This is a genomic window from Blastococcus sp. SYSU DS1024, from assembly GCF_054050795.1.
On sequence record NZ_JBJHAA010000005.1, the window covers coordinates 169381 to 226230 of the forward strand.

Here is a 56850-nt window from a genome sequence, read left to right on the forward strand (position 1 = left end):
ACGCTCGACCGTCGCCCACATGCGGCGCCTGGCCCGCGGATCGAGCCCGGTGGTCAGCTCGTCGAGGATGGCGACGCGCGGCCGTCCCACGAGCGCGAGGGCGATGGAGAGCCGCTGCTGCTGGCCGCCGGAGAGCTTCTCGAAGCGGACCCGCCGCTGCTCGGTCAGGCCGACGAGCTCGAGCAGTTCCCCGGCCGGCCGCGGCTCCGGGTAGAAGCTGCGGTACAGGCCGAGGAGTTCGGTGACGGTCAGCGCGTGGTGCAGGTAGGCCTGCTGCAGCTGGACGCCGAGCACCTGGCGGACTCTCGCGCGGTCGCGCTGCGGATCCAGGCCGAGCACGCCGACCCGCCCCCGGTCGGGCTTCCGCAGGCCGGCGATCAGCTCGACCGTGGTGGTCTTCCCCGCGCCGTTGGTACCGAGGATGCCGAACACCTCGCCCGGTTCCACGCGCAGGCTCACGTCGTCGACAGCGATCGTGCCGCCGTACCGCTTGTGCAGGCCGTCGGCCTGCAGCGCGGGGTTCGTGCTGCTCATGGTGACGACGCTAGGGAGAGCGGGGGCCCGGGACAGGTGCCGGAAGTCAGGACACCGGTCCATGACTTCTGGCACCCCCGCCGGGCGTCGTCGGAAACCTAGGGTGGCGCCATGCGACGCCTCGGCCCGGACGAGTGGTCCGGTCTGGCGATGCTCGTGGTCGCGGTCGTGGTGGCCGGCCCCGTCCTCCTGGGCGCGGCCGATCCCACGATCCCGCGCGGCCTCTGGATCGCGGTCTTCGCGGTGCTGATCGGCGCCCTGCTCGTGGCCGCCGCCGGTGCGGGCTCGTCCCGCCGTGCCCATGCGGCCTTCGCGTTGGCGGTGTCGTCGTCCTGGGCGGTGCTGCTGACCGCGCCAGGTCTGGGGCTGCTGCCGGTGCTGCTGGTCGTCGTCGCGGCGGTGAGCGTCTACGTCGTCCCGCTCCGGGTGGGGCTGCTCGTCGTGGCGCTCAACACGGCTGTCATCGCCCTCGCGTCGGCGCGGCAGACGGGCGACGTCCCCCAGACGCTGATCATCACGGGTTTCTACCTTCTGATCCAGCTGGCGAGCGTGCTCAGCTCGGTCGCCGTCGTCCGGGAGCAGCGGATGCGGCGGGAGCTGACCGAGGCGCACGTCGACCTGCGGGCCGCGACGGTCCTCCTGTCCGAGTCGGCGCGCACCGCCGAGCGGCTGCGGATATCGCGCGACCTGCACGACCTCATCGGCCACCAGCTGACCGTCCTCACGCTGGAACTGGAGGCGGCGCACCACCGCGAGGGGGAGCAGGCCCGGGTGCACGTCGCACGGGCTAACCGGGTCGCGCGCGACCTGCTGACCGACGTGCGCACCACCGTCGGGGAGTTGCGGGGCGGGCCGCCGGACCTGGCCGGGGCGCTGCGTCAGGTCGTGCGCGACCTGCCCGGCCTGGACGTGACCATCTCCGTCGCGCCGGAGGTCCGGGTGGACGAGGCCCAGACCGTCGCCCTCGTGCGGGCCGTGCAGGAGATCGTCACGAACACGATCCGGCACGCCGGTGCCCGGACGCTGACGATCGACGTCGTCGCGGACCGGTCCGGGGTGGTGCTGACCGCCGTCGACGACGGCACCGGGGCCCGCGAGCCCGTGCCCGGCAACGGCCTGCGCGGGCTGGTCGAGCGGTTCGAGGCGCTCGGCGGCGACGTGAGCTTCGGGGGAGACCAGGGGTTCCGGGTGACGGCCCGGGTGCCGATGTCGTGACCCGGGTCGTGGTGGTCGACGACCAGGCGCTCGTGCGCCAGGGCATCGGCAGCCTGCTGGAGGTCGCCGGCTTCGACGTGGTCGGTGAGGCCGGTGACGGGCAGGCGGCGCTGGACGTGGTCACCGCGGCGGCGCCCGACGTGGTCCTGCTCGACCTCCGGATGCCCCGGTACGACGGCATCTGGACCCTCGGGCAGCTCGCCGGCCGCGGCATCGACATCCCGGTGCTCGTGCTGACGACCTTCGACGACGACACGCTGGTCCTCGCCGCGCTGCGCGGCGGGGCGCGGGGCTACCTGCTCAAGGACGTGACGCTGGAGCAGCTGACCCACGCGGTGCGCACCCTGGCGGACGGGGGCACGCTCATCGCCCCGTCCATCACCGACCGGCTGCTGAGGGCGATCCGCTCGGGCCCGTCACCGGTCGGCGCCGACGCCGCACCGGTGCAGGACCTCACCGAGCGCGAGCTGGAGGTGCTGCGGCTGGTGGCGGAGGGGTACAGCAACCGCACGATCTCCGAGGCGCTGTTCCTCGCCGAGGGCACGGTGAAGAACCACGTCTCCACCATCCTGCTCAAGCTCGGTGCTCGCGACCGGACCAACGCCGTGCTGCGAGCGCTCCACGAGGGCATCCTGCGGTAGCGGCCTCCGCAGCGGCGACGCGTCCGAGGCCCAGGTCACCAGAAGCCCCGCGGCCGGCGACCGAGAGGACTTCGTCGTTCCGGGTCGGTCGTCGGCGCGCTTGCCGCGAAGCGAGTGCGCCCAGGTCCCACCGCAAGGCCGCGGTCTGAGGCCCGGGAGGCTGCGCTCCCGGGCCTCCGCTCGCTCAGGGGCCGGCGAAGACGCCGTCGCCGAGGGCCTCGGTGCGACCGGGGGCGGGTTCGGCGTAGCGACCGGCCTCGTGGCGGGCGACGACGAAGTGGTGCACCTCGTCGGGTCCGTCGGCCAGGCGGAGGGTGCGCTGGCTGGTGTACATGTCGGCCAGCGGCGTCCACTGCGACACCCCGGTGGCGCCGTGGATCTGGATGGCCTGGTCGATGATCTGGCACACCTTCTCCGGCACCATCGCCTTCACCGCCGAGACGTAGACGCGGGCCTGGGCGTTGCCGAGCACGTCCATCGCCTTGGCGGCCTTCAGCACCATGAGCCGGCAGGCATCGAGCTCGATGCGCGCCCGCGACACCGTCTCCATGTTCTTGCCGAGGTTCAGGATGGGCTTGCCGAACGCCTCCCGGAACTTGCCCCGGCGGATCATCAGTTCGAGCGCCTTCTCGCCCTGGCCGATGGCGCGCATGCAGTGGTGGATGCGCCCGGGCCCCAGGCGCACCTGGCTGATCTCGAAGCCGCGGCCCTCGCCGAGGAGCATGTTGGAGGCGGGCACGCGCACGTCGGTGAACCGGATGTGCATGTGGCCGTGGGGGGCGTCGTCGCGGCCGAACACGCGCATCGGGCCGAGCACCTCGACGCCGGGGGTGTCCATCGGCACCAGGATCTGCGACTGCTGCGCATGCACCGGCGCGTCGGGATTCGTCTGGCACATGACGATCATGATCTTGCAGCGAGGGTCTCCGGCCCCGGAGATGTAGTACTTCTCGCCGTTGAGGACGTACTCGTCTCCGTCGCGCACCGCCTGGAGCCGGACGTTCTTGGCGTCGGAGCTGGCCACGTCGGGCTCGGTCATGGCGTAGGCCGAACGGATCTCGCCGTTGAGGAGGGGCGCGAGCCACTGGGCCTTCTGCTCGGGGGTCCCGACGCGCTCGAGCACCTCCATGTTGCCGGTGTCGGGGGCCGAGCAGTTGAGCGTCTCGGAGCCGAGCGGGTACTTGCCGAGCTCGACGGCGATGTAGGCGTAGTCGAGGTTGGTCAGGCCGCCGACCTCGGAGTTGGGCAGGAAGAAGTTCCACAGCCCGGCCGCCTTGGCCTTGTCCTTGGCCGCCTCGAGCGCCTCGAGCTGACCCGGGGCGTACGTCCACGGGTCGGCGCGTCCCTCGCCGAGCCGGAAGTACTCCTCCTGCATCGGCGCGACGACGTCCTCGAGGAACCGGACGACGCGGTCGAAGAGCGGCCGAGCCTCCTCGCTCATGCGCAGGTCGAACAGCTCCGTTGGCTCAGCGGTCTGCATCAAGTGCCTCTCTCAGCTGGAACGTGCGGCGGCCGGGGGATCCTCAGCGGGAGCGCCGCGAGAAGCGCAGCGACGTCAGGTTCCCGGCAGAACGGGACCCCGAGCGTGGCATAGCGGGTGGTCGCCGCTCGAACCGGTCGAACTCCTCGAGCGAGGGAGGTTCCTCCACCGACGCCTGCCGCGCCTACGCCGGCGTGGCAGCCAGGCGATTCGCAGGCCTGAGATGCTGCAGCGGGGGAGTCCAGGCAGTTCGACGACCCCTACCTCGCCACGTGGGAGGCGTGGGAGATCGAGGACTGGCTCCGGGTGGCCGCAGGCGGGCGTCCCGGTGGTCGAGGCTCCCAGCGAGGACTCGGAGGAGCTGCTCGTCTTCACCGGAGTCAACCTCGGGTTCAGCATCGGCGCGAGAGGGCGAGACCCTCGTTGTGCGTGTGCACCTGTCCCTCGAATCGGTGCGGGTCGGTCCGGGGTCAGGGGAGGAGGCGCCCTATGACTTCAACGGCTACAGCGTGCCGATCCGGGTGAGGCACGGCCAGTTGCTCGCCGCCGCACAGGCGTGGGACGAGGACAACGGGCCGTCCCCCGAGCGATGGACGCTCGGCGCCAGCCAGGGTCGGCGGGACCCTCCACGAACGACCACAGGGCGCCCACGCCGTGGCGCCCTGTACGCGCAGCACTGGCGTGAGCCAGTGATCGTGTGTCCGAGGGCGACTCGCTGCATGCGCACACGGTTCCAACCCGTTGGCTGAGGTCGTCACTCGCCCGGAACCAGGCTGTCACGGGCGAGGTCGAGGACCTCCGCCACGGCCAGTCGGCTCCCCGCGGCGAACAGCTCGTCGAACCGTGCAGGACCAGTCGCCGCGCGCACTGCGTCCGCCAGGTCGCCGTCCCCGCGCATCGACGCGTACACCTGCAGTCCCGCGCGACGGCGCAGGCCGTCGGTCGCACCGGCGAGCAGCCCGGCCCGCTCGTCGGCCCCGTCGGCGAGGGACAGCGCGGATGTCCCTGCCAGCGCCAGGCAGAGGCAGTGCGTGCTGTGCCCGGACTCGCTGAGGTCGAGTGCCTCGCCGAGGAGAGCGCGGGCCTCGTCGAGATCGCCTCGGCCCATCGCGAGTCCGGCCAGGACCACCCTCGAGACGGCAGCCAACCAGGGAGTGTCGAAGCGACCCGCCAGATGCTGCGCCTCGGTGGCGTGGCGCAGGGCGTCGTCGGAATCGCCGAGGGCGGCCTCCACGGATCCGGCGGTGACGAACGCCAACCCTGTCCACATCGGCTCGTCGAGACTGCGCAGCCGGTCGAGGGCGGTGCGCAACCCCCTCCGGGCGCCGTCCAGGTCGCGGACGAGTGCCGCGGCCCAGGAGAGGAGCAGTCGCGACACGGCGTCCAGGTACGGGTCCTCGACCTCGCCGAGCAGCGCGGCCAGCCGCTCGCCGGTCGCCCGGACGGCCGTCGCGTCGCCGACCTCCAGGGCGGAGACCAGGGCCGTGCTCAGCAGCTCCGCCCGCGAGGCTGCAGGCAGGGCGTCCTCGGTCGGCAGCAGCTCGGCCACCCAGGAGCGAGCCTCGCCGATGATCATGTCCCCGAGGCCCAGGAACGGCCAGAGGACCCGGAACGGCGACAGCACCCGGAACAGGCGGGGGAGCGGTGCCGGATCGTGGGCGAGGTGCCAGCGCACCGCGGTCACGATGTTGTCGCTCTCCCGGACGAGGATCTCGGCGCACGCCCGCTGGCGGAAGCCGCGCAGCGGCCGATCGGCGCTCTCGGCGAGCGCGCGGTAGTGCTCGGCGTGGCGGCGACGCACCTCGTCGACGTCGGACCGCGCCGCCAGCCGTTCGGCGACGAAGGCGCGCACGGGGTGCAGCATCCGGGGGCGCGGCCCCGTGGGCCTCGCAGCGACGTGGATGAGGCTGTGGCGGGCCAGGCTCTCGGTCAGGTCCAGCGCCCGGTCCTCGTCGAGGTCGGCCACGTGGGCGGCGGCCGCCAGGCTCCAGCCGTCGGCGAACACCGCCAGCACCTCGAGCAGCGACCGCTCGGCGTCGTCGAGCATGCCGATGCTCCACTCCACCGCCGCCCTGAGGGTGCGCTGCCGCTCCGGGTGATCGGGCGTGCCCGTACCCAGCGTGTCGAGGGAACGGGAGAGCCGGCTCAGCACGGTGCCCGGATCGAGGAGCTGCACGCGGGCGGCGGCCAGTTCGATGGCCAGCGGCAGGCCCTCCAGACGGCGGCAGATCTCCACCACGGCGTGGGCGCCATCCGCTGTCAGCTCGAAGTCGGGCCGTACCGCCCGGGCGCGCTCCAGGAACAGCCGCACCGCGGGGTTCTCCGCGACGTCCGGCAGGTCCGAGGTCTCCGGGACCGGCAGCGGGGGAACCGGGTACGCCTGCTCGGCCTGCAGCCCCAGGACGGTCCGGCTGGTCGCGAGCACCGCGAGGCCGGGGCACCGGGTCAGCAGCTCGGCCAGTTCCGGGCCGGCCGCGACCAGGCGCTCGAGGTTGTCGAGGACGAGCAGCCACCGGTCGTTCCCGAGGAGGTCGGCCAGGGCGGGCACCGGCGAGGTCGCACCGGCGAGGTCGGCGCCCAGTGCCCAGCCGATGCGCCCCACGACGGCGGCGGGGTCGATCAGCTCCGCGAGCGGGACGAAGACGGTGCCGGCGTGGAACCGTTCGCGCAGCCGCTCGGCGGTGGCCAGCGCCAGGCGGGTCTTGCCGATCCCGCCCGGTCCGGTGAGGGTGACCCACCGTCGGCCGGGACGTGAGAGCAGGTCCGCGACGTCCTCGACGGCCTGTTGCCGGCCGACGAGCGATGTCGTGCTCACCGGGAGGGGGGCGGGGGCCAGGACGGACCGGGGGACGGCACGTTCTGACGGAGTGGCCGGCGCAGCGGGTAGCGCCGCCGCTGCGGTGAACCGCTCGCTCAGCAGCTGGGCGAGGTCGTCACGGACCAGCCGGCCCAGTTCGGCGGGGGTCCGGAACCGACGGTAGGTCGCCTCCTGCTGGATCCGGCGGACCAGCTGGTGCAGGCGCGGATCGCGGTCGGGAGCGGGTGCCTTCAGGTACAGCAGCCGCGGCATCCCCCGGGAGAGGTCGAACTCCTCCTCCAGACCGGAGACGTCCAGGCCCGGGACGAGCTGGCCGTACCGCTCCCAGTAGATGCCGAGGAAGACGTCGCTCTGCGCCAGGTAGGCCCGGTACACCTCGCCGGGCGGGCGCACGTGCGCGCCCGCCTCGAACATCACGGAGGTGAGTCGCAGCGCAGCGATGGCGCGGGAGACGGCTCGGCGCTCGGCCGCCAGCTCGCCCAGGGTCGAGCTCACGAAGACGCGGAGCCGCTGGTCTGGTGTCCGGATGCCCGGCATGGGGCAGGCCTCTCGTGGAACGTGGAACGTGGAACGTGGATCAGGGACGGGCAGCGACCATCAGCGCGGCGCGACGCGGAAGACCGGCCAGCCGATCTCCGTCCGCCAGGCCGACGGATCGGCCGTGTCGCGCGGGCCGACCAGGTAGGTCTCCCGCACCGGCCCGGCCACCGCCAGAGCGTTGGCCACCACCCAGGCGCCCAGTTCGCCGTAGGTGACGTCGATGTCGTCGTGCTCCCCGACGTGGGTGGTGACGGCCAGCTCGACGGCCGGCAGGGTCACCGGGTGCACCCGGCCCTGGCGCGGGGGGTGAGCGGTCGGCAGGTACACGAGCACGTGCCCGCGGCCGCGCTCGAACAGGGCGTTGTCGCACAGCGTGCCCGGGGCGCCGGTCGGTCCCTCGACCGCCGCGTCGAGCTCGGCCATGGCCCCCGCGTACCAGGCGAGGACCTCGTCGTGCGCCACCTCGTCCTCCACGGCCGCCACCGTCGTGGCCGCGACCGAGCGCAGCTCCACCTGCAGCGGGGCCGGCTCCGGACGCAGCAGCCGGCGCAGCGAGGCGACCGCTGCCCGCGTGCGCTCGAGTTCGGACTCCAGCCGCAGCAGGTGGTCGGCGACGAGGCCGGCGCGGGTGTGCGGGTCCGGGGAGCGCAGGATCCGCTGGACGTCGGGAAGCGGGACGTCGAGCTCGCGCAGGCGGTGGATGACCTGTGCGGTCGGGATCTGCTCCGCGGTGTAGTACCGGTAGCCGCTCGCGGGGTCCACCGTCGCCGGTTCCAGCAGGCCTGCGTCGTGGTACCGGCGCAGGGTGCGCACGCTCAGGTGGGTCAGCCGGGAGAACTCGCCGATCGCAAGCACGGGTGCACTCTGCACCCTCTCCCGGGGGGAGAGCCCAGCGCTTGACCCTCCCGTGCCGGGAGGCCGCACGGTCGGGGCATGACCGAGACGACCAGCATCCGGCCCGATCAGCTCCCCGCCACGATCCGCGGTTACCTCGCTGCGCACGAGTCCCGCGACGCGGACACCGCGCTGCGCGCCTTCACGCCCACCGCGGTGGTCGTCGACGAGGGCAGGACCTACCGCGGGACCGAGGAGATCCAGCGCTTCCTCTCCAGGGCCGGAGCGGAGTTCACGTACACCACCGCGCTCGTCGGTGCCCAGCGCGTCGACGAGGCGCACTGGATCGCCGTCAACCACCTGGAGGGCGACTTCCCGGGGGGCGTCGTCGATCTCCGCTACCGCTTCACGATGGACGGCGACCGCATCGCCGAACTCGTCATCGCGCCGTGACGACCGGGTCGGGGCAGTCACGCCTCCGGCGCCCCGGTCCCCGTAGAACGTCCCGATGTCGTCGTCGGTGGCCGTGCTCATGGTGGGGCCTCCTCGATTCCGTCGGCGTCCGCGGACCGGAGGAGTCCGTCGGACGAGGTGAGGGGGACGATGCTCGACGAGGGCGGGCCGGCTCCGCATCCGTCATGTGACCGGGCTCGGTGCGCTTTCCGGTCAGCCCGCCGGTGAGGAGCGCGCGGCTGGACCAGCCACGGCTGAGGCGTCTACCGGGGCGGTCCTCGCCTCGCGAGCGGGGGGCGCAGGCCGACGACCGGTCATCCGACGGATGTGCGCGCCCCGGCGCGCGGCGAGCGTTCCCGACATGACCTCGCACCGGGACGACCCGACCACGATCTCGCAGCGCAGGGAGCCGGCCTCGCTCATCGCCGTCCGCCAGCTGGCCGCGGAGCGACGGCAGCTCCGCGACGGCGACGACCGCCTCCTGTCGGCCGCCCGTGTCCGGGCCGCCCGACGGCGGCACCCGGTCGGGCGGGACGGGGCGGGGCGGTGACCCACCGGGAGTGACCTCTCGCTTCGTGAGCAGGTCCTCTCCGGGGACACCGCGGTGCGCCAGGCCCGGCCCAGCGCGGCCCGGGCGGTGACGTGCTACCGGGTGGGCGCTCGGCGCACGGCGCAGACCGGTCTCCCGCCGGCGCTCGATGACCGAGACCGGTCGAGCGCGCGTTCGCAGGCATCGACACGTCGGCGACAGCCGCCGCGCGCATGTCGTGGGCGTATGCGGAATCGGAGACGCCGTGGCAACGACCGGCCGACTGCACTGGGGTCCGTCCACCCGCACCGAGTCCGCGCCGGTCAGCCCGGCGCAGAGGAGTTCGACGATGACGACCACCCACCACCGTCCACCTGCCGGCGGAGCGGGCGCGACGCCCCGGGCGCCGGTTCCGGGCCGACCGAGGGGCCGCCGTCCAGGCCTGCCGGTGCTCGTGGCCGCCGCGGTGGTCCTCGCCGTCGTGGGCGTTACGCTCGGTCCGGCCGAGGCCGTCGCTGGTGCCCGCCGGACCGTGCTGGCCGGCGTCGAAGCACTGCTCGCACCCTGGCTGGACACCGTTCCCCGGCGCCCGGTCGAGGTGCTGGCGAACGTGCTGCTGTTCGTCCCGGTGGGTGCGCTCGCCGCGTGGGTCCTCCGGCGCTCGGGGCCGCTGCTGCCGCTGGTCCTCGGGGCCGCGGCGTCGGCGCTCCTCGAGCTGGCGCAGATCACGCTGCCCGGACGCATCCCCGACGTGGTGGACGTCGCCGCCAACGCGGTCGGCACGGCGTTGGGAGTCGCGCTCGTCCGGGTGCACCTGGCGGCCCGGTCGCGACGTGCGCAGCGACGGCCCCGGCGCGGGCTGCGCGTCGCGCTGGGCTGCGTCTCCGTGCTCGTGGCAGGGACCACCGGGTGCTCGGCAGCCCCATCGGACGGGTCCGCCGACGCGCCGGCACCGGGTGCGCCGACACCGGGCGGGGGAGCCCCGACCGTCGCCGACGGGCTGGTCCCCGAGGGCGAGCAGCTCTCCCCGTTCGCCGACGTCCCGGCGATCACCGGCCTGGACGACGAGCTGCGCACGGCCGTCCAGGACGCCGCCCGGGACGCGGCCGCCGACGGGGTGGACCTCCACGTGTCCAGTGGATGGCGCAGCGCCGCCTACCAGCGGTGGCTCTTCGAGGCGGCGGTCGCCCGGTACGGCAGCCCGGAGGCAGCCCGGGCGTACGTCCTGGGCCCGGACGAGTCCGAGCACGTTACAGGCCGAGCGGTCGACATCGGCCCGACGGACGCGATGAGCTGGCTGGCTCAGCACGGGGCGGACTACGGCCTCTGCCAGACGTACGCCAACGAGCTGTGGCACTTCGAGCTCGCCGTCGAGCGCGGCGGCGAGTGCCCCGCGCCGGCACCCGACGCCAGCGGCGCCTGATCGGTGCCGCCCGCCCACGAGCCGGCCAGCGTGGTCGCGGCCCGGCAGCTCGCCGCCGAGGCGCGTGATCGCCGCGGCACGTTCCCCCGTCCACGTGGGAATCTCTCGCATACACCGCCGATACGTTGCGCTCCCTACGCTGCTCTCGTGCGGGTGCTGATCGCGGAGGACGAGCCCTACCTGGCCGACGCCATCCGGGACGGCCTGCGGCTGGAGGCCATCGCCGCCGACGTGGTGCTCGACGGGGACAGCGCGCTCGAGAGCCTGGCCGTCAACAGCTACGACGTGGTCGTGCTCGACCGCGACCTGCCAGGGACCTCCGGGGACGAGGTCGCCCGGCGGATCGTCGCCGACGGCCACCGGAGCAGGATCCTCATGTTGACTGCTGCCGACCGGCTCGAGGAGAAGGTCCGCGGCTTCGAGCTGGGCGCGGACGACTACCTCACCAAGCCCTTCGCGATGCGTGAGCTCGTGGTGCGCCTGCGCGCGCTGGGCCGTCGCCCGGTCGACGGCGCCCCGCCGGTGCTGGAGTTCGCCGGCCTGACCCTCGATCCCTTCCGCAGGGAGGTCTACCGCGACGGCCGCTACGTGGGCCTGACCCGCAAGCAGTTCGCGGTGCTGGAGGTGCTGATGACCGCGCGGGGCGGGGTGGTCAGCGCCGAGTCGCTGCTGGAGCGGGCGTGGGACGAGAACGCCGATCCGTTCACCAACGCCGTCCGCATCACCATCTCCTCCCTGCGCAAGCGCCTCGGCGACCCGTGGGTCATCCACACCGTGCCGGGCAGCGGCTACCGGGTGGGCGCACCGACGGACGGCGACGACGGCTCGACCGGCTCCGGCCGCCGGTGAGCGCCCGGCTGCGGCTGACCCTCAGCTACGCCGGCTTCCTGCTCGTCGCCGGACTGGCGCTGGTGGCGGTGCTGGTCTCGGTCATCTGGTTCGTGCCCGAGGGCAACCTCACCGGGGCGGGCGGCTTCGTCCCGGACCGCAACGACCTGCTGGCCGCGCTGTGGCCACGGGCGCTCGCGGGGCTCGGCGTGCTGCTGCTGATCGGGCTGGTCGGGGGCTGGTTCCTCGCCGGCCGGATGCTCCGCCCGCTGCACCTGATCCACGCCGTCGCACGGCAGGTCGCGGCCGGCTCGCTGGAGCACCGGGTGCACCTGCGGGGCCCCCGCGACGAGTTCCGCGAACTGGCCGACACCTTCGACACGATGCTCGACCGGCTCCGGGCCGCCGTGGAGGAGCACCGCCGCTTCGCCGCCAACGCCTCGCACGAGCTGCGCACGCCGTACGCCGTGGAACGCGCGATGCTCGACGTGGCGCTCGCCGACCCGGCGGGCGTGGACGTCGAGCGGCTGCTGCGCCGGCTCGACGCGACCAACCGCCGCGGCATGGAGACCGTGGAGGCGCTGCTCTCGCTCGCCGCCCTCGACCAGGGGCGGAACCCGCCACGCACCCCCGTCGACCTCGCCGAGGTCACCGCCGACGTCCTCGCGGACGTGACCACGTTGGCCCAGCCGGCCGGGATCGCCGTCGAGGCGCAGCTGGGGGAGGGGGACCTGGACGGTGTCCAGGGCCTGGTCCGGCAGTTGGTGGCCAACCTGGTGCTCAACGGGGTGCGCCACAACAGCGGCCCGGGCGGGCGCGTCGAGGTCAGCACCGGCACGGCCGCCGACGGCCGGGCCGAGCTGCTGGTGGTCAACACCGGCCCGGTCGTCCCGCCGCAGCTGCTGGCCACCTTGACCGAGCCCTTCGTGCGCGGCGAGGGTCGGACATCCGCCGGCACCTCCGGGGGCGACCACCCCGTACCTCCGGGCAGCGGGCTCGGGCTGGCCATCGTGGCCCGGGTCGCCGAGCTCCACGGGGCGGACCTGGCTCTGGCCGCGCCGCCGGACGGTGGCCTGCGGGTGCGCGTGGCGTTTCCCGCCCCCGGGACCTGACGGACCGGCGCCGTGCACCCTCTCCCGGGGGGAGAGTTCGAGTCTTGACCGTCCCCCGTCGGGAGACCGCACCGTCGGTGCATGGCCGAACCCGACAGCACCCCGCCCGATCAGCTCCCGGCCACGATCCGCGGTCACCTCGCCGCGCACGACGCCCGCGACGTGGACAGCGCGCTGCCCGCCTCCTCGCCCACCGCCGTGGTCGTCGACGACGGCACGACCTACCGCGGGACCGAGGAGATCCGCGGCTTCCTGTCCAGGGCCGGAGCCGGGGCCACGTACGCGAGCACCCTCGTCGGCGCGGAGCGCGCCGGCGCCGCGCACCGGTCGCCACCAAGGACCTGGAGGGCGACTTCCCCGGTGGCGTCGTCGACCTCCGCTACCGCTTCGTGGTGGACGGCGACCTCATCACGGAGCTGGTGATCGCACCCTGACGACCGGCTCGGGCCTGCCCCACCGTCGACGACGGCGTCCCGGAGACGGGGGTGGACGTCGTCGCGGAAGAGGTCGCGACCGAGACGGGGGCCGTCGCGGGAATCGGCACGGGCAGAGCCTTCTGCGGCCCGGGCGGTCCACACCGCGTGAGCGGAGGAGGGCGGAGATCAGCATTGCCCGCCCACGGCACGGCGTGCATAGATCGCATGTGCAGGGCCGGGAACGCACGGGGGTGAGCGGATCGTGATCGGACGGACCGAGCAGCTGGCCGTGCTGACGGCGATGCTGGACTCGGTGTTCGCCGGAGGCCGGGCCGCCGTCGTCTCGGGCGAGGCCGGTATCGGCAAGACCACCCTCGTGGCGGCGCTGTCGGCGCAGGCCCGCCACGCCGGCTTCCGCGAGCTTCGCTGCACCGGGGTGCAGAGCGAGGCGACGGCCGGGTTCGCCGGCCTGCACGAACTGCTCCGCCCGGTGCTCGACGCCGTCGCGGCACTGCCGGCGCGCCAGCGGGCCGCCCTGCGCTCCGCCTTCGGGGAGTCCGACGGACCCGCGGACCGACTGCTCATCCACCTCGCCGTCCTGGGCCTGCTGGAGGAGGTCGCGCACCGGCAGCGGCTGCTCGTGGTGGTGGAGGACCTGCAGTGGCTGGACAGGTCCAGCGGCGAGGCCCTCGAGTTCGTCGCCCGCCGGCTCAGCAACGCCCCGATCCTGATGGTGGCGACGGTTCGCGCCGAGTCCGGCGAACCCACCCCGCTGCCCTCCACCCAGGTCACGCGGCTGCACCTGGGCCCCCTCGACGAGGAGGAGGCCGCCCTGTTGCTGGCCGGTCTCCCGCACCGGCTCGGCGAGCAGGACCGGCGGCGGATCCTCACCGAGGCCGCCGGGAACCCGCTGGCCGTGCGCGAGTTCGCCGCCGCCGTGAGCGCCCGGGACGGCGGTCCGGCCCCGGCGGGCCCGCTGCCGACCACCGCGCGCCTCGAGCGGGCCCTCCTCGCCGGGGTCGACGCCCTGCCCGAGGCCAGCCGTCGGTTCCTGCTCCTCGCCGCGGTCGCGGACGTCGAGACGCTGCCCGAGCTCGTGGCCGCCGGGCGCCTGCTCGACCTGACGCCCGAGGACCTGGCACCGGCTGAGGAGGCCGGCGCTGTCACGCTGGTGGGGGAGCGCGTGCGCTTCCGCCATCCGCTGCTCCGCTCGGCCGTCCGTGGCGCGGCGACCTGGTCCGACCGCGCGGCGGCCCACGCAGCACTGGCGGCGGCGACGCCGGACCCGGGCCGCGCGGCCTGGCACCGCGCGGCGCTCGCCTTCGCGCCGGACGAGACGATCGCCGCCGAGCTGGAGGCGGCGGCTCGGCGGTCCCTGCAGCGGGGGGCGCGGCCCGACGCCGTCGTCACGCTGCGCCGCGCCGCGGCGCTCTCGGCGGAGACCGAGGCCCGGGCACGTCGGCTGATCGCGGCGGCCGTCGCCGCCCGCCAGGGCGGCAGGGCGTGCGACGCCGTCCAGCTGCTGGAGGAGGCGCTGCCCCTCGCGACCACCGCGGACGTCGTCGCCACGGTCGCCTCCACCGAGGTGATGCTCGGCGTCACGGCGGGCACGCCCGTCCGCACCGCCGGCGAAGCCGTTGCGCTGGCGGAGGGGCTGGCGGGCAGCAGCGGCGACGAGCACCCGAGGCAGCGAGCGCAGGTGCTGGTCGGGGCCGCGGCGTGGGCCTGGGTCCAGGGGGTGGACGAGCCGGCGAGGAGCGGGCTCGCCGACGCCCTGAGCGCGGTCGACCCGGAAGGTCGGGACCCCATGGTCGCCATCGGGCTGGCCCTCGTGGACCCCGCCGCCCACGCGGCCCGCGCCCGCGCGGCGCTGCCCGGGCTCACCGGCTTCGTCTCCGACTACGCCTACACCGACCGCACCGAGAACCACCCCGGTAGCAGCGAGCTGGTGCTCGCGGCCGCGCGCATGGCCGAGGCGATCCAGGACCTCGCGGCGGCCTCCAGCCTGTGGGACCTCGGCGCCATGTTCTTCCGCGGCGGCACGGGCGTGCTCAGCGACGAGGCGCAGGTCTTCACCGGGCGCGGTGCTCTCCGGCTGGCGAGCGGCCGACTCGCCGAAGGGCTCGCCGACTCGGCGCACGGAGAACAGCTGGCCAGGGAACTCGACCTGCCGGTCCTGGCCGGCCTCGCGGCGGCCGCCGCCGCGCGGGGGCACGCCTGGTCGGGTGCGGACGAGGCAGCGGCCCGCGCCGGCGCCCGCGCCCTCGAGCTCTCGGGCGAGCAGCCCTCGGCGCTGGTCCGCGCGCTGGTCGCCTGGGCGGCCGGGCTGGGAGCCCTCGGCCGCCGCCGGTACGAAGAGGCGCTGCCGGCGCTGCGCGACGTGTCGGTCCACCCCAGCACCGCGCTGCTGGCCGTGGGGGACCTGACCGAGGCCGCCGTCCGTTCCGGTGCCGCCGCGACGGTCGAACCGGTCGTCGCCGACGCCGAGCGCGTCGCCGCGGCGCTGCGCTCGACGCACCTCCAGGCCCTGGTGCACCGCAGCCGTGCCCTGCTGGCTCCCGGCGCGGAGGCCGTGGAGTGCTTCGAGGCCGCCGTCGAGACCGGTCAGCGGGCGGGCTCGCCGCTGGAACTCGCCCGGAGCCGGCTGGCGTGGGGCGAGTGGCTCCGCCGGCACGGTCAGGTGGTGACGGCTCGCGGGCACCTCGCGGAGGCGCTGCACGTGTTCGACACCGAGGGCGCGGTGCCCTGGGCGGAGCTGGCGGCCGCGGAGCTGCGCGCGGCGGGGGTGGTCCCCAGCCGCAGCACGCCCTCGGTCAGGATCGACCCGGCCCAGGTGCTCACGCCGCAGGAACTCCAGATCGCCCGCCTGGCCGCCAGCGGTCTGACCAACAAGGGGATCGCCGACCGGGTCTACCTCTCGCACCGGACGATCGGGGCGCACCTCTACCGCATCTACCCGAAGGTGGGGGTCACCAGCCGGGCCCAGCTCCGCGACGTCCTGGGTCCGGTCGGAGACTGATCCCGCCCCCGGCCGGCGGGAGCGGTCATCGTACGGATGCGGCACCCGGCCGGTGCTCCCTAGCGTCGGTGCCGCATCCGTCGAGACCGCAGGGGGAGGGCGCCGTGGACGACCGTGAGCCCGCCTGGGTGCTCGCCATGCGCCAGCTGGCCACCGAGGCGAGGCAGCGCCGCGAGGACGGCGTCCGAGCCGGGTTCCGCCTCGGCGCCGCGACGAGCCGCCCCGCCGTGAGCCGGCCGGCCCCGCCCCCGGACGACGACCATGGCTGATCTCGTCGAGCTGCTCCTCGCAGCGCACGGCGGGCTGGACCACTGGCTGGTGGCCGAACGGATCACCGGGCGGCAGCGGACCGGCGGGCGCCTGGGGGCCGTGAAAGGGCAGCCGGACATGCTGGCCGACGTCGAGGTGTCCGTGGAGCTGCACCGCGAGCGAACCTCGTACACGCCCTTCCCGGGGCCGGGGCAGCGCACGATCGTCACCCCGGGCCGGGTCCACGTCGAGAGCGAGGGCGGCCGGACGCTCGAGTCCCTGCCGGACCCGCGGGCGTCGTTCACCGGCCACGGGTTCACGACGCCGTGGACGGCGCTGCAGCAGGCCTACGTCGGCGGGTACGCGATGTGGACCTGGCTCACGGAGCCGTGGCACCTGACCTCCCCCGGGGTGCGCACGGAGGAGATCGATCCGTGGACCGAGGGCGGTAGGCGGCTGCGCCGGTTGCTGGTCACCTATCCGGTCACCATGGCCACGCACAGCCGCGAGCAGGTGCTGCACGTCGACGGCGACGGGCTGATCCGTCGCCGGGACTACAGCATCGACGTGGCCGGCGGCCTGCCCGGCGCCGACGTCGTGTGCGGGCACCGCGAGTACTCCGGGTTGGTCATCCCGACCCGGCGGGTCGTGCACGGCAGGGACGCCGCGGACCGCGCGGTGCCCGGTCCGGTCCTCGTCTCGGTGGACCTGGACGACGTCACCGTCACCTGAGCGGCGGCGCCGCCGGTCCTCGACCGCCCGGCTGTGCCCGCAGGGCGTCGCGCAGCTGGGCCCGGTGGGCGATGCCCAGCTTCGGGAAGACTCGGGCCAGGTGGGTCGCCACGGTGCGGGGGGAGAGGGCGGTCCGCGCGGCGATCTCGCGGTTGGTCAGCCCCTCGGCCGCCAGCTCGGCGATCCGCCGCTCCTGCGTGGTGAGCCCGGTCGGGGGTGCCCCTCGGCGCGGCGCCGCGTCGGGTGTGCCGCCGGCAGCCCGCAGCTCGGCCGCAGCAGCGTCGGCCCAGGGGCTCGCGCCGGCGGAGGTCAGCACCTCCAGCGCGGCGGCGAGCTGCTCCCGCGCGGCCGCGATCCGCCGTCGACGGCGCAACCACTCGCCGTAGACCAGCCGGGTGCGGGCCAGTTCCAGCGGCGCGCCACTGCCGAGCCCGGCCGCCAGCGCGCCCGCGTAGGCCTCCCCGGCCTCCTCGCCGACGGAGAGCAGTGCCCTCGCCCGGTGCACGAGGGACCACAGGTAGGGGGAGTCGACGGAGCGGGCCCGGCGCTCGGCGTCGGCGACCGCGGCGGCCGCCGAGTTCCCGCGGCCGGCCCGCACGGCTGCCTCTGCCAGGTCCGCCACCGCCCACGCGGCGGTCGTGGGGTGCTGCCCGACCAGCGCGAACTCCTGCTGCGCGGCCCGGTAACGGCGCTGGTTCATCGCCACCAGCCCGGCGGCCCAGTGCGCCCGGGCGCTCACCACGGCGGTGCGGTGCGATCCGGCCAGCTCCCGGTGGCGGCGCAGGGCCGCCTGCGCTGCGGCGTCCGCACCGCGCCAGGCGTGGACCCGTGCGGCCACGACCTCGGCGGCGGCGGCCAGCAACGGCAGCTCGGCGTCCAGCGCCGTCCGGGCTGCCGCTCCGGCGTCGGCCAGCGCGTCGACCAACTGCCCGCTCAGCACCCGGCTCGCTGCCCGGCCGCACAGGAACGATGCCGCGTCCCCCGGCGCCTCCGCCGGGGCGTGCAGGTGGCAACCGGCGTCCCAGGCCGCCTGGGCCGCCGGCACGTCGTGCAGCGCCTCCGCCATCGCTGCGAGGCTGGCGAGCGCCCACGGGTACCGGGCCCGGACGACGTCCAGCAGCTCCAGCGGGGCGGACCGGGACTCCGCGGCGCGGGTGGACGGATCGAGCAGCGCCAGGCCGACCGTCTTCAGGGGGTGCGGGGAGTCGTCGAGGGTCTCCAGCCCTCCGCGGACCGCCGCGCGGGTGGCCTCGGGCGCCGCCAGCTCCCAGGCTCGCGTGGCTGCCGCGGCGAGGAGCTGGACACGGGCCTCGGGATGGTCACGCCCCGACGGCCCGCCCAGGCGTCCGGCCACCGCCACCAGCTCCTCCGGGGACCGGCCGACCACCAGGTCGGTCCCGCTGCCGAGTGCCCACTCGGCCAACGTGAGCTCGAGGACGGCGTCACCGTCCTCGGCGAGCGGCATCGCTTCCCGGAGGGCATCGACCGCCTCCCGCGTCAGGCCCGCACGCCGGGCCGACTCCGCGGCGGAGGCCAGCCGGCGGACCCGGTTCCCGAGAGCGGGGGAGAGCGCGGCGGCCCGGCGGCGGGCGGCGAACGCCTCCCACCGGGCACCGCGCTGGAGTGCGCGTGCCGCCGCGGCCTCCAGCCCTGCCGCGACCGACTCGTCCGGGCCGTAGCTGGCCTCCGCGCGGTGCCACGCGACGCGCTCGGGGTCGCCCGCCAGCCCGGCCAGCAGGTGGTGCGCCGCGGCACGCTCCGCCGACGTCGCGGCACCGTAGACGGCCGAGCCGATGAGCGGGTGCCGGAAGGAGAAGTGACCGCCGGTCACCGCCCCCAGGCCCGCGCTCTCGACCGGCCGGAGCAGCGCGACCGCCTCGTCGAAGCCGCCCGCGGCGGCCACGACGCGGAACAGCGGCACCTTCCCGCCGTCCGCGGCTGCCACGAGCAGGAAGTCCCGGCTGGCGGCCGGCAGCTGGTCGAAGGACTCGAGGAACGCCTGCTTCATCCGTGCCGTGGTCGGCAGCTGATCGGGCAGCGCGGGCGCCGCGGCCGGCCGGACGGCGCCGGGCGCGGTCGCCAGCTCGGTGAGCGCGAGCGGGTTCCCGCCGGCCACCGCGACGACCGCCTCGCGCATGCCCGGGTCCGACTCCGGGGCGACGGCCTCGAGCAGCCGACGGGACTCCGCCTCGGTGAGCGGCGCCACGGTGAGCCGACGGCCCGGGAAGTCCGCCGGGGGGACGGGCGCATCGGGGCGGCTCCGCACCGTGGCGAGGAGCAGCAGCGGCAGGTCGGCCAACCTGCGGGCGAGGAAGACCAGCACGTCGATGCTCGACTGGTCGACGTGGTGCAGGTCCTCGACCACGACGAGGGCGGGCCCGGTGGCGACCACCTCCTCCATCAGGCGGAGCACGGCGAGGGAGAGGAGGAGGGGGTCGGGCGCCGGTCCTTCCTCCAGCCCGAACGCCGTCAGCAGCGCGGTCCGCTGGCGCGCGGGGAGGGCGCCGACCCGGTGCAGCGCCGGGTGGAGCAGCTCGTGCAGGGCGGCGAACCCCAGGGACGCCTCGCCCAGGACACCCGAGCACCGGAGCTCCCGGAAGCCGGCCGACCGGGCCATCTCGGCCGCGGCCGCGGCCAGCGCGGTCTTGCCCAGGCCGGCGTCGCCCTCGATGACCAGCGCGAGACCCGTGGCGGCCGCGGTGCGGACCGCCTCGCGCAGCGCGGCGAGCTCCGACTCCCGCCCGATCAGCACCGCCGGTCCCTCCTGCTCCGAGCACGGCCACGCCGTCGGCCCCGGCGGGTGCACGGTAGTCCAGGTTCGGGCCCGGTGGGGCCGGCCGAGCTGCCGGACCGCCCCCGGGGACGTGGCGGGGCAGTCCGGCAGCGCAGTCGATCGACGGATGCCTGGGGACGGGGGAGAGGTGCCAGCGTCTGGCCGTCCGACGGCGCAGCACGCGTCGTCCCGATCTGGGAGGACCGATCCATGACCACTCAGCAGACCCCGCCCGTCGTCCTCGAGCCGGAGTTCCAGCAGCTCGCCGACGCCACCGCCAACCCGCCCTACCTGTACGACCTCGGCCCCGAGGCGGCTCGGAAGGTCCTCGACGACATCCAGTCCGGCGCCGTCGAGAAGCTCCCGGTGGACGAGCACTGGATCACCGTCCCGGCCGGCGTCGGCGACGTGCCGGTCCGGATCGTCCGGCCCACGGGGGCGTCCGGCCGGCTCCCCGTGCTGCTCTACATGCACGGCGGTGGCTGGGTTCTCGGCAATGCGGGCACGCACGACAGGCTGGTCCGCGAGCTGGCCGTCGGCGCCGACACCGCCGTGGTGTTCGTCGAGTACAGCCGGTCACCGGAGGCGAAGTACCCGGTGGCCATCGAGCAGGGTTACGCCACGGCTCGGTGGATCACCGAGCAGGGCGCCGAGCACGGTCTGGACGCCACCCGGCTGGCCGTCGCGGGCGATTCGGTGGGCGGCAACATGGCCGCGGCGCTCACCCTGATGGCCAAGGACCGGGGCGACGTCTCCTTCGTGCACCAGTCGCTCTACTACCCGGTCACCGACGCCGCGATGGACACCCCCTCCTACGTCCGGTTCGCCGAGGGGCCGTTCCTCAGGGCGAAGGCCATGGAGTGGTTCTGGGACGCCTACACCACCGACCCCGCCCAGCGTGCCCAGGTCACCGCGTCGCCACTGCGGGCCACCCCGCAGCAGCTCGCGGGTCTCCCGCCGGCGTTCCTCCTGGTGGCCGAGGCCGACGTCCTGCGGGACGAGGGCGAGGCATACGCCGCCGCGCTGCGCTCGGCCGGCGTCCCGGTGACCACGGTCCGCTACGACGGGGTGCACCACGACTTCATGATGCTCGACCCGGTCAGCCAGACCCTCGGCGCACGCGCCGCCATCGCGCAGTCGATCGCGGTGCTCCGGGCGGCCTTCGGCAAGTGAACGAACAGTCGATCGACGTACGCGAAGCCGCCGCCGCGCTTCCTACGTTCGCTCCACCAGCGCCGCGACGTCGGATCCGATGCACCGGGGCCGCTGTCCACCGAGAGGAAGAGAACGATGACCACCAGCACCCTCGAGACCCGCACGGACCCGACCAAGCCCACCGTGGTGCTCGTCCACGGGGCCTTCGCCGACTCGTCCAGCTGGAACGGCGTGATCACCCGGCTCAGGGCCGACGGTTATCCCGTGGTCGGGGTGGCCAACCCGCTGCGAGACCTGCACCGCGACGCCGAGTTTCTGCGCAGCGTCCTCGACGACGTGGAGGGGCCGATCGTCCTCGCGGGCCACTCCTACGGCGGCAGCGTGATGAGCGAGGCGGCCGACGGCAGTCCGGAGGTGAAGGCGCTGGTGTTCGTCGCCAGCTTCCTCCTGGAGGAGGGCGAGAGCACCGGTGAGCTGGCCGGGAAGTTCCCCGGCAACGAGCTCGGGCCGGCCCTGCGCCCGGTGCCCGTCACCGGTCCCGACGGGCAGCCCGTGGACGACCTCTACATCGAGCAGGAGAAGTTCCGGGCGGTCTTCGCCGCGGACGTGCCGGAGGACGTCGCCGCGCTGATGGCCGTCACCCAGCGTCCCATCATCGCCGACGCGCTCGAGGGGAAGGCGACGAAGGCGGCCTGGAAGACCATCCCCTCCTGGAACCTGATCACGCGCCAGGACCTCGCCGTCCCGGCCGAGTCGCAGCAGTTCATGGGCGAGCGTGCCGGGGCGACGAACGTCGAGATCGACGCCTCCCACGCCGTGACGGTCTCCCAGCCGGAGGCTGTCGCCCGGCTGATCGACGAGGCCGCCCGCGCGACGGTCGGCTGACCGGACGGCGATCGCCACACCGGGCCCGCCCCGTCGTCGAGACGGGAGAGGGCGGGGCGGGCCCCGCACGGATCGGGAGACGGCATGCACGCGCTCGACCTGATCGGCGTCTTCGCCTTCGCGGTCTCCGGCGCCCTGATGGCGATCGCCCGCGACTACGACGTGGTGGGGATCGCGATCCTGGCGGTGGTCACCGCGCTGGGCGGCGGCATCGTCCGCGACCTCGTGCTCGGGACACGCCGCTTCCGGCGTTCAGCAGGTGGCAGTACCTGGTGGTGGCCCTGGCCGCGGCCGCGGTCACCTCCGTCGCCCACCCCTGGCTCGGGCGGCTGAGCCGACCGCTGCTCGTCTTCGACGCGGCCGGCCTGGGGCTCTTCTGCGTCGCGGGGACCGAGAAGGCGCTCGACCACGGGCTCGAGCCGGTGGCGGCCGCCCTGCTCGGGGTCACGACCGCCGTGGGCGGCGGCGTCCTCCGCGACGTCCTCGCCCGCGAGACCCCGGCGCTGTTCCGGGCTGACTCCGAGCTCTACGCGGTGCCGGCGGTGGTCGGGGCGCTCGTCGTCGGCGTCGCGTCGACGTTCGACGCCGACGGCCCGGCGCTGGGCGCCGGGATCGCCGCCGCGATCTTCGCCGTCCGCGTGCTCGCGCTGCAGCGCCACTGGCGCGGTCCGCGGGCGCGCGGGCGGCGATCCCCGGTCGGACCGTCCCCGGTGGGCGGACCGCCACCTTCCTGACGGGACGAGCCTCCCTGATGCAACGAGAGGAACGCCTTGACACCGGACGAGCGGTACGACGTGGTGGTCGTCGGCGGTGGCGCCGCCGGCCTGAGCGGGGCGCTCGCCCTCGCCCGGGCGCGACGCGGCGCGGCGCGGCGTGGTGGTGGTGGACGCCGGCAGCCCGCGCAACGCACCGGCGGAACAGGTGCACGACGTGCTGGGCCGCGAGGGGACGCCGCCGGCGGAGCTGGTGGCGATCGGTCGCCGCGAGGTGGAGGGCTACGGGGGCACCGTGGCGGAGGGCCGGGTCTCCGCGATGAGGCTGGTGGACGGTGACGGGCTTACCCGCCCGGGGTGCCGCGGAGGAGATGCTGGCCGAGTCGGTCCCGGAGGGGACCGTGCCGTCTGGCCGGGGAGAGCCCGGCTCTGATTTGGAAGGTGGGAGAACTCCCACTTCGTGGTGTCCGAGGGAGTGTTGGACACTTAGAAGTGGGAGCCGTCCCACCTGCAGCCTCCGCGGGGGCGGAGGAGCGCGGTGCACGCGGCTTCATGGACATGGTCGGAACGTAGCGCGCCGGACGGACGGGCCTGATCGAAAACGGGTGGGGCTCAGCTGCTCAGTACCGCTGGTCGCCGAGGATGACCGCATCAGGGGCGCCGTGTCGGCTCCACCCTCGCCGTGACGCCACCGAAGAGCGCGATCGCGTTCAGCCGGAGCACTGGCAGGTCCGAGGTAGGCGCCGCACTCGGCTTGGCGCTCGAGCCACCGAAGAGGGAGAAGCCGCCGATCGTCTCCACCCGCATCCCCTCGGGCATAATGATCTTCACCCCGCCGAACACGGCCCAGGCACGCAGATCCAACAGGTCCGGCGGCAGCTCGGCCTCGCGCAGATCTAGCTCCACACCCCCGAACAGCGCCAGCACGGTCTGCCGTGGGGCCGGGCGCCACCGTCCCCTGCGCTCGGTGCCCCCGAAGATGCCCACGATCGGTGCCGCCGTGGCGGGCTGCTCAGCAGCTGGCTGCCGTTGCGCGGCGCTAGTGCTCGCGAGGTCCTCGACAAGCGCCATCAGTTCACCGCGGGTGCGCGCGGTGTGTGCCACCTCAGACCGGTGGTGCACCTGCTGCGAGTCGAGTCGGCCGTCCCTGGCCGCCGATGTGAGCTGTTCGATGACCGCCTGACGGTCCTTGTCAGAGACCGGCATCGCTTCGTCCGTTGCGTCAGGACCCTCGGTCGCCATGACCGCACGGTAGCTGCGACCGGCGTCTCGAGACGCTGGCGCGGCCTCCTCCGGCGGCGACTGAGAACTCGTCGTGCGCCGGGAGGGGCAGGCCGGTGACGTTCGCGCCCGCCGGGACGTCGGCACTTGTGAGCGTGGTCACCGAGGCGCGTCGTCGCGGGCGCGCGCCGCCACCCCAGCGTCCTGCACAAGCCAGCCCGCGGCGCTTGAGGCGTACCAGTCCGGGCAGCCGCCCGGGCGTCGAGCCTCGGGAGCCGACGGTCGTCCCGCTCGATGGGTGCTCCCCGGCGACGTCGAGCGGGTGCGGGCACCCCGCCACGGGGGTCGGCGGCGGGTGCTTACGGCACGACCGGAGTCACAGCGCCTCGCCTGGTTGACAAGTCTGTCAAGTAGTAAAGTAAGCGCGTGCCCTTCACCCCTGGCCGTCCGATCGCGGAGGCGAAGGCTGATTTGTTCAAGGCCCTGGGCCACCCCGGTCGGGTGCGCATCCTCGAGTTGCTTGCCGAGGGCGAGCACACCATCGGCGAGCTCGCCACCGGAACGGGGATGGAGCTGTCGCACCTGTCGCAGCAGGTGACGGTGCTGCGCAAAGTAGGGGTCGTCGACAGCCGGCGAGTGAAGAACACGGTCATCTGCTCGCTGCGCGACCCGCAGACGGCGGAGCTGCTGGCGGTCGCCCGGAGGATGCTCACCCGCACGCTGCGAGACGACCAGGAGTTGCTCCAGGCGCTCGGTCGGGCGGACGACGCGGTCGCACTCGCCGATCCGGGACGGTCCCCGGCGTGATCGGGGAAGGGCGGCGGACCGTCCCTCGCGTACTGCGGCCCGTTCTGGCGCTGTTGCCCCGGCGTGCGGACTACGCCGGCCTGCGCCGCTCGTGGCCCCGCGACCTTGCCGCCGGGGTCACGGTCGGCGTGGTCGCCCTGCCGCTGGCGCTGGGCTTCGGTGTGGCGTCAGGTGTGGGACCGGCTCCCGGTTTGGTCACCGCTGTGGTGGCCGGTGCGGTGGCGGCGGTGTTCGGCGGTTCGTCCCTGCAGGTGTCCGGGCCAACCGGTGCCATGACCGTGGTGCTGGTCCCGTTGGTGGCCAGGCACGGACCCGGCGTGGTCTACCCGGTAGCGGTCATGGCCGGAGTGCTCGTGGTGGCCGGGGCCGTGCTGCGCTTGGGGCGGCTGCTGGCGTTCGTGCCGTGGCCGCTGGTGGAGGGCTTCACGCTCGGCATTGCGGTGGTGATCGCGGCACAGCAGGTGCCCAGCGCTCTCGGCGTTGCACGACCGGACGTCGAGAACGCCGTGGGTGCTGCAGCTGCGGCGGTGGCACAGTTCGCAGCGCGGCCCGACTGGGTGGTTCTCGGGCTGCTGGCGCTGTCCGTGCTCCTGACCGCTGCCCTGCCCCGGTTGCACCGGTCGCTGCCGGCTAGCCTGCTGGCGGTCGCCGTCGTCACGCTCGTCGTCGAGGTGTCCGGGGCGCACGTCGCCCTGATCGGATCGTTGCCCTCCTCGCTGCCGCTGCCGGCGCTCCCCGACCTCGGCAACGCCGGCGACCTGGCCGGTGCGGCTGCCATCGTGGCGTTCCTCGCCGCTCTGGAGAGTCTGCTGTCCGCGCGGGTCGCCGACGGCATGAGCGATGCCGCGCGGCACGATCCCGACCGGGAACTGTTCGGGCAGGGGTTGGCCAACGTGGCGTCGGGGCTGTGCGGAGGCATGCCGGCCACCGGAGCCATCGCGCGGACGGCGGTCAACGCCCGGGCCGGCGCCAGCACCCGCGTCGCGGCGCTGACCCACGCGCTGGTGCTGGCCGCGATCGTCTACGCCGCCTCGGGACTGGTCGGGAGGATCCCGCTGGTCGCGCTGGCCGGCGTCCTGCTGGTGACCGCTTACCGGATGGTCGAACGGCACACCGCCCGGGCGGTGTTGAGCTCCACCCCCGGCGACGCGCTCGTCTTTCTCCTGACCGCGCTGGGCACCGTCGCCTTCGATCTGGTCACAGCCGTCGAGGTGGGACTGGGCGTCGCGATGCTGCTCGCCGTCGTGCGGCTGGCCCGCACCGCCCGCGCGGTTCCCGAGATGCTGACCGACGACGGGCTCGACAGCGCCACCGAGCACGCGCTGCTCGAGGGACACGTGCTGGCGTACCGGCTCGACGGCCCTCTATTCTTCGCCGTCGCGGACCGGTTTCTCCGCGAGATCACCGCGACGTCCGCCGTACGGGTCGTCATCCTGCGGCTGGGGTCGATGGCGATGCTCGACGCCACCGGCGCCCACGTGCTTGACGAGATCGTCGAGGACCTGCACCGGCGAGGCGTCACGGTCCTGGTGAAGGGTGCCAGCGACGAGCATCAGCGACTGCTCGCCGCGGTCGGCACACTCGCTCCGCTGGTCGATCGGGGACACGTCTTCGACACCTTCCCCGAGGCCGTCGCGCACGCCGCCAGGCACGTCGCCACCGAGGTCGATCCCGCCGGCGTGGCTACGGACCGAAACCGCGGCCCTCGAGCCGCCCAGCCCGACCAGCAGGTCATCCAGGTCACCCCGACCGCCGACCCGTCTCCAACCGTGCCGAACGAAAGGCTGAGCTGTGATCGACGTTGACGCCGTGCTCGATGAAGCAGGGGTGAGGAACGGTCGCGTCCGCGACTTCGTCCGCCAGTGGGCAGAGCACACCGGCGCGGCTCGGGTCGAGGTGGTCAACGCCTCCGACGACGCCCGGCTGATCCAGGAGGCGCTGGAGGCGGGCGAGCTCCGGCCCGCGGGGGAGGGGCGCTACTACTCCCGCAGCCACCCCAAGGACACCGCGCGCTCCGAGGAGCGCACCGTCGTCGCGACGAACCGCGAGTCGGACAAGGGCGTCTACAACAACTGGAAGCCCGCCTCGGAGATGCGCCCGCTGCTGACCGAGCGCATGAAGGGCGCCTCGGCCGGCAAGACGATGTACGTCGTCCCCTACCTGATGGCCCCGCCCGGCTCCCCGCTGGAGTCCTACGCGACCGGCGTCGAGCTGACCGACACCCGCACCGTCGTGCTGCACATGATCCGGATGGCGCGCGTCGGCGTCGAGTTCGTCAACGACCTCGCCGACCAGAACAGCTTCGTCCGCGGCGTGCACGTCACCGGCGACCTGGACAACCTGGGCCACGGCACCGCCGACGACCAGCGCTACTTCGTGACCGTCGCCGACGAGCGCACGATCCTGCACTACGGCTCGTCCTACGGCGGCAACGCGCTGCTGGGCAAGATCGCCCACGGCCTGCGCCAGGGCGCCTACGACGGCTGGGTCTCGGGCGAGTTCCTCGCCGAGCAGTTCATGCTGCTGGGGATCACCGACAAGCAGACCGGGAAGACGTGGCACATCTGCGGTGGCTTCCCCAGCGCCTCGGGCAAGACCAACCTCGCCATGATGCTGGCCCCCGACGCGCTGGGGGACCGCTACCACGTCACCTTCTACGGCGACGACATCGCGTGGCTGCGCGTGGACGAGGACGGGAAGATCTACGGGATCAACCCGGAGAACGGCGTCTTCGGCGTCGCCAAGGACACGAACGAGGCGACCAACCCGACCGCGGTGCGGTCCATCGCCGAGGGCACCGGCACGATCTTCACCAACGTCGCCTACAACGACCAGACGCAGGACGTCTGGTGGGAGGGCAAGAGCCCCGAGCCGCCGGCGGACGTCACCGGCTGGCGCGACTGGCAGGGCAACCTCATCAGCGAGCGGTCCGAGGCGGAGCAGGGCGCGCCCTGGGCGCACCCGAACAGCCGGTTCACCACCACGCTGGCCAACGTCCCGAACATGGCGCCGGACTACGAGGCCCCCCAGGGCGTGCCGATCGACGCGATCATCTTCGGCGGCCGCACCCGTGACCGCGAGCCGCTGATCCGCGCGATCACCGATCTCGCCGAGGGCGTCTACGACGGCCTGACCCTCGGCGCGGAGGCCACCTTCGCGGCCGAGGGCACCGAGGGAGTGCTGCGCTACGACCCCATGTCGATGCGCCCGTTCATGGCCACGCCGGAGGCCGCCTACGCCGCGCACTGGCTGAAGGTCATCGGTGCGGCCAAGGAGCAGCCGCTGTTCGCCCACGTCAACTGGTTCCAGCGCGATCCGCAGGACGGGCACTTCCTGTGGCCGGGGTACCGGGACAACCTGCGCCCGCTGCTGTGGCTCATGAAGCTCAAGGACGGTGAGGTGACCGGGCGGCAGACGCCGGTCGGGATCGTGCCCACCGCCGAGGAGCTCGAGCTCGGGGGCATGGATCTGCAGCCCGGCGACCTGGAGAAGATCCTCAGCATCGACACCGAGCGGTGGCGCCAGGAGATGGGCCACCGCGAGGAGCACCTCAAGCTCTTCCCGGGCATGCCCGAGGAGATCTGGGAGGCGCACCGCCGCGTCGCCGCCGCCCTCGACGCCGAGCGGGATAAGTGACCTGCACCGAATGACCACGACGAGGACCCCGCAGCCACCCGGCTGCGGGTCCCATCGTCTCGCGCCCGGTCCCGGGCAGGTGCATGACGCCCGGTTCGACGGACGGTCGCGGCTGCCCGAGACTCTGCACCGGTGATGGAGCGCAGGTCAGGGTGATCGGACGGGTCCCGGCGGGATGCGAGGGCTTGCTCATCGAGGCCAGGCGAATCTCGTTCCGATCACCCACGGCTGCGCGTTCGTTCCGCGAGATGAGCGCGCCCGGGGCGAAGCGGCGCTGTTCCTCGGCACCGCCCCGTTCCGCCACGGCGCCGAGGCGCACCGCGAAATCGGCGACCTGCTGGCCACCTTCACCCGCCACGACCCGGACGGGACCGTCGCGGGCTGACCGCTGTCAGCGCCCTGCGAGCCGGGCGGGCCCGTTGCGGGGCCGGTCGGGCGTCGTGGCGGCTCGATCGCCGTCAGCCGAAGCGGGCGCCGGTGATCGAGGCCCGTAAGGACTTGCCCTCGTCCTGCCGCTCAATGCCCCACCACCAACCGCACGGAGCCGCGAGCCGTTGGTGACGCCGCCGAACGGGTAGCGCCCGAAGGGCTCGCCGCCGGGGTTGCCCCAGCGAAGCATGAGGAGGCCAAGCAGTGGTCCGCCGGGAGCGATGTCGAACGCGGCGCGCTCCTCGTGTTCGTCGATCCGTCAGTGACGATGGCGTGGTGCTGGTCGGAGCTTGGTGTCCACGTGGCGGCGTGAAACGTGGTCGGCGCCAGGGCCATCTCCCCATCGAGGCGGTCGGCCGCGCTGTGGGTGACGTCGAGTCCGGTTGCGGTCATCACGCGGACCAGTCCGGCGAGCCACCAGTTCATCTGTCCCGTGCTGGAGCTGTACCGGTCGGAACCGGTGACGGGAAACCGAACAGGCGGGCCGTCGCAGCCCACACGAAGCCGGGGGGAGGGGCGAGCACCTGCTGGGCGATGATCGGCCGCGAGGCGCCCAGCAGGATCTGTCCGTGCATGGAGAGGACTACCGACGGCCACAGCGGCGTCCCCAGGGCGATCGCGTGCACCAACCACCGGCGGACCGCCTCCGATGCGCTCGGCAGGCCTGCGGAGTGGGGGTCGGGCAGCGCGCTCATCGTCCCGCCGGCCCGGGAGCCTCCAGCCACAAGTGGGCGGCCGTCACCCGTGCGACCGCCTGGCCGCCCGTCCACGGCGCGTGGCGCGCGTCGTTGGCCCCGCAGCGACCGACGAAGCGCCGGCCCTCCAGCGCGGTCGCGGCGGCCACGATGGGGGTATGACGAGCGCTGCCCATCTGCTGGAGGTGATCCCCGTCGAGGAGTGCTATGCGCTCCTAGCCGACCACAAGGTCGGCCGGATCGGCGTGATCGCCGAGCACCACCCCCTGATCATCCCGGTCAACTACGGGATGGACGGACGGAGCATCGTCATCCGGACCCACCCGGTTTCCACTCTCACCGCGGCCGAACACGCCAACGTGACCTTCGAGGTCGACGAGATCGACCGGGCGACCCGCACCGGCTGGAACGTGCTCGTGCGCGGCCTGGCCGACACACCGATGCGCCGCCTGGGGCAAGTCGTCGGGGCGCCCGGCGACCGACGACGACGAGGCACCGGCACCGAGGACGGCCGGCACATTCGCGTGGGCGTGCCACACCTCCCCATGATCGGGGGAAACCGATGTCCTTGCCGTGGCCGACCTGGAAGTCCAGGTGCCTCTGCTTCGGCCGAGGGGGGATGCCCGTGAGCGCCGGGGAGCTGCGAGACGAGGACGCCGAGAGCATGGATGCCGGCCAGCTGTGCCCGCCGTCGCTCAGCGTCGCGCCGATGGCGCGCTTCTTGAACATGGAGCTGGTCGCCCGGCTGGAGATGGCCGAAGACGGCGTCGACGCCGAGGTGCGGTTCGCCGACGTCGATGGGCGCCTGATCGAGGTCCGCGTGGACGACCGCGACGGCCGGCGGCGCCGCCGCGCGCAGCTGCTGGCGCCGGTCAGCGCGGGGATCGACCGACCGAAGGCATTGCTGCTCGTCTGGCTGCACGGCTTCGACCTGGTCCGCGCGACCAGCACCCGCCCAATGATCCGCGTCGGCGGGCGCCAGGTCTCTACCGGCCGCCTGCCAGGCGCTCGCATGCACCGGCGGCATCTCATCAAGTACGCCGCACCGGTGTGCGCCGTCGAGGTCAACCGCAGCCACGACGGTGCGGTGTCGGCCGTGGGCGCAGGGCGACGCCTGGAGCTCACAGCAGACCGGTCCAGGATCGAGTCCATCGTTGCCGAACAGGGCGGACACAGCGCTCGGATGGTGATCGATCCCGCGCTGCCCGACGTCCGCGCTCTCCCCGACAGATCGGTCGAGGATGGGCGCTGGCAGGTGGCGGTCGACGGCGTCCGGCTGACCGGGGGCGCGTGGTCGGCCGCGCGCAGCGGTGACCAGGTGACGCTCGCCCTGGACGTGACGGAGCGCTGGCGGCCGGGACCCCTGCCGTGGCTGATGCGCGTGGTGACCCTCGTCGTGCCCGTCTTCCGCCGGTGGCCCACGACCTATCGCTGGCGGGCGGTCGTGCAGTTGGGCTCGACTCCGACCATGGCCTCGGGATGGGAGCGCATCATCTCCGACGACGCGCAGGGCTACCGCCGCTGGACTCGGGCATGACCGCGCAGGCCGGGAAGCGGGAGGCGCTGAGGGCCATGGGTCGGCGGCGCGGGTGCCTGGTCCTGTTCGTCCTCGCCGGGGTAGCCGTTCATCTCGCGGTGGTCCGACCGCGCCAGCTGACCTGGGGCGCGACCGCCGCTGAGGTGGCCCGTTCAGTGCCGGGGGACGACCTCGTCACCTCTCCGACGTTCGACGCCACCCGGGCGATCACGATCGCCGCGCCGCCCGAGGAGATCTGGCCATGGCTCGTCCAGGTCGGAGTGACGCGCGCCGGTTGGTACAGCTATGACCTGCTCGACAACCTCGGCCGTCCCAGCGCCCGGAGCGTCGTTCCCAGGCTGCAGCATCTCGCGCCCGGCGACGTCGTGCCGATGAGCCCGGACGGTCGGCAGGGGATGCGGGTCCATTCCATGGATCCGCCGCAGGTCATGGTCTGGGGCACGCCAGGGGACACCACCTGGGCCTGGCGATTGGAACCATGCCCGGACGGGACGACGCGCGTGCTCACCCGGATCCGGTCCCGGATCCGGTCCCGTATCCGGCTGTCTCCCATGTCCATCGCCTGCTCGGTTCTCCTCGAGGTCGCCGACTTCTGGATGATCCGCAAGATGCTCTTGAACCTCCGAGCCCGAGCGGAAGGCTTGGTCGAGGCGGACGGGATCCCCTCGGTCTCCAAGCGTTAGCGGCCTGCTGCGAACTGCCAGGTGGGCGCGGATAGGTCCTCGGCTCCGGCGACCGAGACCCCGTTAGACCGGGCGGCAGGGCGCCGACTGGAGAGCGAAATCCTGCCGCCAACCTGGGACTGACAGCCTGGCGCCATGGCGCCCGAGGGGAAACCGACCCTGTCGTGAGGCGCGGTCGTCGCTGGATGGCGGCGGTCCTACCCGGCTGACGAGGACGAGCCCGCTGGGCCAGTCTGGGCGGGGCGGAGCCGCCTCCCAAGCGTGCGCCCGGTGTGCGCGCTGAGACGGGCGCCGAGGAAGAGGAACAGCTAACCCCGGCACCAAGGTCTTCGTCGGCGTGGCGGGCACGTTCCGGCGTCTCCGCTGCTGCCGTGCTACTCGGGCTCCGCTAGGCCGGCCTCTGCCGCACCCGGATGGGTTCGGCTCGCCCGGAACTGTGGCGTGAGATGCGGGAGCCTGCGGCCGTTGCGTTGCCGCTGTGGCGGTGACGAAGGCTCCCACTCAGCTAGAAAGGTCTCGCAAATCACCGCAGGTGATTGGCCGTGATTAGCCACCTGGCCAGCTCGGAGACGACAGAAATGAGCGTGCCCAGCCGCCGGCCGGAGGCGTCGAGGAACCGGGGTGGCCCGCGAGCGGTCAGGTGCTTCGGTCGCTAGTTCTATGCGGCCGGCCGTTTCCGACCCTGGCTCTTTCGTCCCGGACGTGCCGCGCACCAGCCAGGCCGAGCGCGACGAGCACTCCGCCGACCGCGAGGAAGCCGAACTGCATGCCCGGCAGGAGAATACCGATCGCAGCGAACTGCGCCAGCATCCAGATGACCAACAGCAACCCGACTCCGGCTGCGGCGCGGAAGCCTGCCACGTGGCCGCGGGCCAGCAGCACCACCGCGAGCACCGGCAGCAAGCCGAAGCTGAGGAGGAGCAGCAGGCCCGGAACCGTGTAGTCGTCCAGCAACGGCCATGGGGGGAGCTGATCGGTCGTCATGCCCAGGCCGCTGCCGCTCGGATCGGTGAGAAAGCTGATCCCACCGACCCAGCCCCCGACGATCAGCACCACCAACAGCAGCACCGTGATCCAGCGCAGCGCAGACCTTCCATCCACGGACACTCCCGGTCATCGGTCATCGGTCATCGGTCGTCGGTCGGGTATGGGGAACCGGCGACCACGCTGGGCGCCGCCTTGCCGAGGTGGTCCGCCAACCGGATCCGAAGCTACCGTCCTGCGGGTGCGTCGTCCCTGACACCGGACGCGGACAGGTGGGCGATCACTCCACTGATGAGGAGGTGCCGAGCGCCGACGGACGGCGACAACTACGGTGCGAGGGGTGACGGGCTCTGGGTCGCCGACGGGACGGTCGGCTGCGCCCCGGCTGCTACGAGCAGCCGGGGCGGCGGTGCTCGCCGGGCACGGTCTTATCCACCTGATGGGCGTCGGCTTGCTGTGGCAGTGGGGGGAGCCGGGTGAGCTGCGCTACGGCGACGTGTCGCCGGCGGCCGGTTCGATACCCGGGATGATCGTCGGGGGCATCTGGCTGGCGGCAGCCCTGTTGTTCTTGCTGACCGCGGTGTTGGTGCTGCGGGGTCGGCCGACGTGGCGGCCGGTCGGGCTGCTCGCCGCGCTGGTGTCGATCGCGGTGCTGCTGCCCTCGGCCTCCATCGCGGCGGCCGGTCTACTCGTCGACGCCGCGGTGCTGGTCGCCGTCGCCACTGCCGTCGCCCGGGCACACCGCACCCGCCAGGACGCCGGAGGCCCCCGGTGACCGGCACGTCGGTGCCGCGCGCCGCCCGTAGCGTGCGCGGGGAGTGGGAGCTGCTCAACCACGACACCCCGCAGCCGGGCATCTTCCACCCGGCGATGGTCGCGGACCTGCCCGAACCGGCGCGCCGCTGGCTGACCCACGCGATCGCCCCCGGCACCCCGCTGTGGGAGACAGTGGAGCTCTCCATGCACGGACAGATCCGCATCGGCGCATGGCGCCCCTTCACCGCGCGCCAGGTGCTCGCCCCGCCTCGCGGATTCATCTGGGCCGCGACCGCCCGCTTCCTCGGGATCCCGGTGACCGGTTTTGACCGACTCAGCTCCGGATCCGGCCAGATGCACTGGCGGCTGGGCGGCCTGATCCCGGTCATGTCCGCCACCGGGCCTGACGTCACCCGCAGCGCCGCCGGCCGCCTGGCCGGAGAGATGGCTCTTGCGCCGACCACCTTCCCTGCCGCGACGTGGACAGCTGGCTCCGATGACGACCGCGTCGTCGTCACCTGGCGCATCGATGGGGAGGAGGAGAGCGCCGAGTTCCACATCGGTCCGGACGGCGAGCTGCTTGGCGTCCTCATGCAACGCTGGGGCAACCCGAACGGAGAGCCGTTCGGGCGCTACCCCTTCGGCGTCGACATCGAGGCCGAGCAAACCTTCGCCGGCGTGACCATCGGCTCAGCACTCCGCGCAGGCTGGTGGTGGGGAACCGGCCGACAGCCCGAAGGAGAGTTCTTCCGGGCCCAGATCTCGGCGGCCACGTTCCGGTGAACGACACTGCCGTGACTGGCGAACTTCCTCGTCCCGGAGTGTGCCCTGTCCGCCGGCTTGGGAGCGGGCATCTGCCGTCAGTGGCTGTTCACGCGCGTGAAGCAGGCAGGCCTGTCCGCCCGCCGCGCATCCGACGTGCCACGTCGACAGGGCGAACTGTTCCCAAGGGGCTTGCTTCTGAGGCGTGCAGGCACGGGGCCGTGTCCGTGTCCGACTCGCAACGGCGATAGGGGACCGGTCCCAGGGGGAATCTGCGCAGCGGCCGGGCCGTCACGCCGGGCGAGCCGAACTCAGGACGGATGACGGGGAGGACGGGACCTTGGTCCCTCATGCTGCGCGAGCGCCAGCGGAGATGGTGACGGAGGAGGCGGTCAGTCGACTCAGCCCGTCGTGTCGGAGGAGAGAGCAGCGTGGGTCTCATGGAGGAGGTGGCCGAGTCGGTCACCATTGAGGGCGGGGTGGTGGTCGGCCACGACGGCTCCCAGTGCGCCCAGGAGGCCTTGACATGGGCTGCGCGGCTCGCCGCGCGAGCACGCATGGAGCTCCACGTCGTTCGTGTGTGGCACCTCACGACCGCTCCGCGGCCGGCGACATGGGAACCCGGCTACGTCCCGCCTCTGCGGGACTTCGAGACGGCCGTGCACGACGAGTTGCACGCGCACGTCGCCTCGGCCGGCCTTTCCCTGAGCCCGTCGGTCACCTGTCACGTGTCGCACGGGCCCGCGGTGCGGCAACTGCTGCAAGCAGCTGAAGGAGCGGACCTCCTCGTCGTTGGTGCACGCGGACTGGGGGGCTTCGCGGGTCTGTTGCTCGGCTCGGTCAGCGACCAGTGCATCCGGCACGCGCCGTGCCCGGTCACGGTGGTCCGCAGCGGAACCGGCGGGGAGCAGGCTTCGCTCGCGTCGAACGCGGACAACTCATGACCGGCACGGCGCCAAGTTGGGACGCTGGCCGTCCGGCCCGAAACACGGAGCCCACGGACGTGTTGCTGGCGGACGCCACCGCAGGCAACGGCCCGCTCGACGAGCGGCAACTGCAGGCGCTCGACGCGTGGTGGCGCGCGGCGAACTACCTGTCGGTCGGCCAGATCTACCTGATGGGCAACCCGCTGCTGCGCGAGCCGCTGCGACCGGAACACATCAAGCCGCGATTGCTCGGTCACTGGGGAACCACGCCCGGCCTGAACTTCATCTATGCGCACCTCAACCGGGCCATCGCCGCGCGCGAACTGGACATGATCTACGTGATGGGACCGGGCCACGGTGGGCCCGGACCGGTGGCCGCGGCGTGGCTGGAGGGCACATACAGCGAGGTCTACCCGGACGTGTCGCAGGACGAAGCGGGTCTGCAGCGCCTGTTCACGCAGTTCTCGTTCCCCGGCGGCATCCCCAGCCACGTGGCGCCCGAGACGCCGGGGTCCATCCACGAAGGCGGCGAGCTGGGGTACGCCCTCGTGCACGCCTACGGGGCCGCCTTCGACAACCCCGACCTCGTCGTCGCCGCCGTCGTCGGCGACGGCGAGGCCGAAACCGGACCGCTTGCGGCCAGCTGGCACGCGAACAAGTTTGCTGACCCGGTCACCGACGGCGCCGTCCTCCCGATCCTGCACCTGAACGGGTACAAGATCGCCAACCCGACGGTGCTGGCGCGCATCCCTCGCGAGGAGCTGCTCGAGCTGATGCGCGGCTACGGCCACACGCCCTACCTGGTCGAAGGCGACGACCCGGCGACGATGCACCAGCAGTTCGCCGCCACCCTCGACCGGTGCCTGGACGAGATCGCCGAGATCCGCCGTCGTGCGCGGGAGGACGGCGTCACCGAGCGGCCGCGGTGGCCGATGATCGTGCTGGCCTCGCCGAAGGGGTGGACCGGCCCGGACGTCGTGGACGGGCTCCAGGTCCAGGGGACCTGGCGCTCCCACCAGGTGCCGTTCAAGAACGCCCGCGAGGACGATGGCCATCGCGAGGTGCTGGAGCAGTGGCTGCGCAGCTACCGACCGGAGGAGCTGTTCGACGCCGAAGGGGCACCGGTCCCCGTCGTCCGGCATCTCCACCCGGCGGGCGCCCGGCGTATGAGCGCCAACCCGCACGCCAACGGCGGGGAACTGCTGAAACCCCTGCGTATGCCCGACTTTCGCGACCATGCCGTGCCGGTGCCGGCACCCGGGACCGGAGCGGTCGAGGCCACCCGGGTCCTCGGCACGTTCCTCCGCGAGGTGATGCGGGAGAACATGACCACGTTCCGGGTGTTCGCGCCGGACGAGAACAACTCCAACCGGCTCGGCGCCGTCCTCGACGTCACCGACCGCGCCTGGATGGCGGAGACCGTGGACGGCGACGACCACCTGGCCCCCGGCGGCCGGGTGATGGAGGTGCTCTCCGAGCACCTGTGCCAGGGGTGGCTGGAGGGCTACCTGCTGACTGGGAGGCACGGCTTCTTCTCCTGCTACGAGGCGTTCGTCCACGTCGTCGACTCGATGTTCAACCAGCACGCGAAGTGGCTGAAGACGACCAACGACATCCCGTGGCGGCGACCGATCGCCTCGCTGAACTACCTGCTCACCTCGCACGTGTGGCGCCAGGACCACAACGGCTTCTCCCACCAGGACCCCGGCTTCATAGACCACGTCGTCAACAAGAAGGCCGACGTCATCCGCGTCTACCTGCCCCCCGACGCGAACACCCTGCTCTCGGTGGCCGACCACTGCCTACGCACCCAGCAGTACGTGAACGTCATCGTCGCGGGCAAGCAGCCGGCGCTGCAGTACCTCGACGTCGACGCCGCGGTCGAGCACTGCACCAAGGGCATCGGCATCTGGTCCTGGGCGAGCACGGACGAGGGGGAGGAGCCCGACGTCGTCCTCGGCTGCGCCGGCGACGTCCCCACCATGGAGACCCTCGCGGCCGTAGACCTCCTCCGGGGGCTCTTTCCGGACCTGCGCATCCGGGTTGTCAACGTGGTGGACCTCATGCGGTTGCAGGACGACCGGCAGCATCCGCACGGGTTGTCCGACCGCGAGTTCGACGCCTACTTCACCACCGACAAGCCGGTGATCTTCGCTTACCACGGCTATCCCTGGCTGATCCACCGGCTCACCTACCGCCGGGCCAACCACGACAACTTCCACGTACGCGGCTACGTCGAGGAAGGGACGACGACCACGCCCTTCGACATCTGCGTCATGAACGGCATCGACCGCTACGACCTGGCCATCGACGTGATCGACCGGGTGCCCCGGCTCCGCACGATCGGCGCCCACGCTCGCGATCGGCTCCGCGACCAGCTCATCGAGCACCGGCAGCACGTGCGCACCCACGGCGAGGACCTCCCGGAGATTCGCGACTGGCAGTGGTCCGGGCGCCGGGGGCCGGTGACCACCGACGCGGGTCCGATGGAGGAGCCTGAGCCGTGAGGGTCCTCGTCGTCAACGCCGGCTCCAGCAGCCTCAAGCTCAGCCGCCTCGACGACGACGGGGCCGTCTCGGCGGCGACCACCGTCGAGAGCTGGCAGGGCGCGGGACACCTGCAACCGCTCGCCGACTTCATCGCGACATGCGGGTCGGTCGACGCGGTCGGGCACCGCGTGGTGCACGGAGGGCCGCGGTACGCCGGGCCGGTGGTCGTGGACGACCGGGTCACCACCTACCTCTACTCGGTGAGCCACCTGGCGCCGTTGCACAACCCGCGGGCGCTCGCCGCGATCCGGGCGACCGGGGAGCTGCTGCCAGACATCCCGGCCGTGGCGGCGTTCGACACGGGCTTCCACGCGTCGCTGCCGCGGGCGGCCGCCACCTACGCGCTGCCGCGCGAGTGGAACGAACGCTGGGGACTGCGCCGGTACGGCTTCCACGGGCTGTCGCACGCCTGGGCGGTGCGGCGCGGGGCCGAGCTCGTGGGCCGGGATGCCGCGGAGCTGCGGATCGTCTCCTGCCACCTCGGCGCCGGCGCCTCGCTGGCCGGCGTCCGGGGCGGGATCTCCGTCGACACGACCATGGGCTTCACCCCGCTAGCGGGTCTGGTGATGAACACCCGCCCGGGCACGCTGGACCCCGGTCTCCTGCTCTGGCTGCTCGAGCACGGGCACGTCCCGCTGCTCGAGCTCGGCGACGTCTTGGAGCACCACGCCGGCCTCAAGGGACTGTCGGGAACCACGGGCGACCTCCGCGACGTCCTCGTCGGACGGGCGGCCGGGGACGACGGCTGCGCCCTCGCATTCGATGTCTACGTGCACCGGCTGGTGCGCGAGGCGGCGGCCATGACCGCCGCCACCGGCGGTCTGGACCTGCTGGTGCTCACCGGCGGGGTCGGCGAGCACTCTCCAGAGGTGCGGGCGGCGCTGGCCGCGGGACTGGGACACCTCGGTGTCGCGCTGGACGACGCGGGCAACAGGTCCGCGACCGATGACGCGGACATCGGCGCGGCGGGCGCGACCGTGCGGACGGCCGTCGTCACGGCGCGGGAGGACCTTGAGATCCGGCGGCTAGTGCTCGCCGTCCTGGAGGAGTGACACTGGCGCCGGTACCGGGTCCTGCGCCTGAATCCCGAGGTGGTGAGCTGAGCGGGACATCGACCGAGCGCTGATGGGGTTGCGCGCTCGACGACCCCGTGGTGTCGGTGCGGCTGGCGGTGGACGTCCCGTCTCCTGCGGATCCGCCGCTGGAGAAGCTCCGGCTGCGGGCCCATGGCGATCAACGGATCACAGCCGTGTTCGCCGGGCAGCACGGCGACGGCAGCTGGGGGCCCTCCGGAGATGCCTCCCGCCGGGTGCTCCCCACCCTGTGGCGGACGAGCCTGCTCGCCGAGCTGGGCGTGGGCGCCGGATCAGACGGTTGGCAGGCCGCGGTCGGATTCCTGTCGCGATCCGCCGCCACGGGCGACGGCGTCTTCTCGCGCACGGGGACACCAGACGGCGTCCTCGCCAGCTATGTCGGCTGGCCGCCACCACGTACCTGCTCGGTGGGCGCACCGACCTCGCCGAGCCGCAGATCGCATGGGACGGTCCGGCATCAGGAAGTCCGCCGCGGGCGCGCGGTCGTTCCGGCCGGGGGACGTCGTCCTCTACCGGCCCCATGTCCGGACGCGCTACGGCGGGTGCATGGCCGAGCCGACCACGTGTCTGGTCGGCCTGACCAGAACGGCCGGGCGCTCGAGTTGTGGCGCCGGCACCGTCGGCATCCGGCCGTCGATGAACTGCTCGGCTCGATCCGCGAGGCATTTCTGGAGCGCCGCCTCTTCCAGCGCGTCGACGGATCGGTGGTACCCATCGGCACGCCGACCGCGCGCCCGGGGGAGTGGCTGCTGCCCACCTTCCCGCTCGACTGGCGTCCCGATCTCATCGAGGTCGTGGACCTGGTGGCGCGGACGGGCCCGGCGGACGACCGAATGCGGCCCGCCGTCGACCTGCTGGAGGGTTCCGTCTGGCCGACGGCACGTGGCCGCTGATGCGAGCCTTCTGGCCCCCGCAGCTGACGCCCCTGGAACGGAGACCCGAACCCTCCTCGGCGTACCAGCCCTCGCGGCCGGTGCGCTCGATGACCGCCGCATGTGGCGCCCTCGTGTAGGCGAAGCCGTTCAAAGCCGAGGACGAGCTCCAGACGCTGAACGTGCCCTGGAGCCCGAGGGGCGCTCGCCGATGCCCAACGCCAGGCGCAAGCCCGGTGCCCGGTGCAGGTCGGCCGATACGGGGGGCACCGCACGCCAGAACCGCACCGCGCGGTGTGGCACCAGCCGGGCTCGCGTCACGGCCGCGATCGGCCCCGCCCATGGTGTGGGCGGTGGGCGGCCGAACGGCTCCTGCCGCGACCAGCGGCCCCGCGCGGAGAGCGGGCGGAGCTGGGCGACCCATTCCTCGTCGGCGAAGCGACGCCAGCTCTCGACGATGCCGCCCTCCCCGAACGCCGTGGCCAACGAGGCGTCGTCCCACACGGTCAGAAGTCCCCAGCGCCGGGGATCGGCGTCGCGCGCGCTGAACGTCCGTCCCTTTCCGGTGCCCAGCAGCTTGGCGAAGCGCAGTCCGGGGGTGTGGGGCAAGGAAATGCGGTCGGCCGCCATGTGGAAGAGGGCCCGAGGAACGACGCGGCCCGGAACGCCCCACAGGTGCAACGTCACCAGCCCGGGCTCTGACACGTCCCGAGACTGCCTCAGCACCCGCCGTCAACGATAGGTGCGCCGCGGTGAGCAGGTGAGAATCGGCCGCCGCGGGATTGCCCGCACGGAGAAGGTGCGCACCGATGCGCGCCGGCGCAACCCCCACGGACTCGAGGGGGGCCGCGGCGTCGCGGTGCAGCCGCTGGAGCCGGTGCGATGGCTGGCCGGCGAGGAACTTGTCGCGGATCCGGCTGGTGCGGAACCGGTAGCCGACGTCGGCCGGCTCGAGCAGCTGTTGGATGGCCGAGGACTCGCCCCCGGCTCGGCGATCGAGAGGGGAGCATGTCGGCCGGAGCCAGCGGCGTCCCCATCCCATGCCAGGGATGGTGAGGGCCGGAGTCACCGCCCGGCACGGACGGAGGTCCCTGCCCCAACGACCCGTTGGCCCGTGTCGACCCGCCCGGGAACAGCGGAACCTCGGATGTGTCGTCGACACCGAGGAGTTCCCGTGACCGACAGACCGCCTCCCTATCCCGTCCGCGTCGACGCGACGCTGGAGCCGGGTCTGTCCCGCTGGCTGTGGCTGGTCAAGTGGCTGCTGCTGATCCCGCACTACGTCGTGCTGGCATTCCTGTGGATCGCCTTCACGGTCCTGACCGTCGTGGCCTTCTTCGCGATCCTGTTCACCGGCCGCTACCCGCGGGGGATCTTCGACTTCAACGTCGGGGTGCTGCGCTGGACGTGGCGGGTGCACTACTACGGCTACGCAGCGCTAGGCACCGACCGATACCCGCCGTTCACCCTCGCCGACGTCCCGGGCTACCCGGCTCGGCTGGATGTGGCCTACCCGGAGCGGCTGTCCCGGGGGCTGGTGCTGGTCAAGTGGTGGCTGCTGGCCATCCCGCACTACCTGGTGCTGGCCGTCTTCATCGGCGGCGGGCTGTGGCTGGGCACCCGCACCGGCCCGGACGACGGCTGGGACTCCGGCTGGGGCGCCGGCGGGCTGGTCGGCCTGCTGGTGTTCATCGCGGCGATCGTGCTGCTGTTCACCGGCCGCTACCCGCGCCCCATCTACGACTTCGTGCTCGGCATGGACCGGTGGGCGTTGCGTGTCGCCGGCTACGCGGGCCTGATGACCGACCGATACCCGCCCTTCCGGCTGGACATGGGCGGGACCGACCCCGGGTCGCTGCCCGGCGGCCCGCCCCCAGTGGCGTCCCCCGGAACTGGTGCCACCGCACCGGCCGAAGGTCCGTCGCCGGCGGGATACCCGTCGTCCGCGGCGGGCGGGGCGTCCGCTGCTCCGCCACGCAGCACCTGGACGGCGGGCCGCGTCGTCTCGGTCGTCGTCGGGGCAGTCCTGCTGTTCACCGCGACCGGTCTGCTCGGCAGCGGCGGCGCCCTGCTGTGGGCCGACCAGGCCGGACGGGACGACGGCTACCTGTGGACGCCGACCGCCGAGCTCGGAACCGACGGCTACGCCCTGGTCTCGAACAGCATTCGGCTGGACACCGCCGGCCAGGAGTGGGTGATGGACGAGTTCCTGGGGACGGCTCGGCTGGACGTGACCGCAGCCGATCCCGGCACCGAGGTCCTCATCGGGGTGGCGCCGACGTCGGCCGTGGAGAGCTACCTCTCCGGCGTGGCGCACCGGGTGGTCGAGGAGATCGGCACGACCTGGCCCAGCGATCAGCCAACGGTCGAGCGCTCCACCGACGTGGCCGGCGGCGCGCCGGAGCGGTCGCCCGGCGAGCTGGACATCTGGGCGGCGCAGGCGAGCGGCACGGGCACCCAGACGCTCACCTGGCGACCGGCCGACGGCTCCTGGACGGTCGTGATCATGCAGGCCGACGGCGAGCCCGGCGTGACGGTGGAGGCGCAGGCCGCGGCCACCGTGCCCGCCCTGACCTGGATCTCGATCGGTCTGCTGGCCGCCGGGGGTGTGCTGCTGGCCGTCGGGGTGCTCCTCGTGGCGCTCGCCGTGCACCGGGCCCACCGGTACCCGCCGTCGGACGCCCTCCCGGCCCACGGCCCCCCGCCACCGTCACCGCCACCGCCCGCGCCGTCGCCGGCGGGACCGGGCGTCGGCAGCACGGCCTCGGGCGCCCGTCGGTGACCGCCCAGCCGACGCGCCCGCTGCGCGAGCGGGTCGCCGCCCGACCGCTGCTGGCCTACGTGCTCCTGGCCTACGGCATCTCGTGGCTGCTGTGGGCCCCGGCGGTACTCGGCGTCGGTGGGGGAGCCGGTGCTGTGCTCCTGGCGCTGGGGGCGTTCGGGCCGGCCGTGGCCGCCGGGGTGGTCGTCCGCTCGTCGGGAGGCTCGGTGCGCGGCTGGCTGCGCCCGCTGCTGCGGTGGCGGGTGCCCGCCAGGTACTGGGCCTACGCCCTCGGGCTGCCGGTAGCGCTGTTCGTGTCGATGAACGGCGTGCTGGCGCTGCTCGGCGAGCAGGTGCAGCTGGACCGGCTGGGGCCGGCGGCCGGTTCCTGGGTGGCCACGTTCGTCGTCGTCGCCCTGGTCGGTGGCGGCCAGGAGGAGCCCGGCTGGCGCGGCTTCGCTCTGGACCGGCTGCAGGCACGCCACTCACCGCTCGCGGCCACCGCCCTGCTCGGACTGATCTGGGGGCTGTGGCATCTGCCGATCTACGGCATCGGCTTCGTCGGGCCCATGCTGTTCGTCGTCTTCTACACCTGGCTGTGGAACCGCACCGGCAGCCTGCTGCTGTGCGTCGTCCTGCACGGCGCGTTCACGCCGTCGCTGGACCACCTGGTGCTCGTCGAGGACAGCCTGGTCGTCGACGCGACCATCCTCGGCGTGCTGCTCGCGGCGGCGGTCGCGCTTGTCGTCCTGACCCGCGGCCGGCTCGGCTTCGACCACCGGCCGGTGCCCGTAACCGCCCGCGTTGCCGATGTCGGCCGGGCCGCCGCTCGCTGACCGGTCGAGAGGAGATCGGACGTGGATCGACGCACCACCGCCATCTACCTGGCCGGAGCGGTCATCGTCTGGGTCGGCACCCTGATCGCCCTTGCGGTCGTGCTGTCGGGCAGCGACCGGTTCGGCGAGGTGGTGACGATCCTGCTGGGACCCATCGTCTGGTTCCTGCTGCTCGTACCCGCCGGCCTGTCGAGAGCGGTGAGGTTGCGGTCGCGGCCAGGTAGACGGGAACCGAAGGAGGCGACGGACCCGGGCCCGTGATCGGTGCGGCGGCGGGAGTCCGGGACGAAGGACCGGCTGAGGTCACCACGCCGACGGAGACCCGACCATCGGGTCAGCGGAGCCGCACCGGTGGCGGGGGAGGCCTCCTCGCCCACCACCGGTCGGGCGCCCGTGGAGTGACGAACGTCCCGGCACGACCGGACCTTGGAGCGGTGTCGATCGCACCTGACCTCCCGAAGCGTGGGTCTGGGCGAGACGAACGACCGACGACGGACACGACAGGGACACGACGGATGATCGAGGCTCGAGATCTGACCAAGCGCTACGGGAGCACGACGGCGGTCGACGCGGCCTCCTTCACCGTCTCCGAAGGCGCGGTGACCGGCTTCCTGGGACCCAACGGGGCGGGCAAGTCGACGACGATGCGGATGATCGTCGGCCTGGACCGCCCGACGTCGGGCAGTGTGACTGTGAACGGCAAGCCCTATGTCCGGCACCGGGCGCCGCTGGCCGAGGTGGGGATCCTGCTCGATGCCAGGTCGGTGCATCCCGGGCGCAGCGCACGGCAGCACCTGCGGGCGATGGCCGCCACGCACGGGATCTCTCGCCGCCGGGTCGAGGAGGTCATCGACATGACCGGCCTGACGGGGGTGGCGGACCGGCGGGTGGGCGGCTTCTCACTCGGGATGGGGCAGCGGCTGGGCATCGCCGCCGCGCTGCTCGGGGATCCGCGGACGCTGATCCTCGACGAACCGGTCAACGGGCTGGACCCCGAGGGAGTGAAGTGGGTGCGCACGCTGGTGCGGCGCCTGGCCGGTGAGGGTCGGACGGTATTCATCTCCTCACACCTGATGACCGAGATGGCCCAGACCGCCGACCGTCTGCTGGTCATCGGCCGGGGCAGGATCATCGCCGCCGGCCCCATCGAGGAGATCCTGGGGGCGACCCGTGCCGAGACGGTTCGGGTGCGGTCGCCCCGGGTGGCCGAGCTCGCCCGCGTCCTCGGCGCCGCCGGCGCCGACGTGGCCTCACGCGCGTCCGACGAGCTCGAGGTCCGAGGGTTGAGCAGCGAGCGGATCGGGGACGCCGCGGCCGCGCAAGGCATCGCCCTGCACGAGCTGACTCCGGTACACGTGTCCCTGGAGGACGCCTTCCTGTCCCTGACCAGCGACGCGGTCGAGTACCGGTCCCAGTCCGGTGCCGCGGAGGGGTCCCGATGAGCCGTGCCACCACGCCCGTGCCGACCGGTCGTCCGGTGGCCGTCGAGCCGGTCACCTTCCGCCGCGTGCTGCTCGCGGAGTGGATCAAGTTCCGCAGCCTGCGCTCCACCTACTGGGCGATGCTCGCGACCGTGCTGGCGATGGTGCTCATCGCCGTGCTCATGGCCGCCGCCTCGACCCTGGGCGACAATCCCGGACCCGACGGCAGGACGGTCCTGGCGCTGGGCTACACCTTCGCCCAGGTCGTGGTGGCCGTCCTGGGGGCCCTCATGATCACCGGCGAGTACTCGACCGGCCAGATCCGATCCACTCTCTCGGCCGTGCCCACCCGCACGCCGGTGCTGGCAGCGAAGGCGCTGCTGATCGCGGTCGTCGGGTTCGTGCTCGGCATCCTCGGCGTGGCCCTGTCCTACCTGGCCACCGTCATGGTGCTGGGCAGCGACGCCGCCGACCTCGGCGACCCGGAGGTGCTGCGGATCTTCTGGGGGACCGGGCTCTACCTGGCCGGGGTAGGCCTGCTCGGGCTCGGCGTCGGCGCGCTGCTGCGGCACACCGCCGGCGCGATCACCGCCGTGCTCGTCGTCCTGCTGCTGCTGTCCACGCTGGCTCAGCTGCTGATGTTGGCCTCCGATGCGTTCGTCGCCGTCTACCCGTACCTGCCGTCGACGGCCGGCGAGCGCATCGTCGCTCCGGAGGCTGTGGCCGCTGCGGCCGGTGCGCCGGAACCGCTCGCGCCGTGGGCCGGCTTCACCGTGTTCATGGTCTACGTCCTGCTCACGCTGATCGCCGCCGGAGTCGCGCTGCGGCGCAGGGACGCCTGAGCGCCGCAGATTGCGGGGACAGGAGGCCGAGGGGAAGGGATGCGCCCCAGGGCAGTCCAGGCGCTGGCGGGTACGGCGGGTGCGCGCCCCGCCGTCGCACCACGCCCGGCCGATGCTGTTCCGCGGTGCGGGCGGCCGCATCGAGCTGCGCGCCGAACGGACCCGCGCCCCGCCGGTCGACGATCCGCTCGACCGTGACCGACCAGGCTGGGGCGGGTGACCTCTTCCAGGAACACGAGGATTCCCGTCGGCTGAGCACGATCGCCAGGACGACCACCCGTCCCCAGCCGGCGCACGAATGAGGTTTCCCCGCCCTTCGCTCCCCACCGTCAAGGTCGGGACATCGAAGCTCCCCGCCGGCCTCCTGAAGGGAACCGTTCCGCTCGGTCAGGACCTGGCGGCCCTCGCCAGCAGGTCGGCCAGCGACGCGCCCCAACGCCGTGCACGGACCTCCTCGCCGTCGGCGAGCGGGCCCTTCGGGTCCGTGACGTAGAAGTGCTCGGCGGGCGCGAGGATCGACAGGCCGCGGCCGCGGAGCAGCTTCTCCTCCGTCTTGGCCGCATGGTCTATCTTCACCAACAGCTTGGGGTGATCGCTCCGCGTGTCGAAGGCTGCAGCGTGCGTGCCGGCGCCGGTGATCCGCACCGCGTCGAGCCATTCGTGCAGCCCGCGGCTGGTGTCGGGGATCTCTGCCCCGTACTGGTTGATGGCCCCTTCCCGGGTCGACGGCCGGGGCATCGAGAACCCGTGGTTGGGCCCGCCGACGACCAGCAAGGCCACGTCCGGGCCGACCTCAGCAGGGCCCTCGGCCGCGGCGACGACGTCGACCGGGAGACTGCCGGACAATCCCTTGGCGACCGAGTGCGCGATTGTCCGTGCGTCACCGAACACGGACTCGAAGACGACCAGGGCACGCGTCATGCCTGCTCACCACCTCGTGGGTCGGGTTTCAACCACCTTGACGCTAGGCGGCCGGGCGGCAGCCCAGAACGGACGAATGGCTCTGGCGAGATGGGGCCTAGGTCGTCCGGATGCTTTGGTTTCCTGGTGACAGCGCGGATGCCCCCGTCGCAGGCGAGCACCACACCGTTGATGTTGCCGGCGTGACCAGACGCGACCCAGGTGATCGCGGCGGCTGGGTCGTCAGCGCCGTGCCGGGTCTGGGCGCCGACCCCAGCGAAACCAGGCGACCGGACCGACGAAGTTCACTGCGATGACCACCGCCCACACCGCCTTGCGCCCGTTGACCTGTGCGGCGGGACGGGTGGCGAGGTCCGCCCAGGCCGTCGCTGCCAGCGAGAGCTGCACCGACGCGAGGGTCAGCAGCGCGGCCCTGCGCCCAGGGGTGAGGTCGGCCCAACGGAGTCGTGTCATGGTGCCAGCGTCCCGGACGCGGGCACGGAACGGCACCGTCGTTGGGCCGGAGTCATCGGGCCGTTCGGCCCTGAACGTCGCAGCTCAGTAGGCCCGAGGCTGAGTCCGTGGTCAAGACGACGTCGGCGGGGGCAACTCGGCAGCGCCCCTGCGTGGAGCCCCCGACCGTGCTGAGCCCCGACGTCGGCTCATCGTCGCTCACGGCAGCGGTTCGGGATCCCGACCTGCGCACAGGCGTGGAGATCGCGGGGCTTGGACGGCGACGTAGTCGGGTCACCATCAACAAGATCGGTTCGTCCGTCGAGGACTCCTGATCGCCCGGCGGCTGGCCGGTCGCCGTCCCCGAGGCCGCCGACGCGCTCGCCCGGGACTACCTGGTCTCCACCTGTGGCATCGGCATCCACTCCGGTGGCATGCGCCAGGCCCCAGTCGCGTACCTCGGGCAGCCAGCGCAGGTCGGGGGGCGAGGTTCCCCGGGACGGTCGTCTTGGTGGCCCGAGCGGCCTGGAGTTCGGTCCTGCTGCGGGTTCTTCCGGACTCGTGCGGCGTCAGCGCCAGGGCGCTTCGAGGCGGTCGATGGTGTCGTCGACCGGACGACGACCGGTCGGGGGCACGGGGGTGGCGCTGATCGGCGCCCAGCCTAGGCGCACCAGCACCTGCGGGGAGCCGCCGGCAGGCAGGCAGTCGGTGACGAGCCGGGCCCGGGTCTCGGGCACCTCGAGCGGCTGACTGATCGGGTCGGTGGCCAGGCCGATGGCGGTGGCAGCCAGCAGCACGGCGCTCAGGGCCTCGCCAGCGCGCAACCGATCCACGACGGCGTCGCCGTCGGTGGCCAGCAACGCGAGCAGGGTGCCGTCCGACTCCCCGCGGCCCAGCTCGTTCTGGGGCATCTCCCGACCGGCGAAGTGCCGCACGGGCACCGCGGCGGTGATGTCGCCGGGCACGTTGACCGCAGGAACGCCGTCGACCGCGCCGCGTCCCCGGCCGGTCCAGGCGGCGACCTCCTCAGCTAGGCCCGGCGTGAGTGCCTGCTCGACGGCGGCGCGCTCCACGAGCCGCGCCACCGCCCACTGGCGGACGGGATCGAGGACCACGAGGCCGGCGCCCTCGTCGGCCGCGGCGCGCCCCAGGTCCTCGACGTATCAGCCGGCACCGGCCAGGTCGAAAACACCCGCCGGTCACTGCGCCGGTTCTCGATCGCCTGGGCCAGGGCGAGGTCGTCGGCAGTCGGCTGCGCCGGAGACAGCTCCACCGCCGCCAGGTGGTCCGGGCGGGCCGGGTCGGGCAGCCGGTGTACCTGGCTGGCCGAACCGGTGGCCAGCAGCGCCACACGGAGGTGGTGCAGGGCTGCGCCGCAGCTGATGATCAGGCCGCGCTGCTGCGGGTCGGTGATGGGCAGCGCGCGGTCGGGGTCGGCGAACAGGTGGATGCTCGACGTGCCGATCCGCCAACGCCAGGGCTGGGAGTTGTGCACCGACGGTGCGCGGTTGGCCAGTGCGACGGCGGCGCGCACGGTGGTCCTGTCGAGGCGGGTCGTCAGCACGGGGTCTCCTGGGCGGTGCGGGTCTGGTCCGGATGCTCGTTCGGACGGCTCGAGCGTGCTACAGCCGGCAGGGTGTGAAGCAGTGACGGAGGTCCCGTTCTCACGGGTCGACCGGCGTGGACGTCAACGCAGCGATCCCACAGCGTCGAGGTCGGCGAGGACATCAGTGATGCCGGCCCGAGTGAGCAGCGGCGGTGCAGCGACGACGTCCGCGAGGTCACCGGTCACGCCGTCCGGCAGGTTGTGCCGGCCGGTTCGGATCACGGCGGTCCAGCAGACGATGGCGGGCAGCGCCATGAGGACGGCGAGGCCGGTCATCCGCCATGCGGTGCCGGTCGTGGCGCTGACATCGCCGTGCAGCGCCGCCGACCAGGCCATTCCGGTGACAGCAGTCCCGATGAGAGCGAGGCAGCCGGTGGCGGTGAAAGCGGCCATGCCGGCCCACCGAGCACCGCGTAGGAGCCCGACCCCGGTGGTCACCATCGCGGGCAGCAGTGGCGCCAGGTGCGTGAACGCCACGGCCCACCAGGCCTCCGGTCCGTCCGGGTAGCCGGAGGAGGCGGTGCCGTGCACCAGCGCCACCCACTCGGGGAGGTAGCGGCCGAGGACGAGGACCGTCACAACCACGAGGACCAGCCCCGCGACCAGCCGGCTGGTTGCGCGGTCGAACCTGACCGAGCCGGCGAGCAGCCCCCGCCACGATCCGACCACGACCGCTGCGGCGAGCAGCAGGACGCCGAGGATCAGCGGGAGGAACATCCGCTCGATTCCCGCGCCGCCCAACGCGATGGGGCCCAGCACCAGCGCAGCAGCGAAATACCACGTCGTCAGAGCCGCGCCGAGCGACAGCAAAGGGCCTGCGCAGCGCCGGCTGCGGGTCAGCCACGCCGCGGTGAGCAGCAGGGGAACGAGAACGGTGAGGGACACGGCGTCGACGCCCTGGAGTCGGTGGCGTAGCGGCTCGGAGACCCGGTAGTCGATTGCGCCAGTGCCGAACGGCCCCAGCAGTACGAGGAGAATGACGTCCGCGGCGAGGACCGCGGTAGCCGGCGCCAGCCAGCGGGCGGTGCGCTCGTTCACCGGGACCCCGTGCCGGCGGCCGAGGACGCGAGAGCCTCGGCGACATCGTCGGCCCACGCCTCGATCGCGGCCCAGTCCCGGCGGTCGCCGGGGCGGTCGCGGATGAGCAGGTGGAACAGGCGTCCCCAGAGCGGGAGCCCCTGCGTGGCGATCAACCCGCTGAAGAGCTGGTGCGCGCGTGGCCGAAGTGCGGACGGCAGCGCCCGGTCCAGCCGGGCTCGTTCCTGGTCGGCGAGCCACCGGCCGATCCGGCCTTGCGGCGCGACGCCAGCGACACTGAAGCACCACACCGGTCGTCCGCGCAGCTCCTGTGCGAGTCGAGCGACGAGCGCGCTGGCCGGTTCCAACCAGGCCATGTTGTGCACGGCGCTCCCGAGGATGAAGGCGTCATAGCCGTCGAGGTCGAGGTCGGGCCCAGCCGCGCGCACGTCCACCTGGGCCCCGGCTCCGCGGAGCCGCTTTGCGATGCACTCGGCGATCTCCCGCGTGGACCCGGTAGCCGTCGCGTACCCCACCAGAACGCGGGATGTCTCGGTCATGCGCCGACCATGGCGCCGTGGCCACCGGCACCGGCAGGGACGCAGTACCCCTGCTGTAGGGACCGACGTCGCGATCCGGCCGATGCTCGGGGGGTGACGTCCGCCCTGGTCTGGCGGGACCTTCGGCCCTGCTCGGTAGGTCCGCGTCGGGCCTAGCCTCGCTTGCAGGTGTCAGCGGTGGCTCGGTCCCGCGAGCGGCGGTGGAGATGGAGCAGGTAGCTGTGGACGAGAACGACCAGCGAAGGGTCATCCGGGTCTTTCTCCTGGACGACCACGAGATCGTCCGTCGCGGCGTCGCCGACCTCCTCGAGAGCGATCCCGACATCACCGTGGTCGGCCAGGCGAAGAATGCCAGGGAGGCGGTCGCCCGCATCCCCGCCCTCCGGCCGGACGTCGCGATCCTGGACGTGCGCCTGCCCGACGGCGACGGGGTGTCCGTCTGCCGCGACGTGCGCTCCCTCATGCCGGAGCTCAAGGTCATCATGCTGACCAGCTACAGCGACGATGAAGCGTTGTTCGAAGCGATCATGGCCGGGGCCTCGGGGTACCTGCTCAAGCAGATCCTCGGACAGGACCTGGTCGACGGCGTCCGCACCGTGGCGGCGGGTGGCTCGCTGCTGGACCCGACTGCGACCACCGCAGTCCTCGAGCGCATGCGAAAGGCGACGGAGCCTGCTGGGCCTCTGGCCAAGCTGAGCGAGCAGGAGCGCACCGTCTTGGAACTCATCGGGGAGGGCCTGACCAACCGGCAGATCGGCGAGCGCATGTTCCTGGCCGAGAAGACCGTGAAGAACTACGTCTCACACCTGCTGGCCAAGCTCGGGCTGGAGCGCCGCACCCAGGCGGCGGTCTTGGCAACGGAGCTACGCGGTTCCGGAGCGGCTGCCTCGCGCCCTCGCTGAACCGGGTCTCAGCGCAGCGGGGCCCACCACCGCAGTCGGGTGCCGCCGTCGGGCAGCGCCTCGATGGTCGCGCCGCCGCCACGTCGGCCGGCACGGTCGGTGATGTTTCGCAACCCGCTGCGGGCGGCCCGCGAGTCGATGCCGCGACCGTCGTCCACGACCTCCACCACCACCTCATCGGTCACGTCCAGCGTCACGGTGACGTGCCGGGCACCGGAGTGCCTGGCCGCGTTGCTCACCGCCTCCCGCGTCACGGCCTCGACATCCGCCGCGAGATCTCCCGTCACCAGGTTGTCGACCGCCCCGGACATGCGGACGGTGGGGGAGAGGTCACTCCCGGCCGTCTCGGTCACGATGTCGAGGACTCGGCGGCGCAGGCTGCTGTCGGCGCCGGTGTCCTCGGTGGTGTGCAGGTCGAAAATCGTGGTACGGATGTCCCGGACGGTGCCGTCGAGCTGCTCGACGACGTCCCGAATGCGCCGCTGAGCGTGCGGGTCGGTCACCCGCGGAAGCACCGACTGCAGGCTCAGGCCCGCAGCGAACACCCGCTGGATGACCAGATCGTGCAGGTCCTGGGCGATTCGGTCCCGGTCCTCGAACACGTCGAGCCTCCGGGCGGCGCGCCACTGCTCGGCCAGGTCCAACGCCGCGGCCATCTGGTCCGCGAACGGCGCCATGAACGACGCCAGCGACGGATCAAAGGGAGCTCCACCCGCCTTCCGGGCGGCCATGAGCAGGGCGCCGGCCGATTGGCGGCCGGGGAGGGGTACGGCAATGCACGGACCCCAGTCGACATGTGCGTTGGGCCCGTCGTACGCCATCCCGCTGATGTCGAGGGCCACCACCGACTGTGCCTGCGCGACCGCCTCCAGGAGCGGGGCCTCCGACGGCAGCAGGCGCGAGCCGATGACGCCCTCCAGATCATCCCCGGTCTGGGCGCGGAACTCGTACCGACCGTCGTCCGGGTCCGGTCCTACCATGAGCCACACGGCGTCGGCGCCGGTGAGATCGCGGACCCGGCTGGCGATGAGATCCAGCGCCGCCTCCGGCGGCGCGTCGCTCAGCAGCTTCTCCCGCACGTCGCCGGCGGCGGCCGTCCACCGCCGCCGGACCTCGGCCTCCTCGAACAGACGGGCATTGTCGATGGCGACGCCCGCGGCGCCGGCCAGGGCCGTGAGCACGGCCTCGTCCTCGGCGGTGAAGTCGCCGTCGCGCTTCTCCGTGAGGTAGAGGTTGCCGTAGACCTCGCTGCGGACGAGGACCGGGGCGCCGAGGAAGCTGCGCATCGGCGGGTGACCCTCGGGGAACCCGACCGACGACGGGTGGGTGGACAGGTCCGCGATGCGCAGCGGGTACGGCTCGGCGGTGACCTGCCCGAGGACGCCCTTGCCCTCGGGCAGGTGGGGCATCCGGGCGGCGACGTCAGCATCCATGCCGACGTGGATGAAGGCCGACAGTCCACCGTTCGGGCCCAGCACCCCGAGTGCGCCGTAGCGAGCGTCGACCAGGCCGATCGCGGCCTCCACAATCCGACGCAGCGTCGCGTTCAGGTCCAGGCCCGTGGAGACGCTGAGGAAGGCGTCGAGCAGGCTTTGGACCCGCTCCTGGGTCCGCGCCACCGTCTCGAGGCGGTCCTGGACCTCGTCGAGCAGTTCGGTCAGCCGCATCCCTGACAGGAGATCCCGAGTCGGTGGCGGGCCGATCGGCCGGTCCTCCAGCATCGTCCTGCCCCGTCCGTCGACGTTCCGTGGGACGCCGACGTTTGCACCGTCGAGTCGTGTGGTCAACCAGCCTCCTCCCGGTGGAGAAGCCCGCGCCGGGAGACCCCGCTCAAGGAGCGGCGGGTCGGTCCCGGGCCCGAGCGGAACGCTCCGCGACGCCGCCGTGCGACGGCAGGGGCCGGGACAGCCGACGGCCGGTGATCCGGGAGATCCGAACGGCGATCACGCAGGCGTCCGGGGCGGGGGCCCAGGCGATGAGGCCGGCGCGGCGGAGGGCGGCCACCTCGGCGGGATCGGTGAGCACCCGGGAGCGACCCACGACTGTGACACTCCACCCGGTCCTGGTGGACGGGTGGTACTCGTCGACCTCGAAGGCCACGACCGCCCCGTGGCTGGCCGCTTCAACCTTGCCGCCCCGTCGGGCGGGAATGAGCACGTCGTTCCCGCGGACGATGAAGTGCACTGGTTGGACCGTGGGCAGTGCACCCACCGTGAAAGCCAGGCGTCCGATCGGGACCGAGACCAGCAGGGCCCGGCACTCGGCTGGGGAGAGCGCTTCGAGGAGGGGGTCGTCCGTCGTCGGCATGCGGTTCCTCGCGTCCTCGCCGGGCGGCCTTGCCGCGGTCGTACTACCGGTCCGACTCTTCCCTCCCAGGACTTCAGGCCACTGAGGTCGAAGGTCCCACGCCGAAAGTCGAAAGTCCCCGAGCTAGTCGGGCACTACCAGTCCTCCGGGGTCCGGTGCGGCCAGCCACCCGCGCCGTCAGCCTCGGCCGGTGGGGGCGACCGTGGTCGGTGCCGGACAGTCGGCGCCCAGGCTGGCGGCGAGCTCTTCGGCCCACGCCCGGACCTGCGCCCGGTCCCGGGCATCGCCGACGGGTGCGCGCATCGCCGCGATCTCGCGAGTGGCGCCGTGCCGGCTGGCCGCCGCCACGAGCACCCGGTACGGCGTCACCGGGCACCGCCCACCGGCACCACGGCGACCGGGCAGCCGGCCCGGTGCAGGACGGCGTGCGTGGTCGACCCCAACCGGGCGAGCAGGCGCCGGTGCCGGTGGCCGACGACCAGCAGCTGCGCGGTCATGCTTGCGGCGAGCAGCGCTCCGGGTGCCCGGTCGCGGACGACGACCTCACGGACGACGAGACCGGGCTCCTTCTCCCGCCAGCCGGCCAGCGCCTCGGCGAGGAGACGTTCCTCGCCGGCATGCACGCCGGCCCAGTCCACGAGAGGCCCCATCGACCGGAATGCGGCCTCCAGCACGACCTCCTGCCACGCATGGACCGCCACGAGGTCGGTACCACGGGCGAGAGCCTCCGCAACGGCGAAGCGCAGGACCTCCTCGTCCTCGGGCCGTCCCTCGACCCCCACCACGACCGATGACCGGCCGCGGACCACCACGGCCGTCTCGTCGGGCAACACCACGACGGGACACGGCGACACCGCGACCAGGCCGGCCGCGGTGGACCCGATGACGAGCCCGGCGACGCCGCCGACCCCGCGGGCACCGACGACCAGGAGCTGGGCGTCGGCCGCGGCCGCGGACAGGGCCCGGACAGGGTCGCCGTCCACCACCGACCAGGTGACCCGGTCGGCGCCCAGCACGCCGGCCGCTTCGGCCGCCAGTTCGCGCAGGCGGATCTCCGCGCCATCGCGGACCAGGCCGCTGAGCTCCGACTCCTGCCCCGGCGACAGCGAGATGTCGTGGATCGGCCACGTCGTGGCGGTGAGCAGGTGGAGCGGTGCCGACCGGAGACGCGCCTCATCGGTCCCTGCGGCGACGGCGGCGCGGGCGGTGTCGGAGCCGTCGACACCCACGAGGACGGGGCGGTGCGCGGTCTGGGCTGTCATGGCTCCTCGTCAGGCGTGGGAGGGGAGCGGGTCGGTAGCGCCGGCCGTGGCGGGTGGCAGGACACGGACGGCGACGACGCCGCCTATGGTCCGCCCCAGGGCGGTCAGCGCGCGTTCCTCGGTGCCCGGCGGGTCCTGGGACTCGCCGCGGGTGCGGCGGACGCTCGCGAAACCCTCGGTGACCGCGACGTCCCATGCACCGGATTCCCCGGTGTAGCGCTCGACGAGGTCTGTCAACTCGGACCGGATCCCGTCGTCGGTCCGCACCAGGGCCCGCAGCAGATCCCGGCGGCTCACGATGCCGACCAGGTGCTCCCCATCGATCACCGGCACGCTGCGCAACCGCTCGTCGACGAAGAGCCGCGCGACGTCGGAGATGTCGCCCGTGGACTCCACGCTGCGGACCTCTTCGGTCATCACGCCGCGGACGAGCAACGGGAGTGTGTGCTCGGGCTCGGCGTCCCGGCGCAGGTGCAGGCGCGGATCCCGAGGCAGGCGGTCGCGGAGCACGTCGGCTTCCGCCACGATTCCCACGAGCCGGGCGTCGTCGTCCACCACCGGGAGCGCGGCGAAGCCGTGCTCGGCCAGCACCTCGCCGGCGTACTTGACCGAGGTCTCCGGTCCCACGGTGACGACCTCGCGTGTCATGACGTCTCTGATCCGCACCGTTCCTCCTCCAGCCGGGGTCAGCACCGACGCTAGGCCGCGGCCGGACGAGGACCCAGGGCCGCTGGGCCACTCGTCGTGTGACCCAGGTCCCTGTGCTGCGGGACGTCCGGCACGGCGACCGCGCCCGGGCCGGACGGCACCGTCGGGACGTGGAGGAGGCCATCCGGCTCGAGGCGGAACTCCACGTCGTCGCCTGGCTTCGGTCGAGGCCTACTGGGCCGACCTGGGGCAGGTCGTCGCCCCGTCTGTCGCGGATCTCCGGGGGACGTCCGGCACACGGCGCAGGCGTGCAGGCGGCGAGGTGCCGGCTGCTGACACCGCGCTGGCGTGACCGGGGGCGCCGGTGCCGACGGCGAGGCCGCCCTAGCCACCCCGGCCGGACCGGGCCCATCGGAGCGCGGGTCTCGACCAACGGCTCTGCCGACCGGAGCACGGACGGCGCGACGGTCGTCCCGTGACCACCGACACCGACACGAACCCGAGCAGGGTGTCCAGCTGGGCGCCGCTGCGCCCGACTGCCGCAGACCTGACCCAAGAGGTCCGGGAGGTCATCGCCGACCTAACGCTGTTCTCCCTGTCGCCGCTGGTGCGCCCCTGGCACACCCGGTGGGGCGCGACCGCCGCCGAGGTCTGTGCGCCCATGCCAGGGGACGACGTCCTGCCGCGGGCGCATTACCGCTGCACGCCCGCGATCACCGTCGCCGCCCCTCCCGAGGAGGTGTGGCCATGGCTGGTCCAGGTCGGCTGCCTCCGGGCTGGCGGGTACAGCGACGACCCGCTCGCGACCTGGTGCATCCGAGCGCCCGGCGAATCGTGCCCGACCTGCAAGACCTGGAGGTGGGGGCGTGCTGCCGATGGCCCTGTCCCCGCCGGTGTCGACGGCGTTCGTCGTCACGTCCTTCGAGCGGCCGCGCGAGATGCTGTGGCGGACGCCGACGAGCACGTAGGCCTGGCGGCTCGCCCCGCTCCCTGACGGTCGGACACGCCAGGTCACCCGGCTGCACACCGCCTACGCCGGTCCACTGTCCGACCGGCTGCTCGCGGCCCTGCTCATGGGGTTCGGCGACTTACCGATGGTGCGGCGCATGCTCCGCGGCGTCCGGCAGCGGGCGCAGGCCGAGCACCGGCGGCTGCATCCGCCGCGGGCCGATGCCCGCCGGCTGGCGCTCATCCGGGCTGCTCACACGGCGGCGTGGGCGTTGATCGAGGCCTGCGTCGGCTACCTGCTGTGTGCGGGCCTGCGCGGTCGGGGCGATCGGCGGTCCGCGGCGGCGGCCGCGGTTGTCGCGGGGGAGTGCCTGGTGTTCGCCGCGGACGGGTCCCGCTGCCCGTTGACGGATCTCGCCGCGGACGCCGGAGCCACCAGCGGCTCGGTCACCGACATCTACCTACCGCGGGGTTCGCTACGAACCTGCCGGCGATCCACCTGCCCCTGCTCCTGCTCATCGGCTGGTTGCACCGGCGGGCACGGGCGCGCCCTTGGCGGCCCGCCGCTCGGCGCGATCCTTGATGCCGTGCAACATCTGCCGGGTCATGACCAGCGTGACCGGCTCCATGACCCGGGTCGCCACACGCAGCCCCAGCTCGGACTGCCGCCGGGTCCGTGACCGCGACAGCAGCCGGCACCGACCGAGACCATGCGGGACGAGGTGGAAGGACCACACCGCGTTCCACGGGTGCTCCGGAGGGGCCTGGCGCAGCACGAGCGCCCGGTCGGGGAGCACCTGGGCGACGGGGAACGAATAGCCGTCGGGCATCGGCCCGTAGCCCTCGGGGACGACGACGACGCGGTCGCCGGCGGTGAGGTGCTGCCACTCCCCCCGGATCTCGTCGGTGGAGTGGATGTCCAGCCCGATGAGGTTCTCCAGCCAGTCGTAGCTGTACATGCCGCCGCGGCCCTTGCCGATCTGCACCAGCCACAACCAGACCGCCTCCGGTGGAGCTTCGACGGTGACTGCCAGAGTGGTCTGCTCGGCCGGTCCCGGTACCAGCTCGTCGCCGGGCAGGGCGCGCG

The 56850-nt window shown here is 73.2% G+C and carries 54 protein-coding genes and 1 pseudogene (2 of these 55 cut by a window edge); 34 read left to right on the plus strand and 21 right to left on the minus strand.

The window, feature by feature from the left end; translation table 11 throughout:
• Positions 1-534: the 5' portion of an ABC transporter ATP-binding protein gene (locus ACI79S_RS06960; RefSeq protein WP_456592710.1), read on the minus strand. The gene continues 204 nt to the left of window position 1, outside the view; the window shows 534 of its 738 coding nt (coding positions 1-534); the start codon lies at positions 532-534; the stop codon falls past the left edge of the window.
• A gap of 111 nt (positions 535-645) precedes the next feature.
• Here ACI79S_RS06960 and ACI79S_RS06965 point away from each other — a divergent pair, with 111 nt between their 5' ends.
• Both ACI79S_RS06965 and ACI79S_RS06970 read left to right on the plus strand, forming a co-directional pair.
• Positions 646-1749, plus strand: a complete 1104-nt coding sequence (locus ACI79S_RS06965) for a sensor histidine kinase (RefSeq protein WP_456592711.1) — start codon at positions 646-648, stop codon at positions 1747-1749.
• Entirely contained in the window at positions 1746-2390 is a 645-nt protein-coding gene (locus ACI79S_RS06970; RefSeq protein ID WP_456592712.1) for a response regulator, read from the plus strand. Before ACI79S_RS06965 ends, ACI79S_RS06970 begins: the two co-directional genes overlap by 4 nt.
• Positions 2391-2574: 184 nt before the next feature.
• Here the strand turns inward: ACI79S_RS06970 and ACI79S_RS06975 are convergent, their stop codons facing one another.
• From ACI79S_RS06975 to ACI79S_RS06985, 3 genes are all read right to left on the minus strand, one after another.
• A complete protein-coding gene (locus ACI79S_RS06975; RefSeq protein ID WP_456592713.1) occupies positions 2575-3870 on the minus strand; it encodes an acyl-CoA dehydrogenase family protein in 1296 nt (431 codons plus the stop codon).
• Between the two features lie 754 nt (positions 3871-4624).
• Positions 4625-7183 carry an ATP-binding protein gene (locus ACI79S_RS06980; RefSeq protein ID WP_456592714.1) on the minus strand — a complete coding sequence of 853 codons (2559 nt, stop codon included), beginning with the start codon at positions 7181-7183 and terminating at the stop codon, positions 4625-4627.
• 102 nt (positions 7184-7285) lie between these two features.
• Positions 7286-8083: a MerR family transcriptional regulator gene (locus ACI79S_RS06985; protein ID WP_456592715.1), complete on the minus strand. Its 798-nt coding sequence runs from the start codon at positions 8081-8083 to the stop codon at positions 7286-7288.
• A 78-nt stretch (positions 8084-8161) separates the two neighbouring features.
• On the opposite strand from ACI79S_RS06985, the gene ACI79S_RS06990 reads away from it, so the two are divergent.
• The 9 genes from ACI79S_RS06990 to ACI79S_RS07030 all read left to right on the plus strand — a co-directional run bounded on the left by ACI79S_RS06990 (position 8162) and on the right by ACI79S_RS07030 (position 16823).
• On the plus strand, positions 8162-8515 hold the full coding sequence (locus ACI79S_RS06990; RefSeq protein ID WP_456592716.1) for a nuclear transport factor 2 family protein: 354 nt from the start codon (positions 8162-8164) through the stop codon (positions 8513-8515).
• 361 nt (positions 8516-8876) lie between these two features.
• A complete protein-coding gene (locus ACI79S_RS06995) occupies positions 8877-9065 on the plus strand; it encodes a hypothetical protein (protein WP_456592717.1) in 189 nt (62 codons plus the stop codon).
• Between the two features lie 328 nt (positions 9066-9393).
• On the plus strand, positions 9394-10467 hold the full coding sequence (locus ACI79S_RS07000) for a VanZ family protein (RefSeq protein WP_456592718.1): 1074 nt from the start codon (positions 9394-9396) through the stop codon (positions 10465-10467).
• 147 nt (positions 10468-10614) lie between these two features.
• Positions 10615-11316, plus strand: a complete 702-nt coding sequence (locus ACI79S_RS07005; RefSeq protein ID WP_456592719.1) for a response regulator transcription factor — start codon at positions 10615-10617, stop codon at positions 11314-11316.
• The gene (locus tag ACI79S_RS07010) at positions 11313-12407 is read left to right on the plus strand and encodes a sensor histidine kinase (RefSeq protein ID WP_456592720.1); all 1095 of its coding nucleotides are present in this window, start codon (positions 11313-11315) and stop codon (positions 12405-12407) included. The genes ACI79S_RS07005 and ACI79S_RS07010 overlap by 4 nt, the downstream gene beginning before the upstream one ends.
• A gap of 81 nt (positions 12408-12488) precedes the next feature.
• On the plus strand, positions 12489-12830 hold the full coding sequence (locus ACI79S_RS07015) for a hypothetical protein (RefSeq protein WP_456592721.1): 342 nt from the start codon (positions 12489-12491) through the stop codon (positions 12828-12830).
• Positions 12831-13085: 255 nt separating this feature from the next.
• A complete protein-coding gene (locus ACI79S_RS07020; RefSeq protein WP_456592722.1) occupies positions 13086-15842 on the plus strand; it encodes a helix-turn-helix transcriptional regulator in 2757 nt (918 codons plus the stop codon).
• Between the two features lie 104 nt (positions 15843-15946).
• Entirely contained in the window at positions 15947-16111 is a 165-nt protein-coding gene (locus tag ACI79S_RS07025) for a hypothetical protein (protein ID WP_456592723.1), read from the plus strand.
• Positions 16104-16823, plus strand: a complete 720-nt coding sequence (locus ACI79S_RS07030; RefSeq protein WP_456592724.1) for a hypothetical protein — start codon at positions 16104-16106, stop codon at positions 16821-16823. The genes ACI79S_RS07025 and ACI79S_RS07030 overlap by 8 nt, the downstream gene beginning before the upstream one ends.
• Here ACI79S_RS07030 and ACI79S_RS07035 read toward each other — a convergent pair.
• On the minus strand, positions 16816-19575 hold the full coding sequence (locus ACI79S_RS07035) for an AAA family ATPase (protein ID WP_456592725.1): 2760 nt from the start codon (positions 19573-19575) through the stop codon (positions 16816-16818). The two genes, ACI79S_RS07030 and ACI79S_RS07035, sit on opposite strands and share 8 nt — an antisense overlap.
• Positions 19576-19806: 231 nt before the next feature.
• Here ACI79S_RS07035 and ACI79S_RS07040 point away from each other — a divergent pair, with 231 nt between their 5' ends.
• The 4 genes from ACI79S_RS07040 (at position 19807) to ACI79S_RS07055 (ending at position 22370) form a co-directional block, all read left to right on the plus strand.
• Entirely contained in the window at positions 19807-20769 is a 963-nt protein-coding gene (locus ACI79S_RS07040; RefSeq protein ID WP_456592726.1) for an alpha/beta hydrolase, read from the plus strand.
• 117 nt (positions 20770-20886) lie between these two features.
• Positions 20887-21636: an alpha/beta fold hydrolase gene (locus tag ACI79S_RS07045; protein WP_456592727.1), complete on the plus strand. Its 750-nt coding sequence runs from the start codon at positions 20887-20889 to the stop codon at positions 21634-21636.
• Positions 21637-21720: 84 nt separating this feature from the next.
• Positions 21721-21969 carry a trimeric intracellular cation channel family protein gene (locus ACI79S_RS07050; protein ID WP_456592728.1) on the plus strand — a complete coding sequence of 83 codons (249 nt, stop codon included), beginning with the start codon at positions 21721-21723 and terminating at the stop codon, positions 21967-21969.
• Positions 21909-22370, plus strand: coding sequence for a trimeric intracellular cation channel family protein (locus ACI79S_RS07055; RefSeq protein ID WP_456592729.1), 462 nt, complete (start codon positions 21909-21911; stop codon positions 22368-22370). Before ACI79S_RS07050 ends, ACI79S_RS07055 begins: the two co-directional genes overlap by 61 nt.
• A gap of 630 nt (positions 22371-23000) precedes the next feature.
• Here ACI79S_RS07055 and ACI79S_RS07060 read toward each other — a convergent pair.
• Positions 23001-23591 carry a DUF1707 SHOCT-like domain-containing protein gene (locus tag ACI79S_RS07060; protein WP_456592730.1) on the minus strand — a complete coding sequence of 197 codons (591 nt, stop codon included), beginning with the start codon at positions 23589-23591 and terminating at the stop codon, positions 23001-23003.
• Between the two features lie 405 nt (positions 23592-23996).
• Between ACI79S_RS07060 and ACI79S_RS07065 the strand changes: the two genes are divergently transcribed.
• The 4 genes from ACI79S_RS07065 to ACI79S_RS07080 all read left to right on the plus strand — a co-directional run bounded on the left by ACI79S_RS07065 (position 23997) and on the right by ACI79S_RS07080 (position 28398).
• A complete protein-coding gene (locus ACI79S_RS07065) occupies positions 23997-24377 on the plus strand; it encodes an ArsR/SmtB family transcription factor (protein ID WP_456592731.1) in 381 nt (126 codons plus the stop codon).
• 53 nt (positions 24378-24430) lie between these two features.
• Entirely contained in the window at positions 24431-26182 is a 1752-nt protein-coding gene (locus ACI79S_RS07070; RefSeq protein WP_456592732.1) for a SulP family inorganic anion transporter, read from the plus strand.
• A gap of 4 nt (positions 26183-26186) precedes the next feature.
• Positions 26187-28013 carry a phosphoenolpyruvate carboxykinase (GTP) gene (locus tag ACI79S_RS07075; protein ID WP_456592733.1) on the plus strand — a complete coding sequence of 609 codons (1827 nt, stop codon included), beginning with the start codon at positions 26187-26189 and terminating at the stop codon, positions 28011-28013.
• Positions 28014-28188: 175 nt separating this feature from the next.
• Complete coding sequence (locus tag ACI79S_RS07080) at positions 28189-28398, plus strand: hypothetical protein (protein WP_456592734.1); 210 nt, start codon at positions 28189-28191, stop codon at positions 28396-28398.
• Between the two features lie 131 nt (positions 28399-28529).
• Here ACI79S_RS07080 and ACI79S_RS07085 read toward each other — a convergent pair.
• Positions 28530-29137: pseudogene (locus ACI79S_RS07085) on the minus strand (DUF6544 family protein).
• Between the two features lie 158 nt (positions 29138-29295).
• On the opposite strand from ACI79S_RS07085, the gene ACI79S_RS07090 reads away from it, so the two are divergent.
• From ACI79S_RS07090 to ACI79S_RS07100, 3 genes are read left to right on the plus strand one after another with little or no spacing between them, the layout of a single operon-like run.
• Positions 29296-29766 (plus strand): pyridoxamine 5'-phosphate oxidase family protein, encoded by a 471-nt coding sequence (locus ACI79S_RS07090; protein WP_456592735.1) that lies wholly within the window; start codon positions 29296-29298, stop codon positions 29764-29766.
• Complete coding sequence (locus tag ACI79S_RS07095; protein ID WP_456592736.1) at positions 29763-30674, plus strand: hypothetical protein; 912 nt, start codon at positions 29763-29765, stop codon at positions 30672-30674. Before ACI79S_RS07090 ends, ACI79S_RS07095 begins: the two co-directional genes overlap by 4 nt.
• On the plus strand, positions 30671-31357 hold the full coding sequence (locus ACI79S_RS07100) for a hypothetical protein (protein WP_456592737.1): 687 nt from the start codon (positions 30671-30673) through the stop codon (positions 31355-31357). The genes ACI79S_RS07095 and ACI79S_RS07100 overlap by 4 nt, the downstream gene beginning before the upstream one ends.
• 636 nt (positions 31358-31993) lie before the next feature.
• Here the strand turns inward: ACI79S_RS07100 and ACI79S_RS07105 are convergent.
• Positions 31994-32425: a hypothetical protein gene (locus ACI79S_RS07105; protein ID WP_456592738.1), complete on the minus strand. Its 432-nt coding sequence runs from the start codon at positions 32423-32425 to the stop codon at positions 31994-31996.
• Positions 32426-32780: 355 nt separating this feature from the next.
• On the opposite strand from ACI79S_RS07105, the gene ACI79S_RS07110 reads away from it, so the two are divergent.
• The 6 genes from ACI79S_RS07110 (at position 32781) to ACI79S_RS07135 (ending at position 39321) form a co-directional block, all read left to right on the plus strand.
• Positions 32781-33116 (plus strand): hypothetical protein, encoded by a 336-nt coding sequence (locus ACI79S_RS07110; RefSeq protein ID WP_456592739.1) that lies wholly within the window; start codon positions 32781-32783, stop codon positions 33114-33116.
• A complete protein-coding gene (locus ACI79S_RS07115; RefSeq protein ID WP_456592740.1) occupies positions 33113-33880 on the plus strand; it encodes a DUF6544 family protein in 768 nt (255 codons plus the stop codon). The genes ACI79S_RS07110 and ACI79S_RS07115 overlap by 4 nt, the downstream gene beginning before the upstream one ends.
• A gap of 419 nt (positions 33881-34299) precedes the next feature.
• Positions 34300-34803, plus strand: a complete 504-nt coding sequence (locus ACI79S_RS07120) for a universal stress protein (protein WP_456592741.1) — start codon at positions 34300-34302, stop codon at positions 34801-34803.
• A 59-nt stretch (positions 34804-34862) separates the two neighbouring features.
• On the plus strand, positions 34863-37292 hold the full coding sequence (locus ACI79S_RS07125; protein WP_456592742.1) for a phosphoketolase family protein: 2430 nt from the start codon (positions 34863-34865) through the stop codon (positions 37290-37292).
• Positions 37289-38386, plus strand: coding sequence for an acetate/propionate family kinase (locus tag ACI79S_RS07130; RefSeq protein ID WP_456592743.1), 1098 nt, complete (start codon positions 37289-37291; stop codon positions 38384-38386). Before ACI79S_RS07125 ends, ACI79S_RS07130 begins: the two co-directional genes overlap by 4 nt.
• A gap of 101 nt (positions 38387-38487) precedes the next feature.
• Positions 38488-39321, plus strand: coding sequence for a hypothetical protein (locus tag ACI79S_RS07135; protein WP_456592744.1), 834 nt, complete (start codon positions 38488-38490; stop codon positions 39319-39321).
• A 129-nt stretch (positions 39322-39450) separates the two neighbouring features.
• Here ACI79S_RS07135 and ACI79S_RS07140 read toward each other — a convergent pair whose 3' ends face one another.
• Positions 39451-39987 (minus strand): monooxygenase, encoded by a 537-nt coding sequence (locus ACI79S_RS07140; protein WP_456592745.1) that lies wholly within the window; start codon positions 39985-39987, stop codon positions 39451-39453.
• 487 nt (positions 39988-40474) lie between these two features.
• Here ACI79S_RS07140 and ACI79S_RS07145 point away from each other — a divergent pair, with 487 nt between their 5' ends.
• From ACI79S_RS07145 to ACI79S_RS07165, 5 genes are all read left to right on the plus strand, one after another.
• The gene (locus ACI79S_RS07145) at positions 40475-42082 is read left to right on the plus strand and encodes a DUF4389 domain-containing protein (RefSeq protein ID WP_456592746.1); all 1608 of its coding nucleotides are present in this window, start codon (positions 40475-40477) and stop codon (positions 42080-42082) included.
• On the plus strand, positions 42079-42897 hold the full coding sequence (locus ACI79S_RS07150) for a CPBP family intramembrane glutamic endopeptidase (RefSeq protein WP_456592747.1): 819 nt from the start codon (positions 42079-42081) through the stop codon (positions 42895-42897). Before ACI79S_RS07145 ends, ACI79S_RS07150 begins: the two co-directional genes overlap by 4 nt.
• 21 nt (positions 42898-42918) lie before the next feature.
• Positions 42919-43158, plus strand: coding sequence for a hypothetical protein (locus ACI79S_RS07155; protein ID WP_456592748.1), 240 nt, complete (start codon positions 42919-42921; stop codon positions 43156-43158).
• A 254-nt stretch (positions 43159-43412) separates the two neighbouring features.
• A complete protein-coding gene (locus ACI79S_RS07160; protein ID WP_456592749.1) occupies positions 43413-44339 on the plus strand; it encodes an ABC transporter ATP-binding protein in 927 nt (308 codons plus the stop codon).
• Positions 44336-45160: an ABC transporter permease gene (locus tag ACI79S_RS07165; protein ID WP_456592750.1), complete on the plus strand. Its 825-nt coding sequence runs from the start codon at positions 44336-44338 to the stop codon at positions 45158-45160. Before ACI79S_RS07160 ends, ACI79S_RS07165 begins: the two co-directional genes overlap by 4 nt.
• Positions 45161-45547: 387 nt before the next feature.
• Here the strand turns inward: ACI79S_RS07165 and ACI79S_RS07170 are convergent, their stop codons facing one another.
• The 6 genes from ACI79S_RS07170 to ACI79S_RS07195 all read right to left on the minus strand — a co-directional run bounded on the left by ACI79S_RS07170 (position 45548) and on the right by ACI79S_RS07195 (position 49696).
• Positions 45548-46081 carry a flavodoxin family protein gene (locus ACI79S_RS07170; RefSeq protein WP_456592751.1) on the minus strand — a complete coding sequence of 178 codons (534 nt, stop codon included), beginning with the start codon at positions 46079-46081 and terminating at the stop codon, positions 45548-45550.
• A 222-nt stretch (positions 46082-46303) separates the two neighbouring features.
• Positions 46304-46534 (minus strand): PLDc N-terminal domain-containing protein, encoded by a 231-nt coding sequence (locus ACI79S_RS07175; protein ID WP_456592752.1) that lies wholly within the window; start codon positions 46532-46534, stop codon positions 46304-46306.
• Positions 46535-47082: 548 nt separating this feature from the next.
• Positions 47083-47628, minus strand: a complete 546-nt coding sequence (locus ACI79S_RS07180) for a hypothetical protein (protein WP_456592753.1) — start codon at positions 47626-47628, stop codon at positions 47083-47085.
• Entirely contained in the window at positions 47544-48077 is a 534-nt protein-coding gene (locus ACI79S_RS07185; protein ID WP_456592754.1) for a hypothetical protein, read from the minus strand. Before ACI79S_RS07185 ends, ACI79S_RS07180 begins: the two co-directional genes overlap by 85 nt.
• A 123-nt stretch (positions 48078-48200) precedes the next feature.
• Entirely contained in the window at positions 48201-49157 is a 957-nt protein-coding gene (locus ACI79S_RS07190) for a hypothetical protein (RefSeq protein ID WP_456592755.1), read from the minus strand.
• A complete protein-coding gene (locus ACI79S_RS07195; protein WP_456592756.1) occupies positions 49154-49696 on the minus strand; it encodes a flavodoxin domain-containing protein in 543 nt (180 codons plus the stop codon). Before ACI79S_RS07195 ends, ACI79S_RS07190 begins: the two co-directional genes overlap by 4 nt.
• A gap of 221 nt (positions 49697-49917) precedes the next feature.
• Here ACI79S_RS07195 and ACI79S_RS07200 point away from each other — a divergent pair, with 221 nt between their 5' ends.
• On the plus strand, positions 49918-50598 hold the full coding sequence (locus ACI79S_RS07200) for a response regulator (RefSeq protein WP_456592757.1): 681 nt from the start codon (positions 49918-49920) through the stop codon (positions 50596-50598).
• Positions 50599-50606: 8 nt separating this feature from the next.
• On the opposite strand, the gene ACI79S_RS07205 is transcribed toward ACI79S_RS07200, so the two are convergent.
• The 6 genes from ACI79S_RS07205 to ACI79S_RS07230 form a co-directional block, all read right to left on the minus strand.
• Positions 50607-52265, minus strand: a complete 1659-nt coding sequence (locus ACI79S_RS07205; RefSeq protein WP_456592758.1) for a sensor histidine kinase — start codon at positions 52263-52265, stop codon at positions 50607-50609.
• 163 nt (positions 52266-52428) lie between these two features.
• On the minus strand, positions 52429-52905 hold the full coding sequence (locus ACI79S_RS07210; RefSeq protein ID WP_456592759.1) for a pyridoxamine 5'-phosphate oxidase family protein: 477 nt from the start codon (positions 52903-52905) through the stop codon (positions 52429-52431).
• 177 nt (positions 52906-53082) lie between these two features.
• Positions 53083-53274 (minus strand): hypothetical protein, encoded by a 192-nt coding sequence (locus tag ACI79S_RS07215; protein ID WP_456592760.1) that lies wholly within the window; start codon positions 53272-53274, stop codon positions 53083-53085.
• Entirely contained in the window at positions 53271-54167 is an 897-nt protein-coding gene (locus ACI79S_RS07220) for a universal stress protein (protein WP_456592761.1), read from the minus strand. The genes ACI79S_RS07215 and ACI79S_RS07220 overlap by 4 nt, the downstream gene beginning before the upstream one ends.
• Before the next feature lie 9 nt (positions 54168-54176).
• Positions 54177-54833, minus strand: coding sequence for a CBS domain-containing protein (locus ACI79S_RS07225; RefSeq protein ID WP_456592762.1), 657 nt, complete (start codon positions 54831-54833; stop codon positions 54177-54179).
• Between the two features lie 1445 nt (positions 54834-56278).
• Positions 56279-56850, minus strand: partial view of a hypothetical protein gene (locus ACI79S_RS07230; protein ID WP_456592763.1) — the 3' portion only. The gene runs 97 nt beyond the window's last position; the window shows 572 of its 669 coding nt (coding positions 98-669); the start codon falls outside the window, past its right edge; its stop codon occupies positions 56279-56281.

What these genes read in the sequence shown, in the direction of transcription:
- ACI79S_RS07195 (WP_456592756.1), bottom strand. Translation starts at nt 49,696, where the DNA reads ATGACCGAGACATCCCGCGTTCTGGTGGGGTACGCGACGGCTACCGGG.
- ACI79S_RS07015 (WP_456592721.1), top strand. Translation starts at nt 12,489, where the DNA reads ATGGCCGAACCCGACAGCACCCCGCCCGATCAGCTCCCGGCCACGATC.
- ACI79S_RS07045 (WP_456592727.1), top strand. Translation starts at nt 20,887, where the DNA reads ATGACCACCAGCACCCTCGAGACCCGCACGGACCCGACCAAGCCCACC.
- ACI79S_RS07080 (WP_456592734.1), top strand. Translation starts at nt 28,189, where the DNA reads ATGCGAGGGCTTGCTCATCGAGGCCAGGCGAATCTCGTTCCGATCACC.
- ACI79S_RS07030 (WP_456592724.1), top strand. Translation starts at nt 16,104, where the DNA reads ATGGCTGATCTCGTCGAGCTGCTCCTCGCAGCGCACGGCGGGCTGGAC.
- ACI79S_RS06975 (WP_456592713.1), bottom strand. Translation starts at nt 3,870, where the DNA reads ATGCAGACCGCTGAGCCAACGGAGCTGTTCGACCTGCGCATGAGCGAG.
- ACI79S_RS07060 (WP_456592730.1), bottom strand. Translation starts at nt 23,591, where the DNA reads ATGGCGACCGAGGGTCCTGACGCAACGGACGAAGCGATGCCGGTCTCT.
- ACI79S_RS07160 (WP_456592749.1), top strand. Translation starts at nt 43,413, where the DNA reads ATGATCGAGGCTCGAGATCTGACCAAGCGCTACGGGAGCACGACGGCG.
- ACI79S_RS07210 (WP_456592759.1), bottom strand. Translation starts at nt 52,905, where the DNA reads ATGCCGACGACGGACGACCCCCTCCTCGAAGCGCTCTCCCCAGCCGAG.
- ACI79S_RS06965 (WP_456592711.1), top strand. Translation starts at nt 646, where the DNA reads ATGCGACGCCTCGGCCCGGACGAGTGGTCCGGTCTGGCGATGCTCGTG.
- ACI79S_RS07120 (WP_456592741.1), top strand. Translation starts at nt 34,300, where the DNA reads ATGGAGGAGGTGGCCGAGTCGGTCACCATTGAGGGCGGGGTGGTGGTC.
- ACI79S_RS07100 (WP_456592737.1), top strand. Translation starts at nt 30,671, where the DNA reads ATGACCGCGCAGGCCGGGAAGCGGGAGGCGCTGAGGGCCATGGGTCGG.
- ACI79S_RS07110 (WP_456592739.1), top strand. Translation starts at nt 32,781, where the DNA reads ATGGGCGTCGGCTTGCTGTGGCAGTGGGGGGAGCCGGGTGAGCTGCGC.
- ACI79S_RS07165 (WP_456592750.1), top strand. Translation starts at nt 44,336, where the DNA reads ATGAGCCGTGCCACCACGCCCGTGCCGACCGGTCGTCCGGTGGCCGTC.
- ACI79S_RS07220 (WP_456592761.1), bottom strand. Translation starts at nt 54,167, where the DNA reads ATGACAGCCCAGACCGCGCACCGCCCCGTCCTCGTGGGTGTCGACGGC.
- ACI79S_RS07040 (WP_456592726.1), top strand. Translation starts at nt 19,807, where the DNA reads ATGACCACTCAGCAGACCCCGCCCGTCGTCCTCGAGCCGGAGTTCCAG.
- ACI79S_RS07175 (WP_456592752.1), bottom strand. Translation starts at nt 46,534, where the DNA reads ATGACACGACTCCGTTGGGCCGACCTCACCCCTGGGCGCAGGGCCGCG.
- ACI79S_RS06995 (WP_456592717.1), top strand. Translation starts at nt 8,877, where the DNA reads ATGACCTCGCACCGGGACGACCCGACCACGATCTCGCAGCGCAGGGAG.
- ACI79S_RS07170 (WP_456592751.1), bottom strand. Translation starts at nt 46,081, where the DNA reads ATGACGCGTGCCCTGGTCGTCTTCGAGTCCGTGTTCGGTGACGCACGG.
- ACI79S_RS06990 (WP_456592716.1), top strand. Translation starts at nt 8,162, where the DNA reads ATGACCGAGACGACCAGCATCCGGCCCGATCAGCTCCCCGCCACGATC.
- ACI79S_RS07205 (WP_456592758.1), bottom strand. Translation starts at nt 52,265, where the DNA reads ATGCGGCTGACCGAACTGCTCGACGAGGTCCAGGACCGCCTCGAGACG.
- ACI79S_RS07050 (WP_456592728.1), top strand. Translation starts at nt 21,721, where the DNA reads ATGCACGCGCTCGACCTGATCGGCGTCTTCGCCTTCGCGGTCTCCGGC.
- ACI79S_RS07000 (WP_456592718.1), top strand. Translation starts at nt 9,394, where the DNA reads ATGACGACCACCCACCACCGTCCACCTGCCGGCGGAGCGGGCGCGACG.
- ACI79S_RS07090 (WP_456592735.1), top strand. Translation starts at nt 29,296, where the DNA reads ATGACGAGCGCTGCCCATCTGCTGGAGGTGATCCCCGTCGAGGAGTGC.